The organism is Nocardia brasiliensis, assembly GCF_011801125.1.
Lineage (GTDB): Bacteria > Actinomycetota > Actinomycetes > Mycobacteriales > Mycobacteriaceae > Nocardia > Nocardia brasiliensis_C.
Map to the genome: position 1 here is coordinate 1772228 of NZ_CP046171.1, position 56358 is coordinate 1828585.

A 56358-nucleotide genomic window follows, 5' to 3' on the forward strand; every position below is an offset into this window, starting at 1 on the left:
CCGGTCGCTGTTCACGCTGCATCCGCAGCCCGATGTCATGGTGGACGCGCCACTGATCTATCAGGGCCGCGGCCTGATCCTCATGCTGTTCATCGCGATCTGGCCCTACACCCGGTTGGCCGGTGTCATGGCCGATCCGCTCTGCCGCGCGCTGCTGCGGATCAAGAAGGCCGAGCCTGCGGCCGAGGCGCCGCGGATGCTCGCGGCGGGATAGCCGGACCGCATCGGTAACCGGCTGCGCCGCAACGCCGTACAAGACCGTCCGGTATCCGGCATACTGCTGATCCGAGGCAGCGCCGTGTCACTGGCCGCGCTTCGCGGAGGAAAGGCGGACCATGGCGCAGGACGAGCGAAGCGACGCGACCGGGCCGATCGAGCGCCGCACCATCGAGGTGATCCCCGACGCCGAACGGCACGGCACCCCGCGCAGCCAGTTCACCCTCTGGTTCGGGGCCAACATGCAGATCACCGCGATCGTCGACGGCGCGCTGGCCGTGGTGTTCGGCGCGGACGCGCTGTGGGCGATCATCGGACTGCTGCTCGGCAACATCCTCGGCGGCATCGTGATGGCACTGCACTCGGCGCAGGGACCGCGTCTCGGGTTGCCGCAGATGATCTCCAGCCGAGCACAATTCGGCGTCCTCGGGGCCGTGCTGCCGCTGCTGCTCGTCGTCGTCATGTACCTCGGGTTCGCCGCGACCGGCACGGTGCTGGCAGGCCAGGCGGTGAACAAGATCCTGCACATCGAGAACGCGACGGTCGGCATCCTGGTCTTCGGCGCGCTCACCGCTGTGGTCGCGGTGACCGGATATCGGCTCATCCATGTGGTCGGCCGGATCGCTACCGTGGTCGGCATCGTGGGTTTCGGGTACCTGGCGGTCCGGCTGGTCACCGAATACGACGTGCGCGGCTATCTCGGGGCCGAGCCCTTCGACGCGGCCACCTTCGTGCTCGCCGTCTCGCTCGGCGCGGGCTGGCAGCTCACCTTCGGGCCCTACGTCGCGGACTATTCGCGCTACCTGCCCCGCTCGACCAGTGATCGCACCACCTTCTGGGCGACCTTCGCGGGCAGCGTGCTCGGCTCACAGTGGTCGATGACCTTCGGCGCGATCGTCGCGGCGGTGGCGGGAAAGGCCTTCCTGGGCAACCAGGTCGGCTTCCTCGGTGACCTGGCGGGCCCGTTCGTGCTCGGGTTGCTGATCTATCTGGTGATCGTGGTGGGCAAGCTGACGGTCAACTGCCTCAACGCCTATGGCGGTTTCATGTCGATGCTGACCTCGGTGACCGCCTTCACCGGACAGTCGCGCACGACGCCGCTCGCGCGCGCCGCCTACATCCTCGGATTCACGGTGGTCTCGATGCTGATCGCCATCGTGGCCAGTGCCGACTTCCTGAACAACTTCAAGAATTTCGTGCTCACACTGCTGATGGTGTTCACCCCGTGGAGTGCGATCAACCTGATCGACTACTACCTGATCTCCCGCGAGCGGATCGACATTCCGGCGCTCTACGACCCCGACGGGCGCTACGGCCGCTGGAACGCGACCGCGCTCGCCTGTTACGCGCTCGGCATCCTCGCCCAGGTGCCGTTCCTCGCGCAGCAGCTCTACACCGGCCCGGTCACCGAACTGCTCGGCGGGGCCGATATTTCCTGGATCGTGGGCATCCTCGGCACGGCCGCGATCTACTATCCGCTCGCCCGCCGCACCAGCAACCCGCCGGACCGGATGATCTATCCGCCGGGCACGGTGGTCGCCGCCCCGCACTGATCCCGCCGCGCCGTTCGGCGCTGTGCCGCTGGGCCGTTTCCGAGTGTGCCGCCGCGGGATTCCTGAGGTTCAGCGCCGGGGCACGTTCGTCGTGCCGAGCAGCGCGGTCACCTGGTCGGCCGGCATCGGATAGTGGAAGTGCCAGCCCTGCGCGGTGTCACAGCCGAGGTCCCGCAGCTGCTCGGCCTGGTGGCGGGTCTCCACGCATTCGGCCGTGACGGTGAAGCCGAGCGCGTGCGTGAGGTCGATGATCGTCTCGAGCAGCAACAGATCGGTCGGGCTCGCGGTGTCCGGCGTGCGGATGCGCTGGACGAACGGGCCTGCCAGCTTCACCACGTGCAGTGGCAGCTGCCCGAGGTAGGCGAGATTCGAGTAGCCGGTGCCGAAGTCGTCGATGGCGATCCGCACGCCCGCCTCGGCCAGTGTGTGCAGGGCTCGCAGCGGTCTGCCGGTGGTCTGCATGAACGCGCGCTCGGTCAGTTCGAGCTGCAGCAGCCCCGCCTCGATGCCGGTCTCGGCGATCACCTGCTGCACGTGCTCGAGCCAGGCCGGGTCGGCCACCTCGGCGGCCGAGACGTTCACGCTGATGGTCGGCGTGTGCGGGTAGCGAGCATGCCATTCCCGGCTGTCCAGACAGGCGCGCTCCAGCACCACCGCGCCCAGCGCGCCGATGTGGCCGTTGTCCTCGGCCAGGTCGACGAAGCGGGCCGGGCTGAGCACGCCGAGGTCGGGGTGGCGCCAGCGCACCAGCGCCTCGACGGCGACCGTTCGCCCGTCCGCGAGCGAGACGATCGGCTGATAGTCGAGGAAGAACTCGCCGTGCCGGATCGCCGACGGCATCGCCGCGGACAGCTCGGCACTGGTGTGTTCGCGGCGGCCACGATCGGCGTCGAAGATCGCGTAGCGGCTGCGGCCCGCGGCTTTGGCCCAGTACATGCTGGTGTCGGCGGCCTGCAGAAAGTCGCCGGTGGACGAGCGGTCGGCACGCTCCTCCATCACGCCGATGCTTGCGGTGATCGCCAGATGGTGCTCCTGCACGTAGAACGGTTGCGCCAGCGCGTGCAGCACCGTGCGCGCCACCGCCGCCATCTCCGCCACGCCGCTGGAATGCGGGACCAGCACCACGAATTCGTCGCCACCCATGCGCGCGACGAGCTGATCGGCGCGGGTGGTGCAGGCGCTGAGCCGGGCCGCGGCCTGGGCCAGCAACTCGTCACCGACCGCGTGCCCGTAGGTGTCGTTGACGGTCTTGAAGTGGTCGAGATCGACGTAGCAGAGCCCGACCCTGGTGCAGTCGGCGAAGGCCGCGGTGAGCGCGTCGAAGAAGCGGGACCGGTTCGGCAGGCCGGTCAGCTGGTCGTGGTGGGCGCGGTACTGCAGCCGCTCGCGCAGCGCCCTGCGTTCGGACACGTCCTCCACCAGCACCAGGGTGTACTGCGGCTGGCCCTGCTCGTCGCGGATGAGCGAGACGTTGATGTGGGTCCACACCGTGCCGCCGTCACGGTGCCGGTAGGCCTTCTCCAGCTGCACGTTGTCGTATTTGCCCGCGAGCACCCCGGCGTACTTCTGCCACATGTCGGGGCCGTCGTCGGGGTGGGTCAGGTCGGTCACCGACAGTCGGCACATCTCCTCCGGCCGATAGCCGAGCATGTTGGCGAAGGCGTTGTTGACCTCGATGATGCGGCCGGTCATGTCGGAGAGCCCGGTGCCGATGCCCGCCTGCGAGAACACCGCCCGCAGCCGGGCCTCGCTGGAGCGCAACTGCTGCTCGACCATCCGGCGCGCGGCGATCTCGGCGGTGCGCACGCTCTCCTGCTCGGCGAGCAGCCAGGCGCGGAATGCGCGCAGGTAGCCGGTCGCGAAGGCGCCGAGCAGGTCGGCCACCCGCCCGGCGGGCACGCCGCTGGTCTCGGTGAGATAGGTGTTGAGCACGGCCAGCGTGCGGCCGAGCACCTCGTCGCCGACGAAGTGCGATTCGGCCAGCCTGGCGCCCAGCTCAGCGACCCGTGCGGTGGGCGCGGCCGTCTCGGCCGCGGTGGCGAATTCGTGGGCCAGTTTGGTGAGCAGCGCTCTGGATTCGGCCGCGCTCATGGGCACGACATGATCGCGCGGTCCGCCACCGAGCGCAGCCGCCCATTGCTCGGCCAGTTCGGCGTGCGGTCCGCCAGGATCTGAACCACTCCCGGCATCCCACGCCATAAGCTCTGATCGTAGTCCGGTTTGCTGGCGCTCGCCCAACTGCGGGCGTTGCCGAACCCGGCTACGATGACCAAGCTTTCGCCGTGAGCTGGCGATATTCGAGGAGGGTTCGGGATCGATGACCAGACCGAGTTGGGCGCCCGAGGGAATCGATCTGGATCGGCCCAGCGCCTCCCGGGTCTATGACTACTTCGTCGGCGGTATGCACAACTTCGAGATCGACCGCACCCTGGCCAGGCAGATCGAGGCGTTCACGCCCAACGTCGCCGAAACCATGCGGGCGAACCGAGATTTGCTGCGCCGCTGCGTCCGGTTCCTGATCGACGAGGGCGTCACCCAATTCCTCGACATCGGCTCCGGCATCCCGACCGTCGGCAACGTGCACGAGGTCGCCCAGGCCAGGAACCCTTCGGCCCGAGTCGTTTACGTCGACATCGACCCGGTCGCGGTGGCACACAGCCGGGCCATTCTGGACGGCAATCCCGCCGCGGCGGTGGTGCGTGCGGACATCGGCGAACCCGAGGCCATCCTCGGCGATCCGGCTGTGGCGCAGCTGATCGATTTCGAGCAGCCGGTGGCGGTGCTCGCGCTGGGCGTGCTGCATTTCGTCGCCGACGACGCCGACCCGGCGGGCTGCGTTGCCCGATTGCGCGACGCGGTCGTGCCGGGCAGCTACCTCGCGATCACCCATGCCACCGCAGACGGCCAGCCCGAGGAGGTGCTCGAGGCGCAGAAGCTGTCCGGGCGCACCTCCACCGAGATCGTGCTGCGCAGTCAGCCGCAGATCGCCGAGTTCTTCGCGGGCTGGGATCTGCTCGATCCCGGCCTCGTGCATTTGCCGCTCTGGCGTCCGGAGCGCCCCGCCGACGTCGGCGAGTTCCCGGAGCGTTCCGGGGCGTACGGCGGTGTCGCCCGCAAGCCCTGAGCGCGGCTCAGGCGCTCGCGGTGCGCAGCGCGAACCAGCCGGTGCCGGGGTCGGCGAAGCCGTGGTACATGAGCCGGATGCGCTGGTCGACCGCGAAGTGCCGGTAGATCGTGACCATCGCGCGGCGCATGGCCGCCTCCCGGAAGTCCTCGGTGCGGCGAAAGCCGATGGGGTGTTCGGGCAGCAGCGCCAGCCGGGCCAGCTCGGCGGGATCGTCGAGATCGAGGCCGACCGGCGCGGTGGCGCTGATCTGGTGGTCGTGCAGGATGGTGCCGACCCGCGCCGGCTCGGCCCGACCGGCCGTAAACGCGCGGAACTCGGTGTGCAACAGGGCGGTTCGCTCGGCATCGGCGGATTCGGCTTGCACCCGATCGATCAGGTCGGCGTCGGGGCTCGGCCCGCTGTCCGCGCTCAGCGGTGCCTGCTCGAGCAGATGCAGGATGCTCCCGCCGGGAATCAGTGGTTCGGGCGCGAGAAACAGGGTGATCGTGGGGCAGCGGCAATCCTGCCCGAGCAAACAGACCTTGATATGCGATGGATCGGGCATGGCGCCTCTTCCATGGAACGGGCCGGGCAACGCGACCCTGAGTGGTTCAGGACTTCGAAAGCTGCCGATCGCCGAGTGCGGGCCGCTCCGACGGTCGACCGTGGCGCAGTTTTCTCAGTGTAGGTGCCCGCCCATCCCCGGCGCACCACAATCACGGGCCATCGGCGGCATTGCCAGGACCGGCCCGCCGGGTCGAGGTGCGCCTGCGGCGATCATTGCTCGGTCCGCGGCGGGCCGTGCAGCAGGTGGTCGACCTTGCTCCGCAACTCCGGCGGTGCCAGATCGAGGCTCGGCAACTCGGCGATCAGCTGCGCGGCGAGCTCTCTGAGCTTGACGTTCGTCGCCTGTGAGCGCCTGCGCAGCATGCCGAACGCCTGCTCGGCGTCGACGCCGTAGGCCAACATCAACGCACCCTTGGCCTGCTCGATCACCGCCCGTGCGGCCAGGAGTTCGGGCAGGGCACGTCCGAGGGACGGTTGACCACGTTCCTCGAATCCATCGTTCATGACGGCGGACTACCCAGTGCGGGGCGGGTTATGGGTGCTCGAGCAAATCCAGCAGCCAGCTCGGTCCGATCGTGTCCGCGCCGAGTGATTCCACCCGCTCGCGCAGGCCGCGATCCGCGGTCACCACGATGACGGGACGGTCGATGTCGTCCTGGACGGCGGTCAGCACCACCTCGACGATCGCGTCGTCGCCCGAGCCGAGGGCCGCGACCACGCGCAGCGCGTCCGGCGCGTCGGTGGCCGCCGCCTTCGCCGCGCCCTCCAAGACCACCACGACCTCGGCCGGTTCGGCGAGGCGCTGATCCAGCGCGGTCAGCTTGTCGAGCAACCTGCGGGCCGCACCCGCGCGGTCGCGCCACCAGCCGTCGGGCCGGGAGCCGACCACATTCGCGGCGTCCACCACGATCAGTTGCGCGAGATCGTCTGTCACCACACCAGTGTGCTCCGCGCGCTCACGCGCGATGACCGATCGCGTCGAGTACCGCGCGGGCCTGCGCCGCCGCGCCTGCCGCGTTGGGGTGGAACGGAAACGCGACCAGTTGCGGGTTGCGGTCCGAGAAGGGCAGCAGCCCTTCGACATAGCGCACGTCGGGCGCCTGGCAGACGTCGTGACCGGTGCCGGCCGCGAAGGTGTCCACGAGGCGCACCCCGGTGCGGTCGGCGACGCGGGCGAGCATGGTGTTCAACCGGATGAGCTTCGAGCGGAGGTAGGCCGCGTCGGCCGGGGTCGCCGGCAGTTCGGGGACGCAGCCCGTATCCGGTAGCGCGTCCAGGTAGTCGACGAGCAGGATGCGCGCGTTCGGAGCGCGCCGGCGAATCTCGTCGATCGTCGCGGTGACCCCGGCTTCGGCGGCGGCCGTGCGGGCCTCGACCGGATCCGCGCCGTTCGCGGTCACCCTGGCGGCGCAGCTGCCCGGGTCGGGCAGACCGGGCAGCAGACCCGCGGGGGAGAGGCACTGCGGGATGAGTTCTTGCAGGCCGAGGTCGTTGCCGCCGATGCTGAGCGTCACGAGATCGGTTGTCGGCGTGAGGCGATCCAGCTGCGGCGGGTTGCTGCCGAGCGGCACGGTTTGCGGCGCGGTCATGTCCGCGGTCTTCGCCCCACCGCAGCTGGCGTCGCGAAAGGTCGGCACGGCGAGCGCGGCCGCGACCAGGCGCGGATAGTTCGTGACCGACTGATCGCAGTTGAACGGCGCGAACTCGGTGGTCGGGGGGACTGTGGTGAGCACGTCGGCGGTGAAAGAGTCACCGAGGGAGACATATTCGCGGTAGGCGGGATCGGGCGGCTGTGCCGCCGCGGGGGCGGCCAGCGCGCACGCGGCGACCAGGGCGGCGGACCAGCGGACGGTGTGCTCCCACACGGCGGACCTCGATTCGACACGGATGTTCCCGGGCTGAGCGCCAAGTACTACCGGGTAGAAATGTCGGGCCGGTTAACCGGGCGCCCGGCCTATTGCGCGCGGAATACCACAAGGCCCGGCACCGACCGGACGTACTCCGCGAGCGGTGAGTCCACCACCTTGTTGTTCGCGGCCAGCGAGGACGCGTTGCGGAACATCGGACCGTCGGCGGTCATGACGAAAATGCCGACGTGGGTGACGTCCAGGCCGGGTGTGTCGGCGTAGGCGCCGAGATAGTCACCGGTGCGGAGCTGACCGATGACCGCGTCGTCGACGGTGCCGCTCGGCAGGTAGGTGATGTCCCGATCGGTTACCGGCAGCCCCGGAAGATACTGTCCGCCATCGGCTTTCGCGTTCAGTCGCTTGGTGACGGTGACCGCGGCCCCGCTGAGGGTGCCGGTGATGTCGGTCGCGGCGACGCGCGGGGTGTGCGCCCAATCGCTGAAGAAATGCTTGCGATGCGCGTAATCGACGACGCCGTCGGTGTAGCGCGTCTGGATCAGGTTGGCGGTGAACTCATCCCGCGTGGTGGATCGGCTGAGCGCCTCGACGTAGTCGAGATAGGTGAAGCAATCCACTCGCTGCAGGTCGATCACCAGTTGCTCGGCGCGATCGGCCGACCCGATCAGCGTGTTCGCGACGTACGGCGTGCCGAGGAACGGACGCGACACCCGTTCGATCAACTCACCCTTGCCCTGCGCGCTCGCCCGTGCCGCCAGCGCCTCGTCGATCCGGTGCGCGGTGGCGTCGTCGTAGGTCGCGCCCGGCGCGGCCGATGCCGAGGGCAGCGCGGTCATCGCGCCGAGGGCCAGTGTGAACAGGACGAGCAGGACACGGGTGAGCATGCGCAAAGCGCCTCCGGAGGTCGTTCAGGGTAGGTCGGCGGCCACCACGGTATCCCGAAATCCCCAGCTGACCTGTGACGCGCGTCACGCACGCGCGGGCGCCGCCTCGTCCGGCCGGGCGGCCTCGTCGAGCGCTTCATGCAGGTTCTTGATGACACCCCTGGCCAGCGCGTGGTTGCCGACGCCACCGACGACCGCGCCGATACCGGCCGGGATCACCTTGCCGAAGGCGAGCGCGCCGCGTTTGACGATGAACTGGACGGCGAAGCGTTTGATCGGCGAGTCGTCCATCCGGCGTAGCACCGGAAGTTTGTTGGCCAGCATGGTGTCCCACTGCTTGGCCGAGCGCCCTGCCGCGCCGAGCGCGCCGGTGCCTGCCTGTCCGAGCACGACCGCCGACACCAGCGGCGGACGCGCCGCCGCGGTCTTGCTCCCGGCGACGTCCGCGGCGCCCACGGTGTACACCGTCGAGGCCTCCAGGAAGAACACGGTGTCGGCACCGGCCGCGGCCAGCCCGACGAGGGTACCGACGCCGGGAACGGCCGCGCTCAGGCCGACCACCACGCCGCTGGCGGTCACCGCGATCAGATAGTGGCGGCCGAGCCGCTCGACGATCTGCTCGGGGGATTCGATCGGGTGCCTGCTCTGCACGAAGCCGACGTACTTGTCCACCAAGGGCTTCTGCGCCCGTGCCGACCTGTCGAGCAACGAGACAACACCCTGATCGAGGAACTTCCGCAACATTGCCTTCAGTCCTTCCGTCGGTCTGCTCGCGCGACAACGTGGAGGTTGCCGTCCGTCGAATCGACACGCTCGAGCCTACGGTCGTCACGCCGGACCGTCGGTGATTCGCGCCACCGTGCGCGTGTGCGGGTCGGGCCGTGGTCGGCCGCACCACGGCCGTCGCGACCGGTTCGGGCGGACTCCAGGGTGGATTTCGTCGCGGGTACATAGTCCGCTCGGCGCATAGCTGTGGCGCCCGGCCGCGAAACCAGCTTCGCGATGCATTCCGACGCTACCGCGCCGAGCGCCTGTCCGGACGGCAACGCGGAGGCGAATCCCCAGTTGCGCGCCAGTCGAGTTGCCCGCGCGAATGTGGTTGTTTGAGTAGGCATTCGACGCATCGAGAGACGGCACGCCACCGCCGTTTCGCTCGAATTCGCGGACTATTCCAGGAGTTTCGTCATGCCCTTGCTACGACGTCTGTCCACGATCATGTTCGGCACAGTGGTCATCGCGGGCCTGTCCACCGGCACCGGATCCGCTACGCAATACGAAGAGCGAGAAGTCTTCTCGCCGGACGGCACGATCAGCCGAGTCGTCGCGCCGGTGCAGGATCAGACCCCCGCGCCGCGCTCGGCGGTCCGGGCCGACGTGGTGCCGATCCAGCAGACCGGCCCGTCCAGTCAGCGCTTCGATCTCGTCTTCGTCGGCGACGGCTATACGTCGGCCGAACTGGGCAAGTACAAAGACCAGGCGACGAGCCGGTGGAACGAGCTCACCCAGGTCGAGCCGTTCAAGTCCTATAAGAACTCGTTCAACGTCTGGGCCGTGAACGTGGTGTCCCAGCAGTCCGGGGTGGACAACGATCCGCGCGGCACGTATCGGAATACCGCGCTGGACATGACCTTCTGGTGCGGCGGCACGGAACGGCTGCTGTGCGTCAACGAGAACAAGGCGCTGCAGTACGCCCGGCTGGCGCCCGAGGTCGACCAGGTGGTCGCGTTGGCGAACACCACCAAGTACGGCGGCGCGGGCGGCCGGGTCGCCACCTCCTCGGGCGGCAACACCGCGGCGGGACAGATCGTGCTGCACGAACTCGGGCACACCATCGGCGGATTGGCCGATGAGTACGACTATCCGGAGGACCGCTACACCGGCGGCGAACCACGCGAGGTCAACGCCTCGGTCTACACCAGCGCGCAGATGCAGCAGAAGCGCACCAAGTGGTACCAGTACCTCGGCAAGCCCTCACCCGACGGTGGCGTGGTCGGCACCTACGAAGGCGCGGTTTATCACAAGCGCGGGGTGTACCGGCCGACGCAGAACTCGTTGATGCGCGCGCTCGGACGGGAATTCAACCTGATCGGTCTGGACGCGATGAAGGCGGCGATCGAGCGCAAGGCTCCGCCGAACCGGCCATGATCCAGAAATTCCTTGCGCCAGTGGATGTTTCGAGCCGCACGCGGAGGGTCGCGGGCGGGATGACAAGGAGTGGATGATGGCGGCGATTGCGAGACCGATGCGAAGATTGGCTCTGGTGAGCGCGGTGGGGGCGATGCTGCTGTGCGGCGCGCCCGCCATGGCGCAACCCGCGGGCGAGCCATCGTTTTCCGGTGGCGAGGCCCAGCCGGTCTACAACGCGGCCGCGCCGATCCGCAACGACCTGTGGGTCCGCGCGCCGATCGACAGCGACGGTGACGGCAAAGACGACGAGGTACATGTCCAGGTCGTGCGCCCGGCAGGCGCGAAGGGCAAGCTGCCGGTCGTCTACCAGGCGAGCCCGTACTTCTCCGGCGGCAACGACGTCGCCAACCACGGCGTCGATGTCGAGCTCTACGTGCCGAACGGGCCGGAAGCCAGGATGGCCAAGGCGCCCGGCGAGATGCGCGCGCGGGTGGCCGAGGACCTGCGGGTCGCGGGGATCACTGTCGCCGACGGTCAAATCACTTGGCAGTACGAGGAATACTTTCTCGCCCGTGGTTTCGCGGTGATGTACGGGGAGTCGCTCGGCTCCGGCAAGTCCACCGGCTGCCCGACCTCGGGCGGGCGCAACGAGACCATCGGCGCCCGCGCTCCCATCGACTGGCTCAACGGCCGGGCCGAGGCCAGGGACGCGCAGGGCAAGCGCGCCGTAGCCGATTGGGCCAGCGGCAAAGTCGGCATGATGGGTGTGTCCTACAACGGGACGCTGCCGAACGCCGTCGCCTCGACCGGCGTGCCAGGACTCGAGGCCATCGTGCCGATCGCCGCGATCAGCAGCTGGTACGACTACTACCGCGCCGCGGGTGCGGTGGTCGCCCCCGGTACGTACCAGGGTGAAGACACCGACGTGCTCGCCCGTTACGTCTACACCAGGGCGAATCAGAACATCTGCAAGCCGGTCATCGACAAGCTCGAACAGGATCAGGACCGGGTCACCGGTGACATGAGCAAGTTCTGGGAGGAGCGCAATTACCTCAACGATGTCGGCAAGGTGCGGGCCGCGGTGCTCGCGGTGCACGGGCTCAACGACTTCAACGTCAAGACCAAGCATGTCGCGCAGTGGTATGCCGCGCTCGCGAAAGCCAATATCCCGCACAAGATCTGGCTGCACCAGTCCGGCCATGTCGACCCGATCAGCCTGCGCAGGGACGAATGGCTGCGCACGGTGAACCGCTGGTTCAGCAAGTACCTGCTCGGCCAGAACAACGGGATCGACCGCGAGCCGAAGGCCACCATCCAGCGCGAGGACAGGTCCTGGGTGGACGAGGCGGACTGGCCCGCCCCCGGTGTCGCCACCGCGGTCGCGCAGTTCACGCCGGGTGGCCGCACCAGCGGCGGTCTGGTGCCGATCGGCAGCGTCAACGGTGCGCCGCCGGAGTCGCTCGACGACGACGCGCGCAAGACGGCCGCCGATCTCGTCGCCGCGGCAAGCTCGCCGAATCGCCTGGCCTACTACACCAAAGCGACCAGGTCGGAGTTGCGGATAAGCGGCACAGTCGATATCGCGTTCCGGATGACCTTCCAGCGGCCCGCGGCCAATGTCACCGCGCTGCTGGTGGATCGGGGGCCCGACGGCCGATCCCGGATCATCACCAGGGGTTGGGCGGACCCGCAGAACCGGGACTCGCTCGGCAAGACGACCCCGATCACGCCGGGCACGCAGTATTCGGTCAACCTGTCCATGCAGCCGCACGACTACGTGCTGCCGCGCGGACACAAACTGGGCGTGGTCATCCTGTCCAGCGACAACGAGTACACCCTGCGTCCCAAGCCCGGCCCCGGGTTCTCGGTGAACCTCATCGAGACCAAGGTGAGCCTGCCGGTGGTCGGCGGGCAGGGCGTATTCAACGTCACGACCGGCTAGCCCGGCTCGGCGCGTCCGGCCTACCGCGACGGCGGTAGGCCGGACGCGCTTGTGGGTCAGCCGAGTTCGGCCAGTTGCTTGACCGCGGGCGCCATCGCGTCGATCCATGCCGCGGGGCTGCCGGTGGTCGGTATGACGATGACGGTGTGCACGCCCAACGGCGCGTAATCGGCCATCTGCCGGACGAATTCGTCGCGCCGCTCCGGCGTCGGGCGCGGGTTGTCGGCCATCACGGTGATCCGGATGTCCCGGTAGTCCCGGCCGACATCGTCGCAGTGCCCGCGCAGTACGTCGAGCTTGTGGCGGACGTCCTCGGGGGAGGAGCCGAACAGATTGCAGGCGTCGCCGTACTGCGCGACCAGGCGCAGAGTCTTGCGTTCGCCGCCGCCGCCGATGAGCACCGTCGGTTTCGAGATCGGCTGTGGCACGCAGAGCGTCTCCGCCAGTTGGTAATACGTGCCCTCGAACGGCCCGTTGTTCGCCGGATCCCACATCTGTGCGCAGATCCGCAACGCCTCCTCCAGGCGCGCGAACCGCTCGCCCAGCGGCGGGTACGGCACGCCGAGCCCGAGGTGCTCGCGCTCGAACCAGGCGGCGCCGATGCCGAACGCGGCCCGGCCGCCGGAGAGCACGTCGAGGGTGGTGACGATCTTGGCGAGCAGCCCTGGGTGCCGGTAGGTCACGCCGGTGACGAGCAGGCCGAGTTCGATCGTCGAGGTGTGCGCGGCCAGATAGCCGAGCGAGGTGTAGCCCTCCAGCATGTTCGACTCCGCGGGCAGGCCCGTCGGCTCGATCTGGAAGTAGTGATCCATGAACGACAGCCAGCTCGCCCCGGCCGCTTCCGCGGCGGCGCCGACCCTGGCGAGTTCGCCGGCGATGGCGGTGGTGCCACCGTCGATATCGAAGATCGGAAGGTGCAATCCGAATTCCATTGACCAGCCCCTTTGTCTGTAGAAGACCTCGAAGAGCACGCTACGACCTGGAGTGCACTCCAAGTCAAGTGGCCGTCAATTGATCCGATGAATTTCGGGACGTGCGCCCGCCGCGGGCGGCATAGTCGACAGGTCACCGCGACCACTGATCGACTGGATGCTCGACTATGACCGACACTCCCACCACCGGCGCTCGTTTCGCGCGGGTGGTCGCCGCCAGCGTGGCGGGAACCACCATCGAGTTCTACGACTTCTTCCTCTACGGGCTCGCCACCGCGCTCGTGTTCAACAAGGTGTTCTTTCCGGCGACCGCTCCGCTGGTCGGAGTGCTGCTGGCCTTGGCTACCCACGCGGTCGGATTCCTGGCACGGCCGCTCGGCGGCGTGCTGTTCGGGCATCTCGGCGACCGGATGGGGCGGCGGCGGACCCTGTCGATCACGTTGCTGATGATGGGCGGCGCGACCGTCGCGATCGGGTTGCTGCCCTCCTATGCCAGCATCGGCATCGCCGCGCCGCTGCTGCTCGTGCTGTTGCGTCTGGTGCAGGGCCTCGCGCTCGGCGGGGAGTGGGGCGGTGCGGTGCTGCTGGTGGCCGAGCACGGCTCACCCGCCCATCGCGGCTTCTGGAGCAGCTGGCCGCAGACCGGCGGTCCGCTCGGAAACCTTTTGGCGACAGGCATTCTCGCGCTGCTCGGGCTCGGCATCTCGAACGCCGAGTTCCAGGCGTGGGGCTGGCGTATCCCGTTCCTGCTCTCGATCGTGCTGGTGCTGGTCGGGATCTGGCTGCGGCACGCGGTGGAGGAGTCGCCGATCTTCCTGGAGGCGCAGGCCCGTGCCGACCTGCGGAGCGGGCACGCGCCGGTCCGTATCGTGCTGCGCCGCTTTCGTAAACAGGTGCTCATCGCCGCGCTCGCCGACGTCGGGGAGAAGGCCACCTACTACACCTTCAGCATCTTCCTGCTCGCCTACCTCACCCAGATCGTGCACGTGCCGAAAGGCACTGTGCTGTCCTCGATCACGATCGCCTCCTGCTGCCAGGCGGCCGCCATCGTGGCGGGCGGCGCGGTCGGTGATCGGTTCGGGCGCAGGCCGACGAGCGTGCTCCTGGCCGGGCTGATCGCGGTGTGGACCTTCGTCGGGCTGCCACTGGTGGACGGTGGCCGGTGGGTCGCGATCACCGTCGTGATCACGGTCGGGCTCACCCTGCACGGCCTGCTCACCGGCATCCAGGCGCCGTTCTTCGCCGAGCTGTTCCCGAGCGAAGTCCGTTACACCGGTGCGTCTTTGGGATATCAGCTGGCCACAGTGGTCGGCGGGGCGCTCATCCCGTTGATCGGGGTCGCGCTGCTGAACCGGTACCCGTCCACCGTCCCCATCTCGCTGCTGCTGTGCGCGATGCTGGCGTGCACCGCCACCGCGTTCCTCTGGGCAGGGGAGACCCGGCGCGTCGACCTGCGCGGTATCGCGCACGACGACGCACCGGCCAAGGTGGTCTAGGTGCTGTCTAATTGGGAGTGTCGCCCTCGTAGTCCATGTTGGCCGCCGGGTCCTCGGTGGTGGCGGTGGGATCCTCCCGTGCCGCCGTTTCGGCCTTCGCGGCGTTGAGCGCCTCGTCCAATTCGCCGCGCAGGCGGGTGACCGCCGCCTCGTCGCCCGCGTCGGAGGCCGTCGTCAGGTCTTGGCGTAGCTGCGCGATCGTGTCCTGGGAGACCATCAATCCTCCTGTGCTCGGTCCGTCGCTGTCGCGCACCGTCGAACATTTCCGCGGTGCTCGAGGCGGCGTACCCCGGAGACGGCAAAAGATGCACGCCCGCGCCGATGAATAACTGCCGGTGTGCCGGGTAGGCCCGGTTCATGGAGATACTCGTGATCATCGCGCTGGTGGCCGTGGTCGCCGCGGTGCTGCTGTTGCGCAAGCGCACGCGCGGCAAGGACGACACCTCGCTCTCGACCGGAAACCCGTCGGCCAACGAGGGCGACGACCGCATCTGACCCCGGACCCCGGGGCCGGGCCCTCCGAGTGGTTTGCCGTTGCCATTTCGCGGTAGTCGCGGCGAGAAGGCAATGTGTAGAACATATTTGGAGGGCTAGATGTTTCGGCATACCGACCATTTGCAATTCGACGTCAAGCCGGAGAAGCCGGATCCGGTGTACGCACGCAAGCTGCAAGAGCTCATCGGCGGCGCCTACGGCGAGATGACCGTGACGATGCAGTACCTGTTCCAAGGGTGGAACTGCCGGATGCCCGGCAAGTACAAGGACATGATCATGGACGTGGCGACCGAGGAGATCGGCCACGTCGAGATGATCGCGACGATGGTCGCCCGGCTGCTCGAGGGCGCGCCCGCGACCCACGCCACGCAGGCGGCGATGGGCGACCCCGTGGTCGCGGCGGTGCTTGGCGGGATGGACCCGCAGCAGGCGATCGTGTCCGGCGGCGGGCCGGTGCTCGCCGACAGCAACGGCGTGCCATGGAACGGCCGCTACATCGTGGCCAGCGGCAACCTGCTCGCCGACTTCCGGGCCAATGTCACCGCCGAATCCCAAGGGCGAGTACAGACCGCGCGGCTCTATCACATGACCGACGACCCCGGGGTCAAGGACATGTTGAAGTTCAACCTCGCGCGCGACACCTACCATCAGAATCTGTGGTTGTCGGCGATCGCGCAGCTCAAAGCCGATGGGATCGAAGAGACGATCACACCGAACGCGCTGTTCGACGAGGAGCACAGCGAGCACGCGACCAGCCTGTGGCACCTGTCCGACGGCGCGGCCGCGGATCAAGGCATGTGGGCGCACGGGACCGCGCCGGACGGCGTGCACAAGAACGGCTTCCTCGCGGACCCGGTTCCGTTGGGGGACAAGGCGACCCCGCCGCCACCGGATCCGCAGCTCTATGTCACCTACGACGGATCGATGGGTGAACCGCGCTCGACGGCCATGGGCACCCAGGCCGGACTGCTCGGCAAGATCAAGGACACATTGGACCCCGACAAACCCTGATCAGTGGGCAATACCGCAGGCGCGCCCCGAAAGCGCTTGCGGCGGGCCCTGATACCGAAGGACGCGGGGTCTTTCTGCGGAAAACATTGTGGCGCAAGGTTTCGAACGGCGGGGTGGGGTAGTCGGGACAGAGGTGCACCGTTGCGCCGACCTGATATCCACGTCGAAGGACAAAGATTTTCATGAGCACACGCGACACCACCACCCTGCTGGCCCAGTTGCGCGCTGTCCGCGATCTGACCGAAACCGAAATCCAGGTCGCCGAAACCCGTATCGCGCAGGCGCGCACGGACGCGGTGCGCCGGGAGTTGTCCGAGAACGCCGACAACGCCCGGGCCCGTGCCGCGGCCATCGAGTCCGCTCTGCGCGAATTGGGCGGCATCCCAACCAGAATCGGGCCCTTCCTCGGGCGCGCCGTGGCGGCGATCAAGGCGATGGCCGAACAGGCACAGCCGTTCGACGAGGCCCTGTTCGGCGACCTCGCCCTCGAGCATCAGCTGCTCGATCGCGCCCGCTACCTCAAGGCCCTCGCCACCAACGCCGGGCACGCCGGTCTCGTGGCGCTGGCGGACCGGCTGATCGCGGCGCACTCGGCGACCGTCGACTGGCTCATCACCGTGCTGGCCGAGGAGGCGCTCGGCGGCCCGGCGGCGTTGCGGCGCACGCCATTGCAGGCGGCGACCGGCACCGCGGTGAAGTTGGTCAACATCCCGGTGACCTGGTCCGCGCGGGGCATCGACCGTGCGCTAGACACCTTCCGCAGCGCCCCGCCCGCGCTGGAGGAGCTGCTGGCCAGGGGCGCACACGCCGGTGACGTCGCGGTCAAAACGCTTGCCGCGTCCCGCGATGCCGTCCTGGAGACCGCCGAGCAGGTGACCCGCCGCGAAGGCGCGGACGGCACCGCCGACTCCGTGCACTCCGTGCGGGCGGGCACGGGTGTGCTCGAACCGGAGGAGCTGCCGATCCCCGACTACCCCGACCTGAATGTCAACCAGGCCGTCGCCGCGATCAGGGAGCTGACCTCGCCCGCGGACATCCGCGTGATCGTCGCCTACGAGGAGCAACACAAGAACCGGCACGGTGTGGTCTCGGCGGCGCAGACCCGTCTCGCCGCGATCGCCCAGGAGGTGACCGGCCTGAACTGAGGCAGCTCGGCCGACCGGCGGGCAGCTCATCGCACCTCGCGACCGAAACGGCAGGTAGCGGGGTGCGGAGCTGCTCGCCGAGCAGGCGTTTCCGGACAAGCACGTCGCGTCACGGGTGATTCGCGGCGATACTGGACCGGTGACCGGTGATGCGCTGCCAGCTCGAGCGAGTACGGAGGACTTCGAGCATGTGATCGGCGGGACACCACAGCGGGTCGGCACCTTCTGGTACTGGTTCGCCGATCAGCGCTGGGAATGGTCGCCCGAAGTCGCCGAATTGCACGGCTATCGGCCCGGCGCCGTGCGGCCGACTACCGAACTGCTGCTGGCGCACCGGCATCCGGAGGACTCCGAGCAGGTGGCCGCCGCGATCGCCGCCGCGGTCGAGAACGGCCAGCCGTTCAGCAGCAGGCACCGCCTCGTCGATACCGCGGGCGCGGTCCGCCACGTCATGGTGGTCGGCGACCATCTCTACGACGACGCCGGTCAGGTCGTCGGCACCACCGGCTACTACATCGACATCACCGCGACCGTCGCGAGCGACAAGCGTGCGGTGCTCACCGAGACGTTGCCCGAGGTGGTCGAGGCGCGCGCGGCGATCGAGCAGGCCAAGGGCATCCTCATGCTGGCCTACGGCATCGACGCCGATCAGGCGTTCAACGTGCTGCGCTGGCGTTCCCAGGAGACCAACGTCAAGCTCCGGGCGTTGTCCGAGCAGTTCATCGCCGATGTCCTCGGCTCGGGCGCGGGCCCGACCGCGTTGCGCACGCGCATCGATCATGTCCTGTTGACCGTGCACCAGCGGGTATGCGGCGCACCGGAGTTCGACCTCGACGCCGTCGCCGACGCGGCGGCGGCGCGGGAGCGCGAGCGGACCCGCCGATGAGCGGCACTTCGAGCACGGGCTCGCACGGCGGTTTCGCCCTCGATTCCACGGACCCGGGCCGGGTCTCGCACGGCTTCGACCTCTTCCGGCACGGCTGGCTGACCGAGGTCGGCGCGGCGTTCCCGCTGCCCACGTTCAGCTCCACCACCCGGGGCGACTTCCGGGTGCGGACCAGGGTCGCGAAGGTGCGCGACGTGGCCGTCACGGATTTGCGCAGCGCGTCGACGATCCGTACCGCGGGCACCCCGTACGGGTACGCCGATCAGGTCAGGATGTATGTCGTCGGGCGTGGCGCCTGGACACTGGGCGGCACCCCGGGCGGCGACGAATACGCCGTGGCGGGTGGGCAATTCCTGCTGCGCTACGGCTCGCCGCTGCACTTCGGTGCCGCGCCGGACACCTCGGTGCGCATCCTCACGCTGCCCGCGGCGGTGCTGGCGTCGCGGCGCGACCAGAGCAGCCTCGGGGCGACGGATTCGGCGGAGATGCGCCTGCTGATGGCGCACACGACCATGGTCCACGAGACCGTGACCGCGCTCGGTCCGGCGGGCGTGCACGCCGCGCACGACGCCCTGCTCGAGCTGGCCGGCGCCGTGCTGGCCGGGCGGTTCGACGATGCCGAGACCGAGTTGCGGCCCGCGCTCATGCGGGCCGCGAAGGAACTGGCCGATCGGCGGCTCACCGATCCCGATCTGTCCCCGGCGCTGCTGGCGCGGGAACTCAATGTCTCGGTGCGCACCCTGCAGCGGGCCTTCACCGCCGCGGGGGAATCGGTGGCGACGTATATCCGGCACCGCAGGCTGGATGCGGCCGGTCGCGCGCTCACCGCCGGGCACCGGCCGCCCACGGTAGCGGAAGTGGCTGCGCGATGGCAGTTTTCGGACAGCAGCCATTTCGTCCGCGCGTTCAAGAAGCGGTATGGCCAGACGCCCGTCGAATACGCCCGTTCAGCGGGCGGGCGAGGAATCCGGACGCAACGCACCGCGCGGCCCGGCGGCGTCGGCGACCCCCAGACAGGTGTCGCCGCGAAAGACGCCTAGCTCGTAGTGCACGGTGTCGCCGTCGTAAGCGCTGACGGCAACGCCGATTTCGTAGTCGCCGGGATAGGTGACCTCACCGAGGTAGTCCACGCGGTGCATCGTCGGCGCCAGATCGGGCACCAGCCCCACGACGCCGAGCGCCGTCGCGGTGAAGGCGGCGACCGCCTCGTCGTACCAGGAGGCCAGGGCCAGGGCGTTGACATGCTGATTGATGTCGACATCGGCGATCCGCGCGCGCAAGGGCGCGAAGAACGAGTAGTGCTCGCGCGCTCGGCGCCGCGCCGACGGCCGTGCGGGGGCCGGTTCGGTCGAATCCGGGAGGGACAGGTCCGTCAGGTCGGCGATCATCTGGTCCGGCAGTGCCAGCGGACCATCGGCGCCGATCAGAATGATCGTGGCTCCGCCACGCCCCACCTGCTCGCGGCCGGCGAACACCGCCTGCTCGTAGGTGAACGACGAGCGCCCGAAACGGCGAATCCCGGTGTGCACCGAGATATCCGGGTCGGTGAGGCGCACCGGCGCGAGTCGCTCGGCGCGCTGGCCGGCGAGCACGATATGGAACGGTCCGAAACCACCGGTCAACACCAGTTTTTCGAATCGGGGCAGGCACATACGCCTGCGGGCTTCCAACAGCCACTGCGCCAGCGCGGTCGTGCCCACGGTGCCGTCCCGGCCGAGGTCGGCTTGCCGGGCTTGGATATCGCACTGGACCGGGTACACGGAAACGTCGACAGAGCTCATGACGAGGACCCTAGGGCCTCCGGATACCCGGTGACCACCAGGAAAGGCCTGGTGGCGCGGATGTTCCAGCAGGTTGGCGCGGTTCTACCGCGAACGGTCCCCGTGCTGCCGGCCGGCGGTGCGCCGGGTCCACCGCTCGATCGCGCGCTGGAACGCCTCGTTGACGAGCAGCAGCAGTTCGGTGGTACGACGACCGGACGGTCGCTGGTCGCCTGGACCGCGGCCGTCCGGTCGTCGACGTCACGATGAACGGCTGGGCTCCCGGGGTTGAAGTCGGCACTGGCCGTCCGTGCAGACCCGGTTCAGTCGTCCACGAGACAGCGTCTGCATCAGACCGATCGCCCAGCAGGTCGGGCATCCGCGCAGCACCGCGAGTCCCGGCACCAGCAGCACCAGGCCGATCCAGCCGAGGACGGGGAGCAAAGCCATCGAGGCGGCGAGAAACCCGAAGCCGATCGCGCCCCGAGCCAGGTGCACCGGGAGCGACCTGCTGGCGAATGAGGGACTGGATTGGTTGGTGCTCAACGGAATTCACCCACTTCGATCACGTCGAGGTGGGTGCGAACCGTGGTGCGGGCACGGTGCAGTCGGGACTTCATCGCCGCGGTGCTGAGCCCGAGCGCGGCGGCGACCGTCTTGCCCGGCAGCCCCTGGATGTCCCGCATGATCAGGACCCGACGCTGGTCCTCGGGCCGCAACGCCACGGCGGCGGCTACCCGTTCGACCTCCAGCCTGCTCAGCACGTCGTCCTCGGCGGAGGGCGAGAACTCCGCTGCCGGGATCACGGTGCGGCGAGTGAGCAGCTGTGCGCGGCGCAGACATTCGTTGCGAACGATCCGGAACACCCACGACCCGAGCGCCGCGGTGGCGCGCAGCGAGCCGATCTTGCGGAACAGCACGAGCACCGCCTCCTGCGCCGCGTCCTCGGCGTCCTGACTGCTCGCACACAACGCGGACGCGAACCGGCGGATATGTGGATACGCACCGGAAACCAGTGCGGCGATGGCGGTCTCGTCGCCGTGCTGGGCCGCGAGCACCAGCTGGTCGCCCGGCCACGCCGACGTCGGCTCAACCATTCCTGTTCGCCCTTCCACGCCACCGCAGCACCGCCACGCAACTGCACACCAACACCGCCGCCACCACGGCGACCACGACTACCGTCATCGATCCTCCGCTATCGCCGGCCCTTTCGACCGCTCCTGGATAAGAGCGAGCGACCGCGGAAAAGGATTCGGCGACCGATCCCGGCAGCCGGACGGCCGCCGGGATCGTCCGGCGGCCGTCGCGGTCAGACCTGTCGCGGGTGTCGCGACAGCGCTGGGCTACTGGCTCGAGCTGTGGCTGTGCTGCCCGCCCTGCTGTTTGGCCTCGGTCGGCTGTGCGGCGGCACCCTTCTTGCCCGCTTCGTGCGGGTCGGCGGCGTTGCTCTCGCCGAAGCTGCCGCTGCTCGCCTGGCCGCCCTTGCTGGCCTGCTCCTCGGTGTCGGTGCGATTGCCGAACTGACCGGGGTTGTTCGGATCTGGCATGACCGAGCCTCCTTCATCAGTGGTGAAGCACATGATCCGGTTTGGACCATACGTAGGCCCTACCCGGGCCCCCTCGGCCTAATCGACGCCGGGCCCAACTTTTTCGCAGCACCCGCTAGTCGAGTCAATGTCCCTGGTAGACAGTCTGTTAGCGGTTGAACTGTGCTCCACCTCACCGGTGGTCATGCGACTTTCAGCGCCGTGTAGGCGAGCGCGAGTGCTCCGGCGACGACTACAGCGCCGAGCACCAAGCCCAAGGCGGACAAGGCCAGCCAGCTCAACCCGGCCAAGGCCGCGACCGCCACCCACGCCAGCCGGGGCGCCACCCGCGACATGAGTTCGAAAGCGCGGCCGGGCTTGACGACGTTCGGTTCGCCGATGGCCTCGCCGGTGCGCACGAAGTCGACGACGGTGGAAAGGCGGTCGGTCGCCAGGGCCGCGCCGTGGCCGCCCGCGATGTGGCGGATCTGGCGGGTGCCCGGCGGCACCGCGTCGAATCCGGTGAATCCGCCGACCCCCACATCACGCATCCGGAACGCGCGCAGCCCGCTGCACAGCCAGCCGACCGGCTTGTCCGCGCTGGCACAGATGTTGACCAGGGAACCGATCTGGCGCGGCCAGCAGCACGATCCTGGTCACCGCGTCCGCCCACGGCAGCCGATGCCCGTCGATGCCGCACAGCGCCTGCAGGTAGGCGTAGCGGTGCATGATCGCGCCGATGCTGTGCCCGACGAGCACGATCTCCGGTGTCTTGCGCGGTCCCGTCCAGTACGCGTCGATCCGATCGGCCAGATCCCGGCACCGGCTCGCCAGCGGGCCGCGGCTGCGGCGGCCGACCGAATCGGGGAATTTCCAGTAGATCGTTTCCTCGGTCCCGTACCCGGGTTCCTGTTGCAACCGTGCGAACAGGCCGTCGATCGCCCCGGGTTTCTCGGTCAGTCCGGGCACATACACGATCAACCGTCGATGTTGCACGTGTGCGGTGGTCATCTCGCCCCCGAAATGGTCCAGTAGCGGGCCGCGGCCTGCGGTGATGCTCTCACCACATCATCGGCACGGTTCCGTTCGCCGTTTCGTTCCCGCGAGAACCGATGCGTGCGGGCGAGCTGGTGCCAGGGAACGGCTCAGGCCCAGGGGAGTTGGGCGCGGGTGCGCCAGAAGGTCTCGGGGGATTCGGTGAGGGTGGCGAGCTCGCCCAGGTCGGCGGGGGTGAGCTCGAGTGCCGCGGCCGTGAGATTGGAGCTCAGCTGATCCAGGGTCGCGGCGCCGGAGAGGACGATATCGGCCCACGGTTGGGCGGCGGCCGCCGCGAGCGCCAGGGCGTCCGGGGTGGCGCCGATCCGATCGCACACCGAGCGCAGGGCGGCGGTGTCCGGCCCGGTGGCGTTGCGGCCCGCAAGGCGTCCGTTGGCCATGGCCTCCTTGACGACCACCAGCCACCCGGCCGAGTGCGCTTCGGCGAGTGCGGGGCCCGCGGACGGGTCGAGCACGTTCCAGGTGGACTGGACCGCGGTGAACAGCGCGCGACCGTCCACCTGGACTGCCAGCGCGGCGCGCACCGTCTCGGCCTGGGCAGGCCCGCTGGTCGACAGTCCCACCCGGACCCCGTCGGCGGCGAGCGTCGCCAGCCGCGCGTGCAGGTCGCGGTCGGTCAGTGCGGGGCTGTCCGGGGTGACCGAATGGATCAGATAGATATCCAGGTGGCTGCCCAATCGTGCTCGGGTTTCCTGGATCTGGCGATCGAACACGGCCACCGCGTGCTCCTTGACCTCGTGGGTCGCCACGCCAGACGCTTGCCAGTCGGCCGTGTAGGTATAGCCCCACTTGCTGCCGATCGTGGCCGCGGCGGCCACCTCGGGCCGCGCCGCCAGCCATGCGCCGACGAACTCCTCCGCACGGCCGTAGGAGCGGGCGGTGTCGAAGTAGCGCACCCCGGCCGCCCACGCGGCGTCGAGCAGCGCGTGCGTCCTGGTGCGCAGCGCGTCCACCGTGCGCTCGGCCGGCAGGTCGAGGTCTCGTCCGAGGGTGATATAGCCGGGCCGCCCGACCGCGGCCGTCCCCAACCCGAATCTGCTGATCGGCGTGGTCGGGGAGCCGGGAGTCTGGGAGGCGAGCATCGGTACAGCGTCGCATGTGGTCCAGGGCCGGTGACGGCGAGCCGCGCTGCCGAACCGGACGGGAGGCGTCGCGCAGCTCGCTGACCAGGACGTCGGGGTGTTCCCCGCCCGCCGTACTCCTGTGCGGACGGTGACGGGTTAGCGTCGAGGCGTGACGAGTTCAGGGCGGTCGACGACGGCCGGGCGGCTTCCCCGGGGCATGCGCCCGCGGCACAGCGGCGGTGCCGCTCCATGGTGACGTTGGACCGGCTGGCGAACGTATTGTCCGGCTACGGGGTCCGGCTGCGGCTGGGTTCGGTGCCGCGCACCACCGAACTGCGCAGCGTGGCAATCCAGCCCGCGGCGGCCGAGCCCGCGGAAGCCGGTGACGTGCTGCTGGGGATCGGCGCGCGGTCGAGCGCGGAGCTCGCGGACCTGGCGGCGTCGGCACGCGCGGTGGTCGCGATCATCCGCGGCGATACCGAACTCGACGACGAGCCGGAACTCGACGGTGTCGCGGTGCTGCGGGTGGATCCTGCCGTTGCGTGGAGCGAGGTGGCCGCGGTGGTCTACGGGCTGGTGCTGGAGGGTCGCGAGACCGAGGCCGGTCGCGGTCCGACCGACCTGTTCGCGCTGGCCGACAGCCTTGCCGACGCGGTCGACGGCGCGGTGACGATCGAGGATCACCTCTCGCGGGTGCTGGCGTACTCGCTGCCGCGCGAGGACCCCGATCCGGCCCGGGTCGCGACTATCCTGCGCAGGCAGCTGCCGCCGCCGCTGCGCGAGCTGTTCGAAACACACGGCGTATTCACGCATTTGGCGACCTCGGACGAGCCGCTGTTCGTGCCCGCGCAGCCCGAACACGGGGTGACCGGGCGGACGGTGGTGGCCGTGCGGGTAGGCCGGACACTGCTCGGCTCGGTATGGGTCTCGGCGCCCGCGCCGCTGGCGGGCGCCCGTCGCGCGGCACTGACCGAAGGCGCGCGCACGGTCGCCCTGCACCTGCTGCGCTCGCGAGCGAGTGCGGATCTGGAACGGCAGGTGGAATCCGAACTGGTGATCCGCCTGCTCGAGGGCGCCGCGGACGCGGCGACGGTGGCCAGCAGGCTGGGACTGGCGCCGACGCCGCTGCGGGTGATCGCGGTCCGCGCCTCGATGGCCGAGCAGCACCACGCCGCGCTGCTGCAGATATTCGAGCGCGCGACAACCGGTTTCGGCTGGTCTCGGGCCGGTCGCAGCGCCCTGGTCGGCGACACCATCTATACCGTGCTGCCCGCCGAGCAAGCGGCGACGGCACGGCGCTGGATCGATGAGTTACGGACGTCCCTGCCTACAGCGCTGTCCGTGCCGGCCGGCATCAGCGCAAGCGCCCGCGCCACCGAACTGGCCGTGGCGCGCCAAGAGGCCGACGAATGCCTGGCCCTGCACGAAACCCGGCCGCCCGGCGCGGCGGCTCCCGCCTATGACGAGTCCTGGGACGAGATCCTGCTGCAACGCCTGCGCACGGCCGGGCTGTCCGGGCGCATCCCCACGCGGGGCCCGGTGCCGGAGTTACGCAGGCACGACCGCGCACACAGCACCGAATACGTGGCCACCTTGCGTGCTTGGCTGCAAGCTCAAGGCGACCCCGCCACTGCGGCAACGCAACTGGGCGTGCACGAGAACACCGTGCGCAACCGGCTGCGCAAGATGGCCCAGATCGTGCACCTCGGTGTGGACGATCCCCGCAAACGGCTCGCCATGATGATCGAGCTCGCCGCCACCGACAGCGACTAGCAAGTGTTCTGGCACCACAATTTGGCCCGCTTCGATTGTCGAATCTCCACAACGTCCGGCTCGTCGGCTGCACCATCATGGGATGTGACGGTCAGTAACTCGATGTGGAGGTGGATACCGATGGACGAACGGAGGGCGCGGCCTCACCCTCCCGTCCGGCCGTGCCCTCCGTTCCCCGACGCGCCGCGCGAATCCCTTGGATCGCGTGGCTGATAACCGCCTCCCGCGACAACATCGACCCTGGAGACCAGGATGGCCCCCGCGCACACCACCCCGAATGACCGCCTTTCCCACTATCTGCCCGGCTTGCGCGCCGCCTTGCACCGGCTGCGCGAGTTCCGGTTACAGCAACTCGCCGAGCTCGACGCCGAAATCGACAGCGCCGCAACGCCGGTCGACCCCGCCGACACCGCAAGGCGGGAGGTGACCGTCAAAATGGCCGCAGGCGCCCGGCACGCGCTCGCCGATATCGGCGAAGCCCTCGCCCTGCTCGCCGCCGGACACTACGGCCGCTGCCGCGGCTGTGGCGCCGAGATCCCGATCCATCTGCTGCAAACCATCCCGACCACCCGGTGGTGCCTGACCTGCCGCCAGCGCCTCACCCGCCGGCAGCCGCAAGGTCGCGCGCGCGACCAATCGTCCGTCGCCTCCGCGTAATCGGGGTGCACCGCGGGTTGGCGGCCGCGGGCGCCTCCCGCCGCCGACCCGATGGTTAACCGCAGGTGTCCGAACAGTGCCGCGCGTCGCGCATGGCCGGACGAAGCCCGCCGTGCGTGGTTAGGTGTCGGGCAGCAGCGGCGAGTGGGTAGGAGTGGGATGGCGTCGGGAGGGCCTGGTTTCGATCAGACTGAGTGGTCTGGTTTGTTGCGGGGTGCGCGGGACGGCAAGTTGCGGATGGTGCATGTTGATTCGGGTCGGTTGGGGGAGTTGACGTCGGCGTGTGAGGATTTTTTGGCGGATGTTCAGGGGTTTATTGATGCGTCGTTGAGTGTGAATTTTTCGAAGTTTTCGTGGACGCATGACAATAAGGATCCTGCGGATGGGACGCCGCAGCCGAAGGCGCGGCATGTGGTGACGACGTTGTCGAGTATGGCGATGTTGTTCGAGAAGTTCGAGCGTAAGCGGACGGTGGAGTTGGTGGAGGTGTTGAAGAATCATCAGGCGATTGTGCGGGTGATGGGGGATACGTTTGTTGCGGCGAACAAGAAGTATGTGGTGATGGATGGCGCCAATGCGAATACTTTTGTGGCGCCGGAGCGGGGGACGGATTTGTGGCCGGAGATTTTCAGGCATTATTCGGTGCCGGCGTCGGATTGGAAGGCGGGGCCGGCGTTTTCGACGAAGGCGGGGTCGGGGGTGAGTTTTGATGTGGGGGTGAAGGGGATGGTGGAGGGGGTGGTGGAGAATGGTAAGTCGTTTGATTTGATCGGTTTTGCGAATATCGCGGAGATGTTGGGTCGCAATAGCGCTGGGGTGTATTGGTTGGCGGGGCAGTGGCGGGCGTTGGCGGATATTTGGCGGGTTTCGGTGCAGAAGTTCATGGATCGGGTGGGGCCGGTGTTCAAGGGTCAGTATTGGGAGGGGGTGGGTGCTGATCGGGCGGTGGCGTTTGTGGAGAAGTATGTGCAGGCGACGGATACTTTGTATAGTGGGTTGCTGTCGATGTCGAATGTGGTGGGTAATACTGCTGATTTCAATGCTTTTGTGCGGTCTCATCTCCCGCTGTATGAGCATTTGTATTTCAATTCTGATGGTTCGGTGTCGAAGGTTGACGCGGACAATGGTAATGATACGAATGCGGGTCGGCATTTGCCTCGGGTGCAGACGTTTTGGGATTCGGGTGATGGGACGAGTGATCAGAAGGGGTATGTGCTGGGTATAAAGCAGTTGGCTGGTCTTGTTCCGGTGTTCAATGATCCGAATAAGCTTGCTGGTGCGCAGGGTGATTTGCCGGGGAGTTTCAATTATCGGGGTCCGTCGGGGGATGGTCGTGGTGGGGGTGGTACGGGGGATGGTTCCGGTGGTAATTCCGGTGGTGGGTCCGGGGGTGGTACGGGGGGTAAGTCCGGTGGGCCGACCGGTGCCGAGGGCGGCGGAAAGGGCGACGGCACAGGCGGCAGCACGGGCAACGGTGCGGGTGTGCCGGGTGGTGGTATCGGCGGGAAACCGTCCTCGGGCGGTGCCGATCCGCGCGGCTCGAAGGGGATGCCGAGCGCTGTCCCCGGTCCGACGACCGGTACCCCGCGCGGCGAGAGCGGACCGCTCTCGGCGTTGTCGAAGGCCTTGCAGCAGTTGGGCTCCGGGCTGCCGACCGGTCCTTCGGGGCCGTGGGCGGCCACCGGGCCGTTGGGTGCCTTCGGCCCGACCGGCGCTTCCGGTCCGTTCGGCTTCGACATCAAACCGGCCGGTGCGAGCGGTGGCGGGGGAGGCAGCCCGGGCGTTCCTGGGAAACCATTGGAGGACAAGCTGTTTCCCCGTGCCGGCGGTGCCGGCGGGAACTCGACGGATGCGGTTGCGGCCCGCGCTGCCATGGCGCCCGCTGCCGCGATGCCCTACGGCGGTTACCCGATGGGCGCACCGATGGGCGGTGGTGGCGCTGCGGGACAACAGCAGCAGCAACAGCAGCGTAAGCGGGCGGCGTACCTGGACAGCACCGAACACCTGGAGGAGGCCGTGGGCGAGGACCCGCTCTCGGTCCGGCCCATCATCGACCGCTGATCGCCCCGCTTCGCGCCGAACGGAAGTCCCTGCCTTGCGTTTTCATGTTGTCAACTTCCCCAATACGCAGACCACCAGGCGTTATCAGCCGTGCGCCTATACGCAGAAGATCCGCCGCTTCGCCGGAATGATGACAGGTCTCGGTCACGAGGTCTTTCTGTACGGAGGCGCCGAAAACGACGCGGCCTGTACCGAATTCGTCACCATCGCGTCGAAGGCGGAGCAGGACGAATGGTTCGGCGGCAACGACCTGCTCCGGGAGCCCAACAATCTCACCTGGAATCGCTACGATCCACACTGGACCACCACCAACGAGCGCGCCATTACCGAGATCGCCAAGCGCAAACGCGACCGCGACTTCATCTGCGTGCTCGGCGGCACCTGCCAGCAGCCGATCGCGGACACCTTTCCTGAGCTCATGACCGTGGAGTTCGGCATCGGCTACAGCGGGGTGTTCGCGGACTACCGGGTGTTCGAAAGTTACGCGTGGATGAACGCCGTCTACGAGTCGGTGCCTGGCGCGCGCCGGGCGAACGCCACGTTCCGCGATGCGGTGATACCGAATTACTATGAGGTCGAGGACTTTCCGTTCGCCGAACGTAAGGACGACTACTTTCTCTTCATCGGCCGCCTGGTCGAGGAGAAAGGCGTGCATATCGCGGTCGAGACCTGTCAGCGGCTCGGGGCGAAGCTGGTGGTGGCCGGCGCGGGCACGCCACCGCCCGCCGAGCTAGCCGACTATGTCGGTGTCGTCGACCACGTCCGCCGGGGCGAGTTGATGAGCCGGGCCCGTGGGGTTTTCGTGCCCTCGCTGTATCTGGAACCGTTCGGCGGCGTGCATGCCGAGGCGATGCTGTGCGGGACGCCGGTGATCACCACCGACTGGGGGGTGTTCCCCGAGACCGTGCGCCAGGGTGTGCACGGGTACCGCTGCCGCACACCGGATGAATTTCTGGCCGCCGCCGAGTCCGTCGACCGCCTGGACTATCGGCAGATCCGCGAGTACGCGGTGTCCAAGTTCTCCACCGAGGTCGTGGCCCCGCAGTACGAGGCGTATTTCGAGCGCATCGGCAGGTTGTGGGGCCACGGCTGGAATGCCGCGTAGGAGTTGTGACGATGACTGGAGCGCTGTTTCGCGCGGGAGCGCGACGAAGGAACCTGGTGGTGCTGCGGGCGGGTGACGCCTCGCTGCACGAGCGATGGCTCGCGGGACCGGTCCCGCGCACCTGGGATCTGGTCGTCAGCTATTTCGGCGACGATCCGCACCGCTATCGCGCGGACGACGTGCTCCGGCTGGATCGTAAAGGCCCCAAATGGCCTGCGCTGCACCATGTGCTGACGGTCGATCTGGCCGAGATCCTCGATGACTACGACTATGTCTGGCTGCCCGACGACGACCTGGCGACCGACACCGCGTCCATCAACGCGCTCTTCGAATACGCCGCGCGGTACCAGCTTTCGCTGTCGCAGCCAGCGCTCACCGAGGACAGCTACTACACCCACGAGATCACCCTGGTGGATCGTCGCTTCGAGCTGCGGTACACGAATTTCGTGGAGATCATGGCACCGTGCTTCGGCCGCGAGTTCCTGCGTCGCGCGCTGCCGACCTTCGATGCCACCCAGACCGGGTGGGGGCTGGACTTCCACTGGCCGAGACTGGTCGCGGACCAGTGGTCCATCGCCATCGTCGATGCGGTGACGGTGCGGCACACGCGACCGCTCGGCGGCCCGAATCTGACGGCCGCGCGCGCGGCGGGGGTCGACCCGTGGACGGAGTACTGCGATTACCTGGCCCAGCACGACATCGATGATCTGAGCACGTGGGTGTACCGGGGTGTCCCGGGCAAGGTAGCGCGCGAAGTCCTGGAACCGACCGCGCTCTGCGTGACCATCGATCGGCTGGAGCCCGGGTTGCCGACCTGGCTCGGTCACCATGCGGCGTATGCGGATCTCATCATCGTCTACTCCGACGATGCGGCGGTGCGTGCCCTCGTGACCAGCGGCGAGTACCCGATCGCGCTGCGCGAGAACGTGGTTCCCGACGGTGATCCGGTCGAACGTGAGGTGGCCAATATCGCGGCGGCGGTCGCGACCGCCCGTGCCGCGGGCATGGGGTGGCTGCTTCCGCTCGGCCCTCGGGAGCTGTTCTACGACGACGGTAGGCGACGCTGGCAGATCCCAGGGGCTGGACAGGTCGGATTCGTTGCCCACGAGGCGGTTCCGCTGCCGCACCCGGTCGAGGACCCGTTTCAGGAATGCACGGTGTTCCGGGTCAGTGGCATGTCCGCGTTCCTCGACGCGCCCGCCAATCGCAGTGCCGTTCGGCTCGATGCCGACGTGACACCGGTCGACCGGCACAGCTTCACCGGGTTCACCGGCGCGAGCGGAACGGTTACGGCCCCGACGATCCTGCACTACCCGTATCCGTGTTTCGAGAGCTGGCTGGCGCGCGCGGCGGTGGCCGCGAACGGTGGGGGCGCCATGGCGCTCGCCTTCGCGCACTACTCTCGCGATCTGCTGCAGGTGGCAGTGGCGCACGGCACTCTGGACGGTGCCCGCCCTTGCTTCTTGGCCGAAATCCCCTGTGACGGAATGACCGACCGCATGGTGCGAGCCGGCGAACTGATGCGAGTGACCCCGGTGCTTGCCGCGCCCGCGGCCGCCGGGATGGCCAGGCTGAGCGCCTAACGCACGGACGACCGGCGGCGCTCGGTTAACAGCGGGTGTACGGACTGCTCCGCGCTGCTCGCCCGGCAGGACCGGCCGCGGGTTCGGTGTTAGAAACGCAGGACGAACGCGGTGGAGCAGACGGTAGGAGTGGGATGGCGTCGGGAGGGCCTGGTTTCGATCAGACTGAGTGGTCTGGTTTGTTGCGGGGTGCGCGGGACGGCAAGTTGCGGATGGTGCATGTTGATTCGGGTCGGTTGGGGGAGTTGACGTCGGCGTGTGAGGATTTTTTGGCGGATGTTCAGGGGTTTATTGATGCGTCGTTGAGTGTGAATTTTTCGAAGTTTTCGTGGACGCATGACAATAAGGATCCTGCGGATGGGACGCCGCAGCCGAAGGCGCGGCATGTGGTGACGACGTTGTCGAGTATGGCGATGTTGTTCGAGAAGTTCGAGCGTAAGCGGACGGTGGAGTTGGTGGAGGTGTTGAAGAATCATCAGGCGATTGTGCGGGTGATGGGGGATACGTTTGTTGCGGCGAACAAGAAGTATGTGGTGATGGATGGCGCCAATGCGAATACTTTTGTGGCGCCGGAGCGGGGGACGGATTTGTGGCCGGAGATTTTCAGGCATTATTCGGTGCCGGCGTCGGATTGGAAGGCGGGGCCGGCGTTTTCGACGAAGGCGGGGTCGGGGGTGAGTTTTGATGTGGGGGTGAAGGGGATGGTGGAGGGGGTGGTGGAGAATGGTAAGTCGTTTGATTTGATCGGTTTTGCGAATATCGCGGAGATGTTGGGTCGCAATAGCGCTGGGGTGTATTGGTTGGCGGGGCAGTGGCGGGCGTTGGCGGATATTTGGCGGGTTTCGGTGCAGAAGTTCATGGATCGGGTGGGGCCGGTGTTCAAGGGTCAGTATTGGGAGGGGGTGGGTGCTGATCGGGCGGTGGCGTTTGTGGAGAAGTATGTGCAGGCGACGGATACTTTGTATAGTGGGTTGCTGTCGATGTCGAATGTGGTGGGTAATACTGCTGATTTCAATGCTTTTGTGCGGTCTCATCTCCCGCTGTATGAGCATTTGTATTTCAATTCTGATGGTTCGGTGTCGAAGGTTGACGCGGACAATGGTAATGATACGAATGCGGGTCGGCATTTGCCTCGGGTGCAGACGTTTTGGGATTCGGGTGATGGGACGAGTGATCAGAAGGGGTATGTGCTGGGTATAAAGCAGTTGGCTGGTCTTGTTCCGGTGTTCAATGATCCGAATAAGCTTGCTGGTGCGCAGGGTGATTTGCCGGGGAGTTTCAATTATCGGGGTCCGTCGGGGGATGGTCGTGGTGGGGGTGGTACGGGGGATGGTTCCGGTGGTAATTCCGGTGGTGGGTCCGGGGGTGGTACGGGGGGTAAGTCCGGTGGGCCGACCGGTGCCGAGGGCGGCGGAAAGGGCGACGGCGGTGCGGGCGGTGGCGTCGGCAAGCCCACCGGTGCCGACGGTGGCAAGGGCACCGGCGACGGCGGCGGTTCCGGCGGAAAGTCGACCGGTGACAACGGGTCGAGCCCGGGACGGGGTACTGGTCCCGAAGGGTCGACCGGCGCGCCGGGAACCGGTATCGGTGGCGGTACGGGCGGCGCACCCGGGAACCCGTCCAGCAATGACCTAATGAGCCTGTTCTCCGAAGCGCTGCAACTGATTTCCTCGGGCATCGGGACGCTGGTACAGCTCGGCAACCAGCTGGCCGCACAGCTCGGCCCGGCCCTGCAGCAGCTTGCCAAGGCGGTGGAGAACGGCACCATGACGGTCAAGCAAGCGCTCGAGGAGGGATCGAAACGAATCGAGGAGCAGCTGGAGCAGGTCGAGGAGCAGTTGTTCCCGCCGGGGGCGGACGGGCCCGTCGTGTCCTTCGCGCTGCTGCCCGGCGGCGACGAACCACAGGTACGGATCGAGTTCCCCGGCCGGGCGGGCGGGCGCCGGACGGAGCTGGTCGAAGACTTCACCGCTACCAGGTCGACCACCGCCGTGACCGTCGAACCCGCGCAGACCGGTGCACCAGCGGTGCCAGGCGTGCCCGCGAACACGGTGGAGGAGTAGCGATAGTGGAACGTAGCTGGCGCTTGAGCGGCCTCGAATACCTGGTGCTGCGCGAACGACTCGCCGACCGCACCTACAACTGGCCGTTCACCTACATCTCCGATATCCGCGGCTATTACGACTTCCAGTTCGCCAAGGCACGCGTCTGGGGCGAGCTACAGGCGGCGTGGGATCCGACGCTGGCCGACGTGCTGGTCAAGTCCCTGCGGCCGGATTTGCGGTTGGTCGTGCACGCCGAGGATTACAGTGCCGCCCGCCGGTTGGATGGTCTGATCGTGATGGCGGCCAAGATATTCGGTGACCGGGCCGTACTGATTCAAGGGTTCAGTTCGAAGATGCCCGAAAGTCACGACGAGCTGGAGATCACCGAGTGCGACGCGGCGTCGTTGACGCGGCTGCTGGTGGACCGACTGCCCCCGATGGCGGCGGGCAGCTGGCCTCGGGTGGAGTTGCTCGCCGCGGCCGGTGAGCAGGAACTCGATCACTGGCACGGCCGCAACTCGATGTACGACCAGGGCGATCGCGACGTAGACGCGCGCTGCCTGCAGTGGCAGGCTGCGCCGAAATCGGTCGTCGGCCGGGTAGAGATCACGCACGGTCACTCCGTCTTCGGACCTAGCGGACAAGTTACGAAATGGCTTGTCTGGGAGGACCATCCAGGTGACGGTCGCTACGTGATCGGGATGGAGACGCCGCCCGCCGCCGTCGCGGTCGACGCGGCCGGGCTGCGTGCGCTGATCGACCGGCACTGCGGCGAGCTGATGCTGGTTCGCGACGACGAGTCGCGGGCAGGCCGGGCCAAGGTCAGCGTCTACGACGACGGTCAGTGAGAGGCAGGCGGCGTGCACGGTCCGAACGATCGGCTGAGAGCGGAAGCGGCTCAGTTCGTCGATGACATACACCAGCTCATCACGGGGTTCGTCGAGGCGAAGCGCAGGCACCAGGCGGTGACCGCGTCGGCCTCGGCCGAGCGCGGGCGGATTCTCGTCACGGTGGACGTGTCCGGCGCGGTGACCGAGGTCGACTTCGGTGACGGTATCGAACAGATTGGCTACCAACAGCTTTCACGCGGCGTCCGCTACGCGGCGCAGCAGGCTGCCGCGGCGGTGAAAGACAAGGCGGACGAGGTGCTTTCGGCGCAACGGGCGGCGCTGCTACGGCTGCCGAAGCTGTCGGACCTGGTCGATTGGCTACCCGAGGAGCAGCAGCTCGCGGACCCGCCCCCGGCCTTGCTGACCTCGCCCGCCGAGCGTGGCCCGGCGGCGGAAGCCAACGAGCCGACCGGGCTGGGTGAGCTGCAGGAATTGCGGGCACAATTGTTCGCCACCGCCTCCGCCGCGGGTCGCCGGGTGAGCGTGGCGGTGAACGCCGACGGTGTGCTGATCGACCTGCGATTCTCCGGCGCCGTGGGCGATCTCGACTACCCGGAGCTCGGCGAGGCCATCGTCGTGGCGTCGCGTGCGGCGGTGGTCTCGGTGGCGCGCAAGGTCAGCGAACTATACGCGCCGACCATCCCTGACGACCGGCCGCAGTTCGCTGCACCGGATGTCGTGCTGGCCGGACTGGAACGTCTGCGCGACCAATTGCGGTGATCGGAGGAACACATGGCACCTGACCCGAATACGCCCGAGGGGGCCGACTGGACCGGCCCGCGCAACTCGGCCCGCGGCGGGTTCCTGAAACTCGAGCCTGGCGCGGCCGAGCGTTGCGCGCGACACGTCGAGGACATGCTCGAAGTCGTTGTTGGCGTGCAGGACTGGATGAGCGCGAATTTCATGGTCGCGACCCCGACGATCGCGGATTCGTGGTCGGGCCGACTGTTGCAGACGGTGTTCGCCGTGAAGTACGGCACCGAGTTGCGCGAGCGGATCGAGCAGCACCACGACATCTTGGTCGACATGGGCAACACCTTCGTTGCGGCCGGGAAGCGGTATGCCCGCACCGAGTCCGATTCGGCGGCGAGCTTCGACAATATCGACTTCAGCCCCGCGGGTATCCCGCCCGGCGGCGCGCCGCCGACCGGCACGATTCCCGGCCAGCCACACAAGCCCGACATGGTGACCAAGTACGACTCGTACGGCTTCGGTCCCGAGCTGGGCGCTCAGCTGGGCTGGGAACAGCTGTACATGATCTGTAACTCGATGCAGCCGCAGGCCGTCGCCAACGCGGCGGAGGTGTGGAATTGGTTGTCCGCCACGCTGGATACCGGGTTCACCACGCTGCGCACCTCGATCGCGGCCACCGCGCCGCTGTGGGAGGGCAGCGGCGCGGACAGCGCGGTCGCGGCGACCAACGGGTACACCGCCGCGTCCAAGCAGCTCACCGGCGACATGGTGCGGCTCGGCGAGGCACTGACCTACACCTCGGGCTGGTTGCAGCAGACCAAGCAGAACGCGATGCCGCCGACACCATCGCCGCCGCAGGCCACCACCCCGGCCCAGCAAAGCGCGAACGAGGCCGACCTGATCCGGTTTCAGGAGAGCTTCCAGCTGCACTACACCACCCCGTACGCGCACACGACCACCCGGATCGTGACGCTACCGACGCCGACTCCGGCCACGAAGGACGATCCGGCCGCGGAGCCGCCCGGTACCGAAGCAGACGACCCAACGGACAAGGACGGCGACGTCGGTGCCCAACCGCCCGCCGAGGGCGAGCCGGGCGAAAGCGACGAGGGGATCGGTGGTGACGGCGATGGCGAAATAGGCGGTGGGGACGGCGGATCGGGCGACACCGAGCCGACCCATGGCGGCAGTCCGATGCCAGGTACCAAGCCGCCGGACACGAGTACACCGGGTGCGAAGCCGCCGGAATGGTCGGCCAAGACCCCGAAGCCGAACGAGGGCATCGGCGAGAAGCTGATGTCGACGCTGGGTAAACCCCTTAATGCGTTGTCTGGCGACCATGGGCGCAATCCCGGGGCGCTCACGACCGCAGTACCGCCCGTCGGATCGCAGACCGGAGCGCCGCTCGCCAAGGGCGGTGGCGGCATCGGCGGCCGGGGTGTCGGCGGGCGCGGGCCGGTGGCCCTCGGGGTCGGCAACCCTGGGGCCCAACTGTTTCCGCGCGCGGTGGCGCCGGTGGAATCGAGGCTCGGCGGCCGGGCCGGGCCCGCGGGTGGGTTGCATCCCGGCGCGCCCTACGGCGGAGCGCCGGGGCGGTCGAACTCCGAGGAGGAGCGCAAGAAGCGTTCGGAATACCTGAATTCCACCGAGCATCTCGATGAGGCGCTCGGCGAGCCAGGGCGCGGCGTGCGACCGGTGCTCGACCGGTGAGCCGCACCTGGCAGCTCACCGACGTGGAGCTGATCGACCTGTGGGACAGCATGTTTCAGGACCGGCTGCCGGCCCCGCTGTTCGCGCTCTTCCGGGGAGAACATGAACAGCAGTGGGCGCGCCTGCGCGCCGAAGCCAGGGCTGGTCGCGCCGAGGACGGCGACCTCTGCGACGCGCTCACCCGGATCGCACGGGCTGATGTGCTGGTTTCGGCAGCGGGCCTGGACCCACGGCACCGGGGACGTCCCGACGGATTGATTCGGGTGCTCGGCGGACGGCAGGGTGCGGTGGCCACGCTTATCGTCCAGCAACCCGGTGAAAGCATCTGGCACAGCGGCGGTTACGTGCTGAGCAGCGGAGCCGCGGACCGGCTCGCGGGTGCCGTAGCGGGGGCGCTGCCCGAGCGTGCACCGGGGCGGCTGCCCGATACGCCGCTGGTGACCGCGCAGGACGACGGTGGCACCGACCACTATTACGGACGGTCACGGGTCCAGGAAAGCTGCTCCGATGCCGACCGGCTCAGCGCCGACTGGCTACGCCAGCCCATCGAGTGTCACGGGGTGATCGAAACCCGTTTGGGCAGCTCCATATTCGGGCCGCGAGGGATAACTCGCCACCGCATCGAATGGCGTGACGTGGTGGGCGACGGCCGCTACGTCGTCGTGGATGTCGGTGGCGCTGTCGCGCGGCCGGTCGATCGGGCGCGGCTGGCCGAGCTGATCGCCACCCACATCACCGCCGTACTACAGACTTTGGAGGACGAGAACCGTGCCTGAGCAACCGCCGATCGCCGAGCGCGATTGGCCCGTCGAGTTGATCCACCCCGCCGACGACCTCGGGGCGGCCCAGGAGGGAGCAGCCGACGAGCCGGACCCGCCCGAAGCACCGGCGTTCGAGACCTTCTCCATCGGCGAAGCGTCCCTACGCGGTGGCGAGATTGTGGTCACCGCAACGGATTCCGGTCTGCCGACTGCGGTGCGGGTGGTACCCGATCAGCTGCGCCGCCACCCGGATGAACTCGCCGAGGACATCCTGCGGTTGTGCAGGCTCGCCGCCGACCGGGCCGGTCTGCGCCGCCGCGAATATCTGAGCGGCCTCGGTCTCGGCGAGGACGCGTTGCGCCTGCTCGGCCTGCCCACCGCACAGACGCTCGAACAGTCCGAGCTGGCGGACGAGGCCCGGTACGACTACGAGCCGCGCAGCTGGCTCGATCAGGGCGGGAGCCGATGGTGACCGATTTCGCGGCACTCGAGGCCGCTGCCACCGCGCGGCTGGACCGGATGCGCCGTCTCGCCGACGATATCGCCGGGATCCGGGTCGAGCACACCGGCGACGACGCGCTGGTCACCGCGGTCGCCGACGGGACGGGCAGGCTGCTGGATCTGCGTCTGGCCGAGGGGATTTCCCGGCTCTCGCCGGACGAATTCGACCGTGCGGTGGTCGAGGCGGCCACCGCCGCCGCGCAGCGGGCGCTGACCCGCCGCGGCGAGTTGGTCACCGAGTTCAACGATCAGGTGAACAACCCACGGGAAGGTGAACAGTAGCTCCGCCATCGCGCGCTCGCCTTGCGAAAGGTCCTGTGCTCGTTAGATTTCCGGATGAACCGTACAGGTATCGAGTTCACGGATCAGCCGCAGGAGAGTACCGCGATGAATGTTGTCAATGTGCAGCCGCAGACCTTTCGTCACTACGCCGACATTTCCGATGGCATGGCCGCGGCGGTCGCCGCCGCGGGTGCCATCGACCAGGCCGCGGTCATCTCCGCGGCCGTCCCGGTATTCGGACTGATCGGGCAGGAGTTCCTGCTGAGTTTCGCTTACGCACAGGCCAATCACTGCATCGCGCTCGGCGAGCTGGCGGCCAACTACGCAGCGACCGCGCACACCGCCCGCGTCGCCGCGCAGTCCTACGAGCTGACCGACCAGAGTAACGCGGAGGCGTTCGTCCCGCCGGCCGGTAGCCGGGCATGAAAGCCGAGCATCTCGCGGCGCCGCTGTCGCCGACCGTGCTCGACGCGATCCGCGATACTCCCCTCGCGCCCTTTCTCGACCGTTCGACCGAGCAGGTGCTGGCCCAAATCGGTGTGCCCGCGCTGCCGCAACTTCCCGCGCTGGCGCCGTTACCTGGTATGCCTACGCTGCCCGCACTGGATCCGGCAGCGCTGATCAAACCCGTGACGGACCTGTTCAGCGGATTCGGCGACGGCAACCTGCACGCCAACGGCTCGCTCGACCCGCGGGCCGTGCTGCAGAACGTCACGCAATCCATCAGCACGGCACTGCAATTGGCGAGCGCGGGCATGCAACTGTTGCAGACGATGCAGAGCGCGGGCAGTCGATCCGCCGGGCAGGCCGCGGTGCAGACGGCCACGACCGCGACCACGATCTCGGGGCAGGCCGCGCACATGAACGCGATCACCGCGGCCGCCGCCGGCACCGTGGCCACGGGATACATCCAGATGGCCGCGGTGGCAACGAAATTCGCGATCACCACGGCCGCGCTCATCCCGACCCTCGGGACACTGCCCGGCCAGGCCGCGCTGCTGGCCAGCGCGATCGAAGCGGGCACCGAGGCGATGGTGATCACCGTGCACACCAAGGCGCAGCTGGGCGGTCAATCGGTCCAGATGACCCAGGCGGGCACGCCCGTACCGGTACGCAAGCCGATCAGCCCAACCCTGGGCGGTCTGGGCAAGGTGCCGAAATCATTGAGCTCCGTGCCCGGACTCGGCACGTCTGCCTCCTCCGGTGCGGTGTCGGGAAAGGCCGCGTCGGCCACCGCGGCCGATTCCGGCGAGCAGATCGTGCGGCAGGTGGTGCAACTGGTGCAGCCGCTGCTCGCGGCGGCGAGCCAGGCCGGGCGCGCGGTCCCCGCGCCGGTACCTGCTAAACCGGCGGTGGAGGCCCGGCCGACGGTCACCGATCGGGTCGGTGACAAGTCCGCGTACCGCGTTCCGGCCGGCCAGCTGATCGGCGCCGCGCCGGTGGCCGCCGCGGCGGTGCCGCTGAGCGGTTGGCACGCGGAAGGCGTCGCGGTCACCGGACCGGGCACCGCCGGGGGACAGGCCACGGTCGCGGCCACCCCGTCCACCAGGTTCGCCGGTGAGGTACTGCCGCCCCTGGTGCCCGGCATGGGCGCGCTGGCCACGGCCGCCGCGCGCTCGCGCGCGGTCGACGGCGCCGCGGACGCGATGGTGGACGCCCGCCACGTCGACGAGCTCGTCGGCGGACCACCCGCGCAGACCACGGCACCGATCATCGGCGCGGCACCGCCCAGCAGCACCGACAACCCGTACAGCCTGTAGACAGAGGAGATTTCGATGAGTCGGATCGCATTCGACGGTGAGCTCGCCCGCGCGGCGGCGGGCCGCCTGGACACCTTGGCAGACGGCTTGGACGCCGCACTGCACCGGCGGCGTGACGCGCTCGGCCCGGCCGCGGCGGCGCTCGACCCGGTGTCGCGCCAGACCGCGCAGACCATCGGTGCCGTCGGCGGCTCGTTCCAGGAGTCGTACGCGAGCGGCGTCGGCGAACTGCGCAAGATCGCCGCGAACCTGCGCGCGCACGCCGATCTCGCCGTCGTGGCCGACGACGACGTGGTCGACTCGTTCAAGCCGCTGATGTAGCGCGATGGTCGAGCCACCGCAGGCCGGGTTCACCGGCACGATCTGGGAGGCCGTGCCCGCCGAGCAGCTGGCGCACGAGCTGACCACCGGCCCCGGCGCCGCCCCGATGGCCGAAACCGGCTTGGCCTATGCGGAATTCGCCGCGGTGCTGGGCGAGGCCGGTACCGAGTTCCGCGCCATCCTGTCGGCGGTGGGTAGCGCGTGGGGATCCGATTCCAGCGAAGACGGCCTGGCGCAGCTGGCCGGTCTGTCGACCTGGTTCGACAGCATCACCGGCGCGGCCACCGACATTGCCGCACTCGCGACCGAACAGGCCGCGGCGTATGAGCTGGCGAAGCTGGGCATGCCGCCGGTGGGCGAGCTGAACGCGGCGGTGCGTTCGGCGGAGGAGATGCTGCACGGCGGCCTGCTCGGCGCACCGCTGGCCGGGCTCTTCGACCTGGCCGAACGCCAGGTCGATGCGCTGGGTGAGCAAGCGGCCCAAGTGATGCGCACCTATGAGGCGGCGGGGAGCAAGCTCGCGGTGCCATGGCAGCTGGAGCAGGCGCCCGCGGTGTCGGCGGGCGCCAACCTGCTCGCCGAGCAGGCCAGGCGCGCCGCCGGTACGCCCGCGGCGCCGGAACCCGCGGCGACGCCGGTGCCCGCCGAGGTCGGCTACGCCCCCGCGGTGTCGGTCGATCTGTCCGCGCTCGACCTCACGCCGCCGCCGACGGTGCCGGTCGGCGGCGAGTCGCTGGTGCTCACCGCGTTGCCACAGCCGGGTGCGTTCCTCACGCCGGTGCCGACGACCCCCGGCACGTTGCCGGTGGCGACCGCGACCCCGGCGGCGTTACCGCCGCCGGTCGTATCGCCTGCCGCGACTGCTGCCTCGTCCGCGCCGACGCCCGGCTCGCGCGCCGCCGCGGCGGAGGCGGGCGAGATCGGCGAGCAGATCGTGGTCGATGCCGGATTCGCCACCGCCCCAGCGGTATTGGGTGCCACCAGTGCGGCCGCCGGGGTGGGCGGCGGCACCGCACCCGCGGCGGCGGGCAGCACCGCCGCGCCCGCGGCGACGGGCGGCGCTGCCGCGGTGTTCCCGAGACCGGAGGCTCGATGACGACATTGACCGCCGACGGCGTGTTCGTCGCGGCCGCGGCACTCGGCGTGCAGACCTTTCCTCCGGTGCTCGCGCTGCGCGCCGGGCATAGCGACCAGGCGGGCGCAACGGCGGCTCGTACCGCCGCCGCGCAGGACCTGCGCGCGCGGGGCGTGCTCGACCAGGCCGGTGACCTACGCGACGACGAGCTGGCGGCCGCGCTGCACGTGCTGGCTCGGCCGGAACGCGAACTGGTGCTACGGATTCGGCGCGGCGCGGCGCTGCATCGGGTGTGTCTGGCCCGGCGTGGTTTCGACCATGCCGTCGCGGTCCGCATCGGTGACGAGCTCGAGCTCCGGTCGGTGTGGGGCGACGAGGATCCGGAGCTGCTGGCCCGGCCGCTGCTCGACGCGCTCGGACCGGCGCAGCCCGCCGATGTCCCGACCCTGCGCGCTCCCACCGACGAGTTGCGCGTCCGGCTCGACGAGCCGAGCAGCAGTCCGGCGGACGCCTGCTACCGGCTCGGCCTGCCGGAGTCTGCCGCCGTAACCCTGGGATACGCACTGGGGCAATGGCTTTCGCTGGCCGAGCTGGTCTGCTACGCGCACGTCGACGGCGTCGCCGTGCGGGCGCCCGCCACCGCCGCCGTGTACGACACGTCGGTGGGCCGCATCGTCGGCGGCGGCACCCTCGCGGCCGACGGACGGGCATGGACCACCCTCGCTCCCGGCAGCGACCGCAGGCTGGCCCAGGTGGTCGCGGCGCAGATCGAAGCGCTGCCGCAGGGCCGCTGGATGCCGTAGCCGTCGCTTTCCAGATCGTCCGGAGTGATCGCTCCGGCAGTTTCACAGATCCATCCACCCGAGAGGACATCTCATGGCCGGTGCACTCCACCTCGATTTCGCGGTATTCCAGAAATACGCGAACGAATACGCCGCGACAATTCCCCCGATCGACAAGACCGTCGACAACCTGGGCATGGCCGTCGAGGCCGCGAAGAGCGGTTGGGAAGGCGAGGCGTACGCGGCGTTCAACAAGTTCGCCACCGAACTCCAGGCGAAGGTCCGGGCGGTGAACGTCGATCTCGGCCTGGTGTCCGAAGCGCTGAACACCGGTGAGAAGAAGGTGGCCGCGGCGGAAGACGAGAACATGTCCGGGTTCACCACGCTGAATACCAGCTACGTCTGAACCACCGCGAATATCACCGAGAGAACGGGACTTCATCACCATGCTGTACGACCCCGCGAAAATCAACGCGCTCATCACCGATCTGGAGGGCTACAAGACCAATATCACCACCGAACGGAACAATGCCGACGAGGCTTCGCGCAAGCTGCTGAGCCAGGCCTGGCAGAGCGGCGACGCGGGCGCGTCCGCGTCCTTCGATCAGAAGCACAAAACGTTGATGAACGATATGGACGACCTGCTGCACATCCTCGGCAAGGGCATCGTGAACGTCCGGGCGGCGCTGGAAAAGGCGCAGGCGACCGACCAGCATGTCGCCGACGACTTCGTCTGGTAGCCAGCTGATTCCGAAGGCCCGTCGCCACGCACCGTGGCGACGGGCCCTTTCTCATGCCGTGGCGACGGGCACCGGTGCCTCGGTCGTCGTGCGGCCGAGGTAGCTGTGCTCCTCGGTGATGGAGACCAGTCGCACCGCCAGGCTCCCCGCTGCCGTGCGCAAGACGACTTCACCTGGTGTGTCGGCTGATTCGATCAGCGCCACGTCGACATCGGGACCCGCGGCCTGGACCTGCTCCGGGTCGCGGACGTACACCGCGGTCGCGTCCGAGATGTGCCCGGCGGAGGCGACACCGTCGTAGACGATCATCGTGGCCACGGCCGTCCGATGCGAACCACCCGTCGACGCGATGGACAGTTTCGCGGGCGCGCCGACCTCGTCCACCAGCTTTTCCCAGGCCCCGGACCGGACGCTGTGCACGACCACCATGGCGCCGACGGCCACCGCGCGCAGCACCATCAACTGGGCGAGCCAGAGCGACCCGACGATCTCCGCCCGCCGCACCGCCGGACCGAACAGCGGAACGGCGACGCCCGCCCCGTCCACGGTCGCGCCGATCACCTGGCCGCAGCCGCCGATCGGCACCGTGAATCGAGCGAGTGCCCCGGGGGGACCGCTGAGCGCCGTGGCCGGGTCGAGGTGCCCGCCGTCGAGCAGTATCCGCCGCTGCGCGCCGCGCAGCGGGAGCAGCCCGAGCGCGGTCGCGGCCGCCTCGATCGACGAATCGGTCGCACCGCTGGTGTCCTGCCGGACCAGGGCGGTCATGGCCACCTCGGCGCCGCGCTCGCCCGGCGTGTTCGAGACCGTCTGCGCGGTCAGGCGCAGCCGGGTGAGCACGGACTTGCCGGGTAGTGCCCACACCGCCGACAAGACGTCGGAGTCGAGCGCGGTCGCCGGGATCGCGTAGCCGGCCAGCTCGATGCCGTTGCCGCGCAGCAGCCGCCAATCCTCGGTCCACTGCGCCGGATCGGTGTCGTGCGACATGCTCGCCTCCGCCGCGGCGAGCTCGGCGGCGCTCAACAGCGCGACCCGGACCCCGCGCGTGGTGAGCCTGCTCGCGACGCGGCGGGCGGCCACCAGCGCGGTCCGGATCATGCCCGCCTCGCCACCGCCGCGATGGGCGATGGCGACGGTGTTGTCGAGCGGATCGAAGCGCAGCACCAGCCACACGGTCCGGTCCGCCGCTGCGGGCAGCGGCCCCAGCAGCTTCTGGTAGACCTCGACCACGTTGTGCGGGCCGCTGGTGCGGACCCCGAGGGTCACCACGTCGATGGCCGCCAGGCGGATATCGAATTGGGCCAGGCAGCGGGCCACGTCGGACATGGCGACGGTGGCGTTCGAGTGGATGTCGTCGGCGTCGAGCCGCGTCGGCGCCACCGCCGTGCGATCGAGCGCGAGCATGGTGATCAGCTGGCTGCCGTCCCAGCGCATGCCGCACCGGTCGCCGCCGGTGTCGGGCACCGGCACATCGAAGGGTTCGGTGCGTTCCGGCGCAGCACGGTTACCGCGATTGCGCCACCAGAGCGCGGTGCGCAAAGCCAGAATTCGCCAAACGTTCGTTTTTCCCCATCGTGCCGCGCCGAGCGCGCAAACACCGACACCCGTGCCTGCCACGGCCCACAGCGGTGCGTCGAGCGCGATTGCCGAGGTGGCCGCCGTCGCGCCGGCCGCGGCGCACGGCAACACCGTCGTCAATGGCATCATCTCGAACGGTGTGCGGCGGCGCGGACGCGGCGCCGGAATTTCGCCCACCTCCGCTGGGGTAATTCCTGGAATTTGTTCGTTATTCACTCGGCCTGACTCCATTCAGCACAAACCCTCCACTGTGCGCTAGCGTCTCACACGCCAACGGAATTCGCGTAAGGAGTTGTGGTGCCTGCCCAGTTGACCACGCGCGCGCAGGTGAATGGATATCGGTTTCTGTTGCAGCGTTACGGGCACGCGATGGTGCGCCGGGACGTGCGCATGCTGCACGACCCCATGCGTATCCAATTCCGGTCACTGATTACCGGAATCGTGCTCGCGGTATTGGTTACCGCGGGCTGCGCGATATTGTCGTTTCTGCGTCCGCAGGGGCAGGTCGGCGACGCCAAGATCGTGCTCGGTGCGGGCAGCGGCGCGCTGTACGCGGTGGTGGACGGGACGCTGCATCCGGCGCTCAATCTTGCTTCGGCCCGACTGATCGCGGGCAGCGCCGAAACACCGACCTCGGTCAAAGACGACAAGCTGTCGGCGCTGCCGCGTGGGCCGCTGCTCGGCATTCCCGGCGCGCCTGCGGCGCTGCCCGGCCCGGCCGAGCGCGATCGGTCCGAATGGACACTGTGCGAAGACATTTCCGCCGGATTGCGCAGCACCGTGCTGGCGGGGCCCGCCCGGTTGGACGGGCAGCTGCGTCCGGCGGCCCCGGGCGAGGCGGTGCTGGTGAGCAACGACGGTGTGACCTACCTGATCTATGACGGCAAGCACGCGCGGGTCGACAAGGGCAACGAGGCGATCGTCTCGGCCATCCCCCAGCTGCGTGCTTTGCGGCCGCGGCCGATCGGGGCCGGCCTGCTGAACGCCAGCGTCGCCGTCCCCGAGCTCGCGGTGCCGGTGATTCCGCGGGCGGGCGAACCGAGCGCGGTGCGCGGCGCGGATATCCCCATCGGTGCGGTGATTCGGGTGCAGGACGTCGTCGGCTCCACGTCGTATGTGGTGCTCGCCGAAGGCGTGCAACGGATCTCGGAGTTCACCGCACGGGTGCTGCGCACCTCGAACTCCATGGGGCTGACGGTGACCCCGAAACTCTCGCCGGACGCGATCAAGGGCATTCCGGTGGTCGACACCTTGCCGGTCGATCAGTTTCCCGAGGACGATCTGACCGTCATTTCCGCCGACACCGATCCGGTGGCGTGCGTGTCCTGGGCGCGGGCCGAGGGGGACCACGCCGCGCGGTTGCGGGTGCTGCTCGGCAGCAGGCTTCCGCTGGCCGCCGGGGTGGAGCCGATGGCGTTCGTCGCGAGCGCGGGTGCGAGTGCGGCCTATCTCCCGGCGTCCACCGGCGAGTTCGTCCAGGCGACCGGGATCGAGCCGGACAGCAGTCGCCGCGACGGGCTGTTCTACATCACCGACACCGGCGTGCGTTTCGGCATCCCCGACGCGGCGACGGCGGCGGTGCTCGGGCTCACGCAACCGAAATCGGCGCCGTGGCAGATCATCAGCCAGTTGCCCGCGGGCCCGATGCTCGACCGGCAGTCGGCGCTGATCGCTAGGGACATCGTCGCGGCGGGGCAATAGCAGGTGCAGACAGAGAGTAGGGAGTGCTGATGCCGCGGATTGTGGGCAGGCAGGACGAGGGCGCACTGGTAGTGGCGGCCGGCGGGGTCTGCGTGGTCGTCGAGCCGGAGGACCGCGATGCGGACGGCCGCTGTACGACCGCGCCCGAGGCACTGCTCGTGCGCCCGGTGCGGAGTGCTTCGGCGGCATCGGGATTCGTGGCCGCGGACGAGCCGATGCCGGACGGGCTGCTGTCGGCCGAGCAGATCGACGCGCTGCTGAACTGGGAGGCCGGATACGTCGACGGCGTCGCGGACGCGCCGGATCGGCCCGGTCTCAGCGGAATCGAGGCCGATCGATACCTGCGCGACCGGCCCGACACCGGCGACGTCTACCGCGGTACCGCGGGCCCGGTCGATCGGCCGTTCTCACTGGAGCCGCGCTCGTCCGGCGCCGAGGACGACAGTGACGGCGCCGCAACGGAACTGGATATCGAACCGGACCTGCTCGTCCAACTCTGCGCGTCGATGGCTCAGGTCGAGGACCTGTCCGGCGCGCAGATCGTCGCGGACGCGGCCACCGATCTGATCGACCGGATCAGCTATGTCGCGACGGTGGGAGAGTTCTATCCGGTGCTGGCCGCGGCCGTGGCGGCCGAGACCGTGCCCGACCTCGCCGTCGAACTCACCGACGGCTTCAACGCCCAAGAGGTCCTGGATTTCCTGCGCCGCTTGGTCGCCGAGCTCGACGACCGCAGGCCGTGGCCGGAACCGGCACTGACGCCGGTGGATCCGCGGACCTGGCCGTCGCAGGGCGCCAGTGTGCCGATCGGGTGGTTGGACCTCACCATCACCGATCTGGAGTGGGCGGTGAAAGCCGGCTTCGCCGATGTACCGGTGGGGGAGCACCCGCTGCTGGTGCTTCGCATGCGCGACGGGCAGTTGGTCGCGCTGGTCGGCGATGCGCAGCCGAATCCGGTCCGGTTCCTGGTGCTGGTGCCCGACACCGCGGCCCAGCCCGACCCCGCTGAGGTCCGCGACTATCTGGCGCGCTACGCCGGGCTGCGGGTCGAAACGGAAGATCTGGCGGCGGCGCTGGTGGAGGTGGGGCAGGCATGATCCGTCCGGAGAACCGCGGTGCGGCGAGCATGGCGGCCGATCTGATCGACGCCGTCACCGGGGCTATCGGCAGACTGGACGAGATGCGTTCGGCCAGTGCGGCATTGACCGCGTCGGCGACGGTCGAGCACGGCCGGATCACGGTGGTGGTCGACGCGTCGGGGTCGATCGTGCGGACGATCTATGCCGAGGGAGCGGACCAGCTCGGCTACGGTCAGCTCGCACGCGCCACCGTGCAGGCGGCGCAGGCGGCCGCCGCGGAGGTCGAACGGAAGAAGAAGGAGCTGCTGAGCTCCCTGGCCGGGCTGGGGCCGGGGTTGCCGATGGCCGCGGACCTGCCCGCGGAACTGGCTGCCTTGCGCGCTCAGGTACCCGAACCGAAACGGGCGCCGCTGACCGCGCCGGCCGAGCGCGCCTCGGGCGGCGAGCGCGCGGCGCGCGACCGCATCTTGGACCGTTGAGCGACGCTGCGATCGTCGCGGGAAGGAAGCCTCCGATGGACAGTGAATTCGCCGGTGCCGTCACCGAATTCCAGAACAAGATGGCCCAGGTCGCGCAGGTGCAGGACGAATGCGCGCAACTGGTCGCCACCGGCTGGGCGCGGCGGCGCGCGGTCCGGGTGACCGTGAACGCCGACGGTGTCGCCATCGATATCAAGTTCGGCGCAGGCGCCAACGAGCTGACCCACGACGAACTCGCGGCCGCCGTCACCGAGGCATCCCAGCAGGCGGTGCGCGACGTCGCGGCGCAGGTGCGGAAGGTGGTCGCGCCCTTGACGGTGGATCGCGTGGCGGCCCCGGGTCTGGCCGATCTGCTCGGTGCGGTCGATTCGCTGCGGGAGCAGCTGCACTGAACTCAGTCGGTGAGTCCGGCGACCGCCAGCTGTGACCACGCGCCCGCCAGGTCGGCGGGTTCGGCCGGATGGAACGCCGCCTCGGCGAGTGCGCTTGTCACCGAACCGCTTTCGGCGGCGGTGAGCAGCGCCGCGACGGCCGGTCGGGACGCGGTGGCGCCGAGCACGCGGCAAACGATGTCGATCACCGTCTCCGGTGTCCACATGCCGGGGATCGCCGGTCCGATCGTGGTCGGCGCCGGCGATTGCCCGCTCGACCACGCCGCGCCGTCCCACCAGTAGCAGAACGACAGCTGCGCGGTATGGGCGCGATGATTCAGCACCGAATCGTCGAGCCAGTCCGGTGCGCCGGCGTAGTACGCGGGAACCGGCGCGCCGTCGTTGTACGCGGCGTCCAACTCCGGTGCGTTCCACACCCCGCCGGACAGTACCGCGCGGCCGCGGGGCAGCAGGTGCAGGCTGGCGCCGCTGCCGTCGGTTCCCTCGAAAACGCCGGTGGCGCCGAGAATTCGAGGCCCCCACTCGGTGCCGATCGCCACCGCGGCGGCGGCGACGACTGCCCAGCGCGCCCAGACGGTCGGCGCGGGGAGGAACCGCACGGGCGTCGCGGGCGCGCGCTCGATCCGGGCCGCGGCCAATGTCGCGGGCAAGGACCGGCCTTCGTTCTCGGCCCATAGCCGTGCGGCCAGCCACACGGGCAGCCGCTCGCGGGGAAACTGCGCCAGATCGGCCCGGTAGGCGGCCGTCGGCAGCAGCCGGTCTGCCGGGAACGCGACATCGCCGTAGCCGAATTCGTAACCGACCGCGCCACTTTCCTCGCGCGTCAGGCTGACCAGCCACCACGCCCGTTCATCCGGGGCTATCGTCAGTGCCCGGAGTGCTTGGACCAGTTCCCCTGCCTCCGTAGGTATCTCGACGACAGTTGGCACATCGTCGTGCAGGAACTCCGCATCGCCCGAGACCGCTGCCACGGTCACCGAGAACCGCATGCGCAACCGCTGCCAGCGGGGCGGAGCCGACGGCAGCAGCAGCTCGGTGATCTCGGTGGCGAGTTTGTCCGCGGACCGGCGTAATTCGTGATCGCGGTCTTCGTGTTCGGCCTCGGTGGTCGGTTCTGAGATCGGCGGTGTGGCGAGTTCGGTTGTTTCTGAGTCGGATTCGGTGTTCAGCGTGAAGAAGACATCGGGGCTGTCCGACGCGTCGGTTCCAGGGGCCTCGGTGCGATCGTGATGCGGGCTCGGCGCTGGATCGTCCTGGGGCTCAGGCGTTGTCGGGTCCATCGGAGGCACAAGGCTCTTCGTGCTCGCCGGGTTCGGGTGCAGGTTTTTCATCGGTTCCCCCTGGCAGCCAGAAGTCGAAGGTGGGTGGTAGCAGCGCGGTGAACGGGTCCGGCATGCCGTGGTCGAGCGGAAGTTTGCGGGATTTCGGCTTTCCACTCATGTAGCCGCCGTCGATCACCGTGCGTTCGGTACGCAGGCCTGCCTCGAATTCGGCGATCTGGCGTTCCAGCCGGTATTCGGTGGTCCCGGTCGCCTGCTCGAGCGCCGTTTGGTCGCGGTCGGAGTGCTCGATCTCGGTTCGGCGCAGCTCGATTTCGCGTTGCAGTTGTTCGTGGTGGGCGAAGGGGTGGGTGGTCTCCAGGCTGCGGGGTTCGACGCCATGCGCGTGGCCTGCTGCGGCGGCCGCGCGGCCTGCCTCGTCGAGTTCGGCCATCGCGGTGCGCGTGTCGCGCGCGATCTGCTCGCGGTGGCGGCTCGCCGTTTCGATGCCGGATCTGAGGTCGGCCAGTTGCCGGTCGACCACGGCGAGCCGGGCGTTCCCGTCCTCGATGGTGCGGTCCTGGGCTTTCAGTGTGCTGGACAGCTCGTCGATTTCGGCGCGCAGGGCGGGGCGTTGTTCCTCGGGCGCGTCGGCGTGGGCCGCGCGTGCCCGCTCGAGCTCGGTCTTGCTGGTCGCTCTGGCGGTCGTGGTGTCGGACACGGTGTTTCGATGCGTGCTCCGCTGCTCGATCAGCTGCTCCATGCCCCGCTCGGCCGACCGAAGGTAGGCCCGGTTGACCCGCGCGTCCGCGTCACGCAGGGCGCCGAGGTGCGCGTCGACGGTGGCCAGTTTGTTCCGCACCGCCACCACCGACGGGTCCTCGAGCTGCTTTGTCGCACTCGGCGCGGCCGACGGGTCGGGGCCCTCGCGTGTCGGCACGGTATCGGCCGAGTCGAGATCGGGCCTTCGGTGTGGTCCGGAGTCCGGGGGCGTGGCCGGTCTGATCTCGGATTCGTCGGACCGTGCTGCCGATGGTCGCGATTCGGCCGAGGTGCTCGGACCGGCATCGTCAACCGAATCACGCTGCCCCGCAGCGGAATTTCGCGGGCTGTCGCCGTCGGCGTGCGGGAGCGGCGGTAGCGGCTTCTCTGCGCGAGGAGTCGGGGGGAGCGGTTTGTCGGTGTCGGGGGCCGGACGTGCCTGCGGCGCGGGCGCGCTGGTGACCTGCTGCTGCTCTTCGGCCTCCAGCCTGCTCTGGACGCGGGCACGCGTCGTGGCGTCGGCGGCCACGGCCTCGTCGTAGCGGCGCATGGCTTCCTCGACGCCGCGGCGCGCCTCCGGACTGTCCAACGCGGCCGCCGCGCGATCCTGCGCCCGCACCTGGTCGAGTTGCGCCTCGAGCACCGCGCGCCGGGCTGCGGCGAGTTCGGCGACCTGCGCACGTTGGGTAGCAGTATGCGCGTCGCGGTGCGCGCGCCGCGCGACAGGCTCGGCGTCGGGCGTTCGTTCGGCATCACGCGCCGCGGCCCGGTCTCTGGCCCGCGCCGCCTGGTATCCGGCATCGTCACGGCCGCGGATCTTCGAGATCAGTTCCTCGGTGGATTTGAGCGTGGTCGCACGGCTGTGCCCCTCCGCCGCGGACCCGGGGTGGGTCTGCGGCGAATTGTGCTGTTGCGCACCATGGTCTGTGCGAGTCGCGGCCGGTTCCTCCCCGCGCATGCCGATGTAGCCGCGCTGCCCGCCGATCAGTGAGTTGCTCGCCAGCGCGCCGATGAGGCCGACCGTCGGGTCGAACGAGCCGGTGAACCCCATGGCGATACCGCCACCTACGAGGCTGGAGACCACCGTCGGCACCGTCCCGGAGAGCACGCCGAGGCCCGCGCCCCACACTCCGGCGGTCGGGTCCTTGCCGCGGCTGGTCAAGAACCTGCCGCCGTATTTGCTCAGATTGGTCGCGACGAGCGCACCGGCGTACCAGCCGCCGGTGGAGGCGACGACCGACATCCCGAACTGGGTGGCGTCGAACTTGTCGCGATGTCCCTTCGAGATCTGGATGCCCTGGATCGTCGCGTCCAGGCCGCCGGACCAGATGAGGTTGTTCACCGCCTTGGAGATGAGGAACTGCACGGTGTCGGCGGGAAGTTCGGCGAGCGTGCGCGCCGTGGTCGCGCGGAATCCCGCGTTGAGGAAGGTCTGGAAGAGTCCCGGGGTCGCCTTCGCGGTGAGCGCCGTCGGATACTTCGCGACCAGGCCCGCGATGACGCCGGGCTGGTCGGTCACCCGCGGCAGGAACCGCAGCGTCTTCACCAGGTACTCGCCGATATGGGGGATATTGCCGAGGGCGGCCAGCGCGCGATTGCTGACCCGGTACAGCGTGGCGCGGGTGGCGCCGATGGCCGCGGCCTCCACCGCGGGCGCGGTGGGCGGCCACAGCCACGCGCCCGCGATCTGCGCGGCCAGCATGGTGGTCGCGAAGATGGTCATCAGCTTGGTGGCCTCGAGGGTGGTCGCGGCGTTGCGGGTGGCGGTGCCGATCTGGCGAAAGTCCTTGACCAGCTGGTCGATCGAGTGTTCGCCGGTCTGTAGCTGACCCAGCGCCGACGCGATCTGGTCGCGGCCGGCGCCGGACCCGTAACCGTTGATGGCATGGCCATGGGCGGTCTGGATGACCGGAAGCACCTGCTGCTCCAGGCTTTCGGCGGCATCGAGCCAGGCCTGCGCCATGGCGAACATGCGGTCCTCGTCGCCGTCGGGCCATACCTGACCGACCACGTAGGTCAGAAAGCGCAGCTCCTCCGGCCAGTGCAACGACATCGGCGTCGCTCAGAACGTGTCGGAACTGCCGAAGTCGGCGGACTCCGCGGCGTTCGCGGCCCGGATCAATCCGCTGCCGAAATCCTCGACGGTGCGCACCATTTGGCGGCCACCGCTCAGCAGATTGTTACGTGAACTGCGGTATCCCTGCTCGCCCTCGGCGAATTCCCGGCCGTAGGAATCCCGCCCCCAGGTCTCGGGGCCGTATCCGTCGATGGCTGCGGCCAGGGTGTGCATCGTATTCTCGAATGCGGCCTTGGCCGCGAGTAATTCGGTGCCACCCGACCGTACCTCGGCGGGGTCGACAATGATTTTTTCCGACACGGTGAGCGCCTCACCTTCATCGAGCTCGGATTCGGCGAAATGGCCAGTCCTGTCAGTGATTCCATTTGTAGATAGCACAATTCGAGGTGGCGGACCAGTGTTTCGCCGAGACGCGCGGGATGCGCACCGTGTGGGTGGATGGGCCGCCGGGCAGCGCTCGTCCGGTCGGACCGGGTAATTTATGTCCAAGGTTGGACATTGAATGTCCTGTTTCGGACAAGGGCACGGTTGATGACACTCGAGATGAACCCCCCACGCCCCGCCGATCAGACGGGCGGTCGCGCCGAGCCGATGCGCCTGGCGCGGTGGCGCCGCCGCCTCGTTCTGCTGACCTTATGCGCCGCAGCGTTTTTGATCAGCGGGGATACCGCACTGCAAAGCATCGGCGTGCACACTCTGCTCCGGCAATTGGGGCACCGGCCCGACATCGCCATCTCGCTGTGGCTTCCGGCGGCACACGCGGTGTCCTACGTGACGTTGTTGCTGATCGGCGGCGTGCTCACCGACCGGCTCGGCGCCAAACGGGTCCTGATCATCGGCTACCTGATGTACCTGGCCGGCGCCGCGACACACGTGAGCGTCCCGGATACGCCTGTTGCCCTGTTGATCGCGCGCATCACCATGGGCGCGGGCTCGGCGGCGGTCCTGCCCGCGACGCTGGCGATGGTGGTGCTGGTCTACGGGGAGGGCAGCCGCAGGGCACGGGCGCTCACCATGTGGGCGGCATGCTCCGCGGCAGGCGCCCTGATGACCCTGCTGATCGCCGCGGTGGTGCTGAACCAGGTGTGGTGGCCGCACGTGATGGCCGGGCTGGCGATCGCGGATCTGGTGGTGCTGGCGCTGGCCGTCGTGATCGTGCCCGCCGTCCCCGCGGACCCGGCGAGCCCGGTCGACTGGCTCGGTGTCGGTGTCGCCACGGTGGCGGTCGGGCTGCTCGCGCTCGCGCTGTACCAGGCGCCGTACTGGGGTTGGACGTCACCGGGCTTCGCGCTCGCGCTGGTGAGCGGTCTGGTGTGCACTCTCGTGGCCATGCGCGTGCGCGACGGCGGTTCGCTGCCGCACGACTGGCTGGTGCGGGCCGAGCCGCGCGTGCGACTGGTGATCGTCGCGCTCGGCGCGGCCATTCTGGCGATGTTCGGCATGGTCGTCCTGGCCGTGCAGTATCTGCAGGTGCTCGGCGGTCGGGTGCCCGCGGTCGCGGGGCTCGCGCTGTTTCTGCCCGCCTGCCTCGCTACCGCCGTCGGCGCGAAAATCGGTGCGGCACTGCAACGCGCCGGCTGCGTGGTCGCGGCGTCGGTGATCGGCGCGACCACGATCATGGACGGGCTCGCCATCGGGCTGACCGCAGGAGAACCGGGCGGACTCGTCCCGCTCGTCGCCATGGTGACGGTCACGAGCCTGGGCTGTGCCCTGGTGCTCGGTATCGCACTCGAGGTGGTGAGCGCGGTCCACCCGGCCACGCGGACCGGTGTGCCGTGGGGCGCGCAGTTGATCATCGTGCAACTGAGCGGGCTGCTCGGGGCGGCGATCGTCGGCGGGCTCGTCGAACGTGGCTATCAGGCGCGTTTCGTCGTTCCGGCGGATGTGCTAGCCGTCGGCGGCGCCGGTATCGGCCAGGATCCGGTGGGGGACGGGGTCCGTGCGGTCGCGCTCGCGGGTGAGCAGCTCGGAAACCCGCTCGCCGTGGCCGTGCGCAACGCGTTCGTCGGTGGATATCACGACGGTTTGCTCGCGATGATCGCCGTGGTCGCGGTGAATTTGGCGGGCATTCTCTTCGCCAGCGTGCTGGCCCGGAAGTCGGCCGGGGTAGCGGAAGTTCGGCGCGGACCGACCGGCTGAATTCGAGACATCAAGAAATTGACGAAACCTCAAGGGAATCCAAAGATCCTTGGGGAGTTGTTCGGTTGTATTTGATTTTTGTAAATTATTCCCGCCGTGATTGACGAATTCCGCAGCGTGTCCATAATTGTCTCCGGGGACTTATCGAAAGGCCGGCACCTGTCATGCGGAATACCGAAACCAGCACGCCAGCGGCCCGCGCCAACGGTCGTACGGGTACCGCGCGACGGGCACCGTCTCGAACGTCGGCGGAGGAGGCGCTGGCGCGATTGCGCGCCGAACGGGCTCAGCTCGAACAGGGCAGGCTGTTCCGGGAAACCCTCGTCGAGGAGGCCGAGCGACTGCACGAGGAGATCGGCGCACTGCACGAGGAACTGCGCGAGATCTACCGCCAGCTCGGCGGGCTGCGTAAGCGGTTCCCCAGCCTGCCGCCCGCGCCGCGACTGGCCGGATACCCGCCGGTGGCGGTCGCGTCTGTGCCCGCAGGTGGCTCGCGGTCGATCGCGCCGCAGGCCTCGGCATGACGTAGCGGGCGGATTGCCCTTAGCCTGAGGTAATCTCACTTCCCGGTTGGATGAACCTTGGGTTACGGGAAGGGCCGGGGGTTGCTGCGTGTGGTTGTGGTCGAAGACGATGCCGGTATGGCGGAGGCCGTCATCGACGGGTTGCGCGCACACGGTTTCGGCACTGTCGACCATTTGACCAGCGGTCTCGACCTGCTGACCGCACACTCCGCCTTCGACGCGGTGATCCTCGATCTCGGCCTGCCCGACCTCAACGGCTATCTCGTGCTGCGCCAATTGCGCAAGGTCAGCGACGTCCCGGTGGTCGTGCTCACCGCCGAGGACGACGAGGTCGCGGTGGTTTCCTGTCTCCGTGCGGGCGCGGACGACTACGTGGTCAAGCCACCACGGGTCGGTGAGCTGGCCGCGCGGCTCGAATCGGTCGCCCGCCGCCGCGCCGCGCAGCCGTGCGCGTCGGTCGTGGTCACCGGTGATGTCAAGGTGGACCTCACGGCGCGTTCGGTCGAGGTGGCCGGGACGGCGATACCGCTGACCCAGAAGGAATTCGCGGTCGCGCGGGTCCTGGCCGAACAGGCGGGCACCGCGGTGGGGCGGGACAAGATCATGACCGAGGTGTGGGGCGTGAAATCGCAATCCACCTCCCGTTCGCTCGATGTTCACATGGGCGCGTTGCGTGCCAAGCTGAACCGGCCGGGTCTGATCGTCACGATCCATGGTTTCGGCTATCGCTGGTCGCACTGAGAGGGGCGCCCGGTGCGCGCTCGGCTGGTAACCGCATTCACCGCGTTGGCGGCGCTGTGCATGATCTGTTTCGCGGTGGGCATCGCCGACCAGCTGGCCACGAGCCGGACCCGAGGTCTGGTGATCGATCGGATACAGGACGCCAACCGGTTCGCAGTGCTGGCCGCGACCGCCCCTGACCGCCTGTGCGGCGAGATACAGAGCTACCACGACAGCACCAGCAACGGCGTGCTGGTGCGCGGCGCGGACGGTGCGGTGCTGTGTGCGGTCGGCGTTGATCAGGCCGATGCGCGGCTGCGCGCCGCGATGAGCGAGCGGTCCTGGCTGCGGATGCCACGACCGCTGTATCCGTGGAACACCGAGCAACTGCTGGTCGCGCAGCCGATCGGGACGCCACCGCAGGCGGGTGGTGTCGTCGCGATCGCGGTGTCGACCTCGGTGACCCGCGCCGCGATCGTGGTCCGGTGGACCCAGCTGGCCTGCGTCACCGCGACGGCGCTGCTGATCTTCTCGGGGCTGGCACTGCTGGTGTCGGGCTGGATTCTGCGCCCGGTCGCCGGGCTGACGCGCGAGCTGGACGCGCTGCGCTCGACCCTGCCCTCGCATCGCAGCGCGCCTCGACGCCCGCCGATGAGCGAAGGACCGCCCGAGATCCTGCAATTGGCCGACGGCGTCGAGGCGGTGACCCGAGCGGTGGCCGCTTTGGCCGCCGCCGAGCGTCAGCACGTGGTCGACACCGCGCATTCTTTGCGCAATCCGCTTGCCGCGCTGGCGGTTCGGTTGCAGGCGCTGCAACCCATGCTGGCCGCGGACCGGGCCGCCGCGACCTTCGTGAGCGTGGTGAGCGAGGTGGATCGACTGACCGAATTGCTCGACGGGTTGCTGGCCTCCGCGGTGGCCGACGCCGCGGCCGACAAACCGCGCGGATCCGCTACGACAGGGTGCGACGTAGTGCAGGCGGCCGCGGATCGGGTGGCCGCATGGCACGACGCTTACCTGCGCGCGGATCTCACCCTGAGCTTCGAGGCGTCGGTCGGGGTGGCGCGCACGCCGGTCCCCGGCAGCGTGCTCACCCAGATTCTCGATGTGGCGCTGAGCAATTCGGTGCGCTACGCGGGTGCGGGGGCGCGCACCACGGTCACCGTCGACCGCGAGGCGGAATCGGTCGTGGTGTCGGTGGCCGACACCGGGGTCGGGGTGCCGCAGGACGAACTCGACCTGCTCACCACGAGATTCTTCCGAGGCGCGCACGCCGCCGAG

At 68.8% G+C, this 56358-nt stretch carries 58 protein-coding genes (2 of these 58 only partly in view); 38 read left to right on the forward strand and 20 right to left on the reverse strand.

The window, feature by feature from the left end; genetic code table 11:
* Both F5X71_RS07990 and F5X71_RS07995 read left to right on the forward strand, forming a co-directional pair.
* Nucleotides 1-214: the 3' portion of a respiratory nitrate reductase subunit gamma gene (locus tag F5X71_RS07990; RefSeq protein ID WP_167461358.1), read on the forward strand. 488 nt of this gene lie to the left of the window's left edge; the window shows 214 of its 702 coding nt (coding positions 489-702); its start codon lies off the left edge, out of view; its stop codon occupies nt 212-214.
* Between the two features lie 121 nt (nt 215-335).
* A complete protein-coding gene (locus F5X71_RS07995) occupies nt 336-1769 on the forward strand; it encodes a purine-cytosine permease family protein (RefSeq protein WP_167461359.1) in 1434 nt (477 codons plus the stop codon).
* A 69-nt stretch (nt 1770-1838) separates the two neighbouring features.
* Here F5X71_RS07995 and F5X71_RS08000 read toward each other — a convergent pair whose 3' ends face one another.
* Nucleotides 1839-3968, reverse strand: a complete 2130-nt coding sequence (locus F5X71_RS08000) for a putative bifunctional diguanylate cyclase/phosphodiesterase (RefSeq protein WP_167461360.1) — start codon at nt 3966-3968, stop codon at nt 1839-1841.
* A gap of 118 nt (nt 3969-4086) precedes the next feature.
* Here F5X71_RS08000 and F5X71_RS08005 point away from each other — a divergent pair, with 118 nt between their 5' ends.
* A complete protein-coding gene (locus tag F5X71_RS08005; RefSeq protein ID WP_167461361.1) occupies nt 4087-4893 on the forward strand; it encodes an SAM-dependent methyltransferase in 807 nt (268 codons plus the stop codon).
* Nucleotides 4894-4900: 7 nt separating this feature from the next.
* On the opposite strand, the gene F5X71_RS08010 is transcribed toward F5X71_RS08005, so the two are convergent.
* The 6 genes from F5X71_RS08010 to F5X71_RS08035 all read right to left on the reverse strand — a co-directional run bounded on the left by F5X71_RS08010 (nt 4901) and on the right by F5X71_RS08035 (nt 8935).
* Nucleotides 4901-5440, reverse strand: coding sequence for a hypothetical protein (locus F5X71_RS08010; protein WP_167461362.1), 540 nt, complete (start codon nt 5438-5440; stop codon nt 4901-4903).
* 212 nt (nt 5441-5652) lie between these two features.
* On the reverse strand, nt 5653-5946 hold the full coding sequence (locus F5X71_RS08015) for an ANTAR domain-containing protein (protein ID WP_167461363.1): 294 nt from the start codon (nt 5944-5946) through the stop codon (nt 5653-5655).
* 28 nt (nt 5947-5974) lie between these two features.
* Nucleotides 5975-6376 carry a hypothetical protein gene (locus F5X71_RS08020; protein WP_167461364.1) on the reverse strand — a complete coding sequence of 134 codons (402 nt, stop codon included), beginning with the start codon at nt 6374-6376 and terminating at the stop codon, nt 5975-5977.
* A 22-nt stretch (nt 6377-6398) separates the two neighbouring features.
* Entirely contained in the window at nt 6399-7307 is a 909-nt protein-coding gene (locus tag F5X71_RS08025) for an SGNH/GDSL hydrolase family protein (RefSeq protein ID WP_167461365.1), read from the reverse strand.
* A gap of 89 nt (nt 7308-7396) precedes the next feature.
* A complete protein-coding gene (locus F5X71_RS08030; RefSeq protein ID WP_167461366.1) occupies nt 7397-8191 on the reverse strand; it encodes a DUF1460 domain-containing protein in 795 nt (264 codons plus the stop codon).
* A gap of 84 nt (nt 8192-8275) precedes the next feature.
* Nucleotides 8276-8935, reverse strand: a complete 660-nt coding sequence (locus F5X71_RS08035) for a hypothetical protein (RefSeq protein WP_167461367.1) — start codon at nt 8933-8935, stop codon at nt 8276-8278.
* A 441-nt stretch (nt 8936-9376) separates the two neighbouring features.
* On the opposite strand from F5X71_RS08035, the gene F5X71_RS08040 reads away from it, so the two are divergent.
* On the forward strand, nt 9377-10336 hold the full coding sequence (locus F5X71_RS08040; RefSeq protein WP_167461368.1) for a M64 family metallopeptidase: 960 nt from the start codon (nt 9377-9379) through the stop codon (nt 10334-10336).
* Between the two features lie 115 nt (nt 10337-10451).
* Nucleotides 10452-12260, forward strand: coding sequence for a Xaa-Pro dipeptidyl-peptidase (locus tag F5X71_RS08045; RefSeq protein ID WP_238815778.1), 1809 nt, complete (start codon nt 10452-10454; stop codon nt 12258-12260).
* A gap of 56 nt (nt 12261-12316) precedes the next feature.
* On the opposite strand, the gene F5X71_RS08050 is transcribed toward F5X71_RS08045, so the two are convergent.
* Entirely contained in the window at nt 12317-13192 is an 876-nt protein-coding gene (locus F5X71_RS08050; RefSeq protein ID WP_167461370.1) for an LLM class F420-dependent oxidoreductase, read from the reverse strand.
* A gap of 167 nt (nt 13193-13359) precedes the next feature.
* Here F5X71_RS08050 and F5X71_RS08055 point away from each other — a divergent pair, with 167 nt between their 5' ends.
* Entirely contained in the window at nt 13360-14688 is a 1329-nt protein-coding gene (locus tag F5X71_RS08055) for an MFS transporter (protein WP_167461371.1), read from the forward strand.
* A 7-nt stretch (nt 14689-14695) separates the two neighbouring features.
* On the opposite strand, the gene F5X71_RS08060 is transcribed toward F5X71_RS08055, so the two are convergent.
* Nucleotides 14696-14905 (reverse strand): hypothetical protein, encoded by a 210-nt coding sequence (locus F5X71_RS08060; RefSeq protein WP_167461372.1) that lies wholly within the window; start codon nt 14903-14905, stop codon nt 14696-14698.
* A 140-nt stretch (nt 14906-15045) separates the two neighbouring features.
* Between F5X71_RS08060 and F5X71_RS08065 the strand changes: the two genes are divergently transcribed.
* The 5 genes from F5X71_RS08065 to F5X71_RS08085 all read left to right on the forward strand — a co-directional run bounded on the left by F5X71_RS08065 (nt 15046) and on the right by F5X71_RS08085 (nt 19265).
* On the forward strand, nt 15046-15183 hold the full coding sequence (locus F5X71_RS08065; RefSeq protein ID WP_167461373.1) for a hypothetical protein: 138 nt from the start codon (nt 15046-15048) through the stop codon (nt 15181-15183).
* A 99-nt stretch (nt 15184-15282) separates the two neighbouring features.
* Entirely contained in the window at nt 15283-16194 is a 912-nt protein-coding gene (locus F5X71_RS08070) for a manganese catalase family protein (RefSeq protein ID WP_167461374.1), read from the forward strand.
* Nucleotides 16195-16376: 182 nt separating this feature from the next.
* Nucleotides 16377-17339 (forward strand): ferritin-like domain-containing protein, encoded by a 963-nt coding sequence (locus F5X71_RS08075; protein ID WP_167461375.1) that lies wholly within the window; start codon nt 16377-16379, stop codon nt 17337-17339.
* A 139-nt stretch (nt 17340-17478) separates the two neighbouring features.
* The gene (locus F5X71_RS08080) at nt 17479-18225 is read left to right on the forward strand and encodes a PAS and ANTAR domain-containing protein (protein WP_238815779.1); all 747 of its coding nucleotides are present in this window, start codon (nt 17479-17481) and stop codon (nt 18223-18225) included.
* Nucleotides 18222-19265, forward strand: coding sequence for a helix-turn-helix domain-containing protein (locus F5X71_RS08085; protein WP_167461376.1), 1044 nt, complete (start codon nt 18222-18224; stop codon nt 19263-19265). Before F5X71_RS08080 ends, F5X71_RS08085 begins: the two co-directional genes overlap by 4 nt.
* Here F5X71_RS08085 and F5X71_RS08090 read toward each other — a convergent pair.
* The 7 genes from F5X71_RS08090 to F5X71_RS08120 all read right to left on the reverse strand — a co-directional run bounded on the left by F5X71_RS08090 (nt 19173) and on the right by F5X71_RS08120 (nt 23649).
* Nucleotides 19173-20006: a hypothetical protein gene (locus F5X71_RS08090; protein ID WP_167461377.1), complete on the reverse strand. Its 834-nt coding sequence runs from the start codon at nt 20004-20006 to the stop codon at nt 19173-19175. The genes F5X71_RS08085 and F5X71_RS08090 overlap by 93 nt on opposite strands.
* A 240-nt stretch (nt 20007-20246) precedes the next feature.
* Entirely contained in the window at nt 20247-20483 is a 237-nt protein-coding gene (locus F5X71_RS08095) for a hypothetical protein (protein ID WP_238815780.1), read from the reverse strand.
* Nucleotides 20484-20527: 44 nt separating this feature from the next.
* Nucleotides 20528-21082: an RNA polymerase sigma factor gene (locus F5X71_RS08100; RefSeq protein ID WP_167461379.1), complete on the reverse strand. Its 555-nt coding sequence runs from the start codon at nt 21080-21082 to the stop codon at nt 20528-20530.
* Between the two features lie 246 nt (nt 21083-21328).
* Nucleotides 21329-21532, reverse strand: a complete 204-nt coding sequence (locus F5X71_RS08105) for a hypothetical protein (RefSeq protein ID WP_167461380.1) — start codon at nt 21530-21532, stop codon at nt 21329-21331.
* Between the two features lie 182 nt (nt 21533-21714).
* Nucleotides 21715-22062, reverse strand: a complete 348-nt coding sequence (locus F5X71_RS08110) for a hypothetical protein (RefSeq protein WP_167461381.1) — start codon at nt 22060-22062, stop codon at nt 21715-21717.
* Entirely contained in the window at nt 22055-22522 is a 468-nt protein-coding gene (locus F5X71_RS08115; protein WP_167461382.1) for an esterase/lipase family protein, read from the reverse strand. The genes F5X71_RS08110 and F5X71_RS08115 overlap by 8 nt, the downstream gene beginning before the upstream one ends.
* Before the next feature lie 134 nt (nt 22523-22656).
* Nucleotides 22657-23649: an aldo/keto reductase gene (locus tag F5X71_RS08120; RefSeq protein WP_167461383.1), complete on the reverse strand. Its 993-nt coding sequence runs from the start codon at nt 23647-23649 to the stop codon at nt 22657-22659.
* A gap of 231 nt (nt 23650-23880) precedes the next feature.
* Here F5X71_RS08120 and F5X71_RS08125 point away from each other — a divergent pair, with 231 nt between their 5' ends.
* The 19 genes from F5X71_RS08125 to F5X71_RS08215 all read left to right on the forward strand — a co-directional run bounded on the left by F5X71_RS08125 (nt 23881) and on the right by F5X71_RS08215 (nt 42370).
* Complete coding sequence (locus tag F5X71_RS08125; protein WP_167461384.1) at nt 23881-25404, forward strand: PucR family transcriptional regulator; 1524 nt, start codon at nt 23881-23883, stop codon at nt 25402-25404.
* Nucleotides 25405-25656: 252 nt separating this feature from the next.
* Nucleotides 25657-26061, forward strand: a complete 405-nt coding sequence (locus F5X71_RS08130) for a TraR/DksA family transcriptional regulator (protein ID WP_167461385.1) — start codon at nt 25657-25659, stop codon at nt 26059-26061.
* Nucleotides 26062-26220: 159 nt separating this feature from the next.
* Nucleotides 26221-28122, forward strand: a complete 1902-nt coding sequence (locus F5X71_RS08135; protein ID WP_167461386.1) for a hypothetical protein — start codon at nt 26221-26223, stop codon at nt 28120-28122.
* 34 nt (nt 28123-28156) lie between these two features.
* Nucleotides 28157-29227, forward strand: coding sequence for a glycosyltransferase (locus F5X71_RS08140; protein WP_167461387.1), 1071 nt, complete (start codon nt 28157-28159; stop codon nt 29225-29227).
* Nucleotides 29228-29238: 11 nt separating this feature from the next.
* Nucleotides 29239-30810, forward strand: a complete 1572-nt coding sequence (locus F5X71_RS08145; RefSeq protein ID WP_167461388.1) for a DUF707 domain-containing protein — start codon at nt 29239-29241, stop codon at nt 30808-30810.
* A 134-nt stretch (nt 30811-30944) separates the two neighbouring features.
* On the forward strand, nt 30945-32873 hold the full coding sequence (locus F5X71_RS08150; protein ID WP_167461389.1) for a hypothetical protein: 1929 nt from the start codon (nt 30945-30947) through the stop codon (nt 32871-32873).
* 5 nt (nt 32874-32878) lie between these two features.
* Complete coding sequence (locus F5X71_RS08155) at nt 32879-33703, forward strand: ESX secretion-associated protein EspG (protein WP_167461390.1); 825 nt, start codon at nt 32879-32881, stop codon at nt 33701-33703.
* A 12-nt stretch (nt 33704-33715) separates the two neighbouring features.
* Entirely contained in the window at nt 33716-34465 is a 750-nt protein-coding gene (locus tag F5X71_RS08160; protein WP_167461391.1) for a YbaB/EbfC family nucleoid-associated protein, read from the forward strand.
* A 12-nt stretch (nt 34466-34477) separates the two neighbouring features.
* Nucleotides 34478-36148, forward strand: a complete 1671-nt coding sequence (locus F5X71_RS08165; protein ID WP_167461392.1) for a hypothetical protein — start codon at nt 34478-34480, stop codon at nt 36146-36148.
* Nucleotides 36145-36924 carry an ESX secretion-associated protein EspG gene (locus F5X71_RS08170; RefSeq protein WP_167461393.1) on the forward strand — a complete coding sequence of 260 codons (780 nt, stop codon included), beginning with the start codon at nt 36145-36147 and terminating at the stop codon, nt 36922-36924. Before F5X71_RS08165 ends, F5X71_RS08170 begins: the two co-directional genes overlap by 4 nt.
* Complete coding sequence (locus F5X71_RS08175) at nt 36917-37381, forward strand: hypothetical protein (RefSeq protein ID WP_238815781.1); 465 nt, start codon at nt 36917-36919, stop codon at nt 37379-37381. The genes F5X71_RS08170 and F5X71_RS08175 overlap by 8 nt, the downstream gene beginning before the upstream one ends.
* On the forward strand, nt 37375-37692 hold the full coding sequence (locus tag F5X71_RS08180) for a YbaB/EbfC family nucleoid-associated protein (RefSeq protein WP_167461394.1): 318 nt from the start codon (nt 37375-37377) through the stop codon (nt 37690-37692). Before F5X71_RS08175 ends, F5X71_RS08180 begins: the two co-directional genes overlap by 7 nt.
* A gap of 105 nt (nt 37693-37797) precedes the next feature.
* A complete protein-coding gene (locus F5X71_RS08185; RefSeq protein ID WP_167461395.1) occupies nt 37798-38118 on the forward strand; it encodes a type VII secretion target in 321 nt (106 codons plus the stop codon).
* A complete protein-coding gene (locus F5X71_RS08190) occupies nt 38115-39452 on the forward strand; it encodes a hypothetical protein (protein ID WP_167461396.1) in 1338 nt (445 codons plus the stop codon). Before F5X71_RS08185 ends, F5X71_RS08190 begins: the two co-directional genes overlap by 4 nt.
* 15 nt (nt 39453-39467) lie before the next feature.
* A complete protein-coding gene (locus F5X71_RS08195) occupies nt 39468-39773 on the forward strand; it encodes a PE domain-containing protein (protein ID WP_167461397.1) in 306 nt (101 codons plus the stop codon).
* 4 nt (nt 39774-39777) lie between these two features.
* Nucleotides 39778-40869 (forward strand): PPE domain-containing protein, encoded by a 1092-nt coding sequence (locus F5X71_RS08200; protein ID WP_167461398.1) that lies wholly within the window; start codon nt 39778-39780, stop codon nt 40867-40869.
* Nucleotides 40866-41651, forward strand: coding sequence for an ESX secretion-associated protein EspG (locus F5X71_RS08205; protein WP_167461399.1), 786 nt, complete (start codon nt 40866-40868; stop codon nt 41649-41651). Before F5X71_RS08200 ends, F5X71_RS08205 begins: the two co-directional genes overlap by 4 nt.
* Before the next feature lie 73 nt (nt 41652-41724).
* Nucleotides 41725-42036 (forward strand): WXG100 family type VII secretion target, encoded by a 312-nt coding sequence (locus tag F5X71_RS08210; RefSeq protein ID WP_167461400.1) that lies wholly within the window; start codon nt 41725-41727, stop codon nt 42034-42036.
* Nucleotides 42037-42076: 40 nt separating this feature from the next.
* Nucleotides 42077-42370 (forward strand): hypothetical protein, encoded by a 294-nt coding sequence (locus F5X71_RS08215; RefSeq protein WP_167461401.1) that lies wholly within the window; start codon nt 42077-42079, stop codon nt 42368-42370.
* Nucleotides 42371-42421: 51 nt separating this feature from the next.
* Here the strand turns inward: F5X71_RS08215 and eccE are convergent, their stop codons facing one another.
* A complete protein-coding gene (eccE, locus tag F5X71_RS08220; RefSeq protein WP_167461402.1) occupies nt 42422-44122 on the reverse strand; it encodes a type VII secretion protein EccE in 1701 nt (566 codons plus the stop codon).
* A gap of 120 nt (nt 44123-44242) precedes the next feature.
* On the opposite strand from eccE, the gene eccB reads away from it, so the two are divergent.
* From eccB to F5X71_RS08240, 4 genes are read left to right on the forward strand one after another with little or no spacing between them, the layout of a single operon-like run.
* A complete protein-coding gene (eccB, locus tag F5X71_RS08225; RefSeq protein WP_167461403.1) occupies nt 44243-45646 on the forward strand; it encodes a type VII secretion protein EccB in 1404 nt (467 codons plus the stop codon).
* A 29-nt stretch (nt 45647-45675) separates the two neighbouring features.
* Complete coding sequence (locus F5X71_RS08230) at nt 45676-46743, forward strand: hypothetical protein (protein WP_167461404.1); 1068 nt, start codon at nt 45676-45678, stop codon at nt 46741-46743.
* Nucleotides 46740-47204 (forward strand): hypothetical protein, encoded by a 465-nt coding sequence (locus tag F5X71_RS08235; RefSeq protein ID WP_167461405.1) that lies wholly within the window; start codon nt 46740-46742, stop codon nt 47202-47204. Before F5X71_RS08230 ends, F5X71_RS08235 begins: the two co-directional genes overlap by 4 nt.
* Before the next feature lie 35 nt (nt 47205-47239).
* Nucleotides 47240-47596, forward strand: a complete 357-nt coding sequence (locus tag F5X71_RS08240; RefSeq protein WP_167461406.1) for a YbaB/EbfC family nucleoid-associated protein — start codon at nt 47240-47242, stop codon at nt 47594-47596.
* 2 nt (nt 47597-47598) lie between these two features.
* On the opposite strand, the gene F5X71_RS08245 is transcribed toward F5X71_RS08240, so the two are convergent.
* Genes F5X71_RS08245 through F5X71_RS08255 form a run of 3 tightly spaced genes read right to left on the reverse strand, consistent with a single transcriptional unit; the run spans nt 47599 to nt 51994 of the window.
* The gene (locus F5X71_RS08245) at nt 47599-48876 is read right to left on the reverse strand and encodes a hypothetical protein (protein ID WP_167461407.1); all 1278 of its coding nucleotides are present in this window, start codon (nt 48874-48876) and stop codon (nt 47599-47601) included.
* Nucleotides 48857-51670: a hypothetical protein gene (locus F5X71_RS08250; RefSeq protein ID WP_167461408.1), complete on the reverse strand. Its 2814-nt coding sequence runs from the start codon at nt 51668-51670 to the stop codon at nt 48857-48859. The genes F5X71_RS08245 and F5X71_RS08250 overlap by 20 nt, the downstream gene beginning before the upstream one ends.
* Nucleotides 51671-51679: 9 nt before the next feature.
* On the reverse strand, nt 51680-51994 hold the full coding sequence (locus tag F5X71_RS08255; RefSeq protein WP_167461409.1) for a hypothetical protein: 315 nt from the start codon (nt 51992-51994) through the stop codon (nt 51680-51682).
* A 291-nt stretch (nt 51995-52285) separates the two neighbouring features.
* On the opposite strand from F5X71_RS08255, the gene F5X71_RS08260 reads away from it, so the two are divergent.
* From F5X71_RS08260 to F5X71_RS08275, 4 genes are all read left to right on the forward strand, one after another.
* Nucleotides 52286-53833: an MFS transporter gene (locus F5X71_RS08260; protein WP_275106794.1), complete on the forward strand. Its 1548-nt coding sequence runs from the start codon at nt 52286-52288 to the stop codon at nt 53831-53833.
* Nucleotides 53834-53997: 164 nt separating this feature from the next.
* Nucleotides 53998-54357, forward strand: a complete 360-nt coding sequence (locus F5X71_RS08265) for a hypothetical protein (protein ID WP_167461411.1) — start codon at nt 53998-54000, stop codon at nt 54355-54357.
* Nucleotides 54358-54441: 84 nt separating this feature from the next.
* Nucleotides 54442-55098: a response regulator transcription factor gene (locus tag F5X71_RS08270; RefSeq protein ID WP_167466308.1), complete on the forward strand. Its 657-nt coding sequence runs from the start codon at nt 54442-54444 to the stop codon at nt 55096-55098.
* A gap of 12 nt (nt 55099-55110) precedes the next feature.
* Nucleotides 55111-56358: the 5' portion of a sensor histidine kinase gene (locus tag F5X71_RS08275; RefSeq protein WP_167461412.1), read on the forward strand. Its footprint extends 144 nt past the window's final position; only the first 1248 of its 1392 coding nucleotides appear in the window; its start codon is at nt 55111-55113; its stop codon lies off the right edge, out of view.

Coding starts and splice junctions, on each gene's coding strand:
- F5X71_RS07995 (WP_167461359.1), top strand. CDS start 336: ATGGCGCAGGACGAGCGAAGCGACGCGACCGGGCCGATCGAGCGCCGC.
- F5X71_RS08000 (WP_167461360.1), bottom strand. CDS start 3,968: ATGGCGTGGGATGCCGGGAGTGGTTCAGATCCTGGCGGACCGCACGCC.
- F5X71_RS08005 (WP_167461361.1), top strand. CDS start 4,087: ATGACCAGACCGAGTTGGGCGCCCGAGGGAATCGATCTGGATCGGCCC.
- F5X71_RS08010 (WP_167461362.1), bottom strand. CDS start 5,440: ATGCCCGATCCATCGCATATCAAGGTCTGTTTGCTCGGGCAGGATTGC.
- F5X71_RS08015 (WP_167461363.1), bottom strand. CDS start 5,946: ATGAACGATGGATTCGAGGAACGTGGTCAACCGTCCCTCGGACGTGCC.
- F5X71_RS08030 (WP_167461366.1), bottom strand. CDS start 8,191: ATGCTCACCCGTGTCCTGCTCGTCCTGTTCACACTGGCCCTCGGCGCG.
- F5X71_RS08035 (WP_167461367.1), bottom strand. CDS start 8,935: ATGTTGCGGAAGTTCCTCGATCAGGGTGTTGTCTCGTTGCTCGACAGG.
- F5X71_RS08040 (WP_167461368.1), top strand. CDS start 9,377: ATGCCCTTGCTACGACGTCTGTCCACGATCATGTTCGGCACAGTGGTC.
- F5X71_RS08050 (WP_167461370.1), bottom strand. CDS start 13,192: ATGGAATTCGGATTGCACCTTCCGATCTTCGATATCGACGGTGGCACC.
- F5X71_RS08055 (WP_167461371.1), top strand. CDS start 13,360: ATGACCGACACTCCCACCACCGGCGCTCGTTTCGCGCGGGTGGTCGCC.
- F5X71_RS08060 (WP_167461372.1), bottom strand. CDS start 14,905: ATGGTCTCCCAGGACACGATCGCGCAGCTACGCCAAGACCTGACGACG.
- F5X71_RS08065 (WP_167461373.1), top strand. CDS start 15,046: ATGGAGATACTCGTGATCATCGCGCTGGTGGCCGTGGTCGCCGCGGTG.
- F5X71_RS08070 (WP_167461374.1), top strand. CDS start 15,283: ATGTTTCGGCATACCGACCATTTGCAATTCGACGTCAAGCCGGAGAAG.
- F5X71_RS08075 (WP_167461375.1), top strand. CDS start 16,377: ATGAGCACACGCGACACCACCACCCTGCTGGCCCAGTTGCGCGCTGTC.
- F5X71_RS08085 (WP_167461376.1), top strand. CDS start 18,222: ATGAGCGGCACTTCGAGCACGGGCTCGCACGGCGGTTTCGCCCTCGAT.
- F5X71_RS08090 (WP_167461377.1), bottom strand. CDS start 20,006: ATGAGCTCTGTCGACGTTTCCGTGTACCCGGTCCAGTGCGATATCCAA.
- F5X71_RS08100 (WP_167461379.1), bottom strand. CDS start 21,082: ATGGTTGAGCCGACGTCGGCGTGGCCGGGCGACCAGCTGGTGCTCGCG.
- F5X71_RS08105 (WP_167461380.1), bottom strand. CDS start 21,532: ATGCCAGATCCGAACAACCCCGGTCAGTTCGGCAATCGCACCGACACC.
- F5X71_RS08110 (WP_167461381.1), bottom strand. CDS start 22,062: ATGCGTGATGTGGGGGTCGGCGGATTCACCGGATTCGACGCGGTGCCG.
- F5X71_RS08115 (WP_167461382.1), bottom strand. CDS start 22,522: ATGACCACCGCACACGTGCAACATCGACGGTTGATCGTGTATGTGCCC.
- F5X71_RS08120 (WP_167461383.1), bottom strand. CDS start 23,649: ATGCTCGCCTCCCAGACTCCCGGCTCCCCGACCACGCCGATCAGCAGA.
- F5X71_RS08125 (WP_167461384.1), top strand. CDS start 23,881: ATGGTGACGTTGGACCGGCTGGCGAACGTATTGTCCGGCTACGGGGTC.
- F5X71_RS08130 (WP_167461385.1), top strand. CDS start 25,657: ATGGCCCCCGCGCACACCACCCCGAATGACCGCCTTTCCCACTATCTG.
- F5X71_RS08135 (WP_167461386.1), top strand. CDS start 26,221: ATGGCGTCGGGAGGGCCTGGTTTCGATCAGACTGAGTGGTCTGGTTTG.
- F5X71_RS08145 (WP_167461388.1), top strand. CDS start 29,239: ATGACTGGAGCGCTGTTTCGCGCGGGAGCGCGACGAAGGAACCTGGTG.
- F5X71_RS08150 (WP_167461389.1), top strand. CDS start 30,945: ATGGCGTCGGGAGGGCCTGGTTTCGATCAGACTGAGTGGTCTGGTTTG.
- F5X71_RS08165 (WP_167461392.1), top strand. CDS start 34,478: ATGGCACCTGACCCGAATACGCCCGAGGGGGCCGACTGGACCGGCCCG.
- F5X71_RS08180 (WP_167461394.1), top strand. CDS start 37,375: ATGGTGACCGATTTCGCGGCACTCGAGGCCGCTGCCACCGCGCGGCTG.
- F5X71_RS08185 (WP_167461395.1), top strand. CDS start 37,798: ATGAATGTTGTCAATGTGCAGCCGCAGACCTTTCGTCACTACGCCGAC.
- F5X71_RS08190 (WP_167461396.1), top strand. CDS start 38,115: ATGAAAGCCGAGCATCTCGCGGCGCCGCTGTCGCCGACCGTGCTCGAC.
- F5X71_RS08195 (WP_167461397.1), top strand. CDS start 39,468: ATGAGTCGGATCGCATTCGACGGTGAGCTCGCCCGCGCGGCGGCGGGC.
- F5X71_RS08200 (WP_167461398.1), top strand. CDS start 39,778: ATGGTCGAGCCACCGCAGGCCGGGTTCACCGGCACGATCTGGGAGGCC.
- F5X71_RS08205 (WP_167461399.1), top strand. CDS start 40,866: ATGACGACATTGACCGCCGACGGCGTGTTCGTCGCGGCCGCGGCACTC.
- F5X71_RS08210 (WP_167461400.1), top strand. CDS start 41,725: ATGGCCGGTGCACTCCACCTCGATTTCGCGGTATTCCAGAAATACGCG.
- F5X71_RS08215 (WP_167461401.1), top strand. CDS start 42,077: ATGCTGTACGACCCCGCGAAAATCAACGCGCTCATCACCGATCTGGAG.
- F5X71_RS08230 (WP_167461404.1), top strand. CDS start 45,676: ATGCCGCGGATTGTGGGCAGGCAGGACGAGGGCGCACTGGTAGTGGCG.
- F5X71_RS08235 (WP_167461405.1), top strand. CDS start 46,740: ATGATCCGTCCGGAGAACCGCGGTGCGGCGAGCATGGCGGCCGATCTG.
- F5X71_RS08240 (WP_167461406.1), top strand. CDS start 47,240: ATGGACAGTGAATTCGCCGGTGCCGTCACCGAATTCCAGAACAAGATG.
- F5X71_RS08245 (WP_167461407.1), bottom strand. CDS start 48,876: ATGGACCCGACAACGCCTGAGCCCCAGGACGATCCAGCGCCGAGCCCG.
- F5X71_RS08250 (WP_167461408.1), bottom strand. CDS start 51,670: ATGTCGTTGCACTGGCCGGAGGAGCTGCGCTTTCTGACCTACGTGGTC.
- F5X71_RS08260 (WP_275106794.1), top strand. CDS start 52,286: ATGCGCCTGGCGCGGTGGCGCCGCCGCCTCGTTCTGCTGACCTTATGC.
- F5X71_RS08265 (WP_167461411.1), top strand. CDS start 53,998: ATGCGGAATACCGAAACCAGCACGCCAGCGGCCCGCGCCAACGGTCGT.